The 57,671-nt window shown below is 33.9% G+C and carries 57 protein-coding genes (2 of these 57 only partly in view); 15 read left to right on the forward strand and 42 right to left on the reverse strand.

Annotated elements, in window-relative coordinates:
• Nucleotides 1-754, forward strand: partial view of an AI-2E family transporter gene (locus KCG49_RS03400; protein ID WP_218544777.1) — the 3' portion only. It extends 335 nt beyond the left edge of the window; 754 of the gene's 1,089 nt are visible here — the last part of the coding sequence; the start codon falls outside the window, past its left edge; its stop codon occupies nt 752-754.
• A gap of 7 nt (nt 755-761) precedes the next feature.
• Nucleotides 762-1,940 (forward strand): THUMP-like domain-containing protein, encoded by a 1,179-nt coding sequence (locus KCG49_RS03405; RefSeq protein WP_218544778.1) that lies wholly within the window; start codon nt 762-764, stop codon nt 1,938-1,940.
• Here KCG49_RS03405 and pdeM read toward each other — a convergent pair.
• From pdeM to KCG49_RS03440, 7 genes are all read right to left on the reverse strand, one after another.
• Nucleotides 1,930-2,577, reverse strand: coding sequence for a ligase-associated DNA damage response endonuclease PdeM (pdeM, locus tag KCG49_RS03410; RefSeq protein ID WP_218544779.1), 648 nt, complete (start codon nt 2,575-2,577; stop codon nt 1,930-1,932). The two genes, KCG49_RS03405 and pdeM, sit on opposite strands and share 11 nt — an antisense overlap.
• Entirely contained in the window at nt 2,578-5,031 is a 2,454-nt protein-coding gene (locus tag KCG49_RS03415; RefSeq protein WP_256259846.1) for a ligase-associated DNA damage response DEXH box helicase, read from the reverse strand. It lies immediately after the preceding gene.
• Nucleotides 5,028-6,617: an ATP-dependent DNA ligase gene (locus tag KCG49_RS03420; RefSeq protein WP_218544780.1), complete on the reverse strand. Its 1,590-nt coding sequence runs from the start codon at nt 6,615-6,617 to the stop codon at nt 5,028-5,030. Before KCG49_RS03420 ends, KCG49_RS03415 begins: the two co-directional genes overlap by 4 nt.
• Nucleotides 6,617-7,651, reverse strand: a complete 1,035-nt coding sequence (locus KCG49_RS03425) for a ligase-associated DNA damage response exonuclease (RefSeq protein WP_218544781.1) — start codon at nt 7,649-7,651, stop codon at nt 6,617-6,619. The genes KCG49_RS03420 and KCG49_RS03425 overlap by 1 nt, the downstream gene beginning before the upstream one ends.
• 60 nt (nt 7,652-7,711) lie before the next feature.
• A complete protein-coding gene (locus KCG49_RS03430) occupies nt 7,712-8,305 on the reverse strand; it encodes a hypothetical protein (RefSeq protein ID WP_218544782.1) in 594 nt (197 codons plus the stop codon).
• A gap of 84 nt (nt 8,306-8,389) precedes the next feature.
• On the reverse strand, nt 8,390-8,845 hold the full coding sequence (locus tag KCG49_RS03435; protein WP_218544783.1) for a cold-shock protein: 456 nt from the start codon (nt 8,843-8,845) through the stop codon (nt 8,390-8,392).
• A gap of 161 nt (nt 8,846-9,006) precedes the next feature.
• A complete protein-coding gene (locus tag KCG49_RS03440) occupies nt 9,007-9,465 on the reverse strand; it encodes a DUF4251 domain-containing protein (RefSeq protein ID WP_218544784.1) in 459 nt (152 codons plus the stop codon).
• 234 nt (nt 9,466-9,699) lie between these two features.
• Here KCG49_RS03440 and KCG49_RS03445 point away from each other — a divergent pair, with 234 nt between their 5' ends.
• Both KCG49_RS03445 and KCG49_RS03450 read left to right on the forward strand, forming a co-directional pair.
• Nucleotides 9,700-9,993 (forward strand): DUF3817 domain-containing protein, encoded by a 294-nt coding sequence (locus tag KCG49_RS03445; RefSeq protein WP_439901093.1) that lies wholly within the window; start codon nt 9,700-9,702, stop codon nt 9,991-9,993.
• Nucleotides 9,986-11,233: a mechanosensitive ion channel family protein gene (locus KCG49_RS03450; RefSeq protein WP_218544785.1), complete on the forward strand. Its 1,248-nt coding sequence runs from the start codon at nt 9,986-9,988 to the stop codon at nt 11,231-11,233. The genes KCG49_RS03445 and KCG49_RS03450 overlap by 8 nt, the downstream gene beginning before the upstream one ends.
• 52 nt (nt 11,234-11,285) lie before the next feature.
• On the opposite strand, the gene KCG49_RS03455 is transcribed toward KCG49_RS03450, so the two are convergent.
• Genes KCG49_RS03455 through KCG49_RS03465 form a run of 3 tightly spaced genes read right to left on the reverse strand, consistent with a single transcriptional unit; the run spans nt 11,286 to nt 13,654 of the window.
• On the reverse strand, nt 11,286-12,302 hold the full coding sequence (locus KCG49_RS03455; protein WP_218544786.1) for a T9SS type A sorting domain-containing protein: 1,017 nt from the start codon (nt 12,300-12,302) through the stop codon (nt 11,286-11,288).
• Between the two features lie 35 nt (nt 12,303-12,337).
• Nucleotides 12,338-12,730 (reverse strand): acyl-CoA thioesterase, encoded by a 393-nt coding sequence (locus tag KCG49_RS03460; RefSeq protein WP_218544787.1) that lies wholly within the window; start codon nt 12,728-12,730, stop codon nt 12,338-12,340.
• Between the two features lie 36 nt (nt 12,731-12,766).
• Nucleotides 12,767-13,654, reverse strand: a complete 888-nt coding sequence (locus tag KCG49_RS03465; RefSeq protein ID WP_218544788.1) for a DUF72 domain-containing protein — start codon at nt 13,652-13,654, stop codon at nt 12,767-12,769.
• Nucleotides 13,655-13,977: 323 nt separating this feature from the next.
• Here KCG49_RS03465 and KCG49_RS03470 point away from each other — a divergent pair, with 323 nt between their 5' ends.
• The 3 genes from KCG49_RS03470 (at nt 13,978) to KCG49_RS03480 (ending at nt 15,854) form a co-directional block, all read left to right on the forward strand.
• Nucleotides 13,978-14,394, forward strand: a complete 417-nt coding sequence (locus tag KCG49_RS03470; RefSeq protein WP_218544897.1) for a glyoxalase — start codon at nt 13,978-13,980, stop codon at nt 14,392-14,394.
• Between the two features lie 80 nt (nt 14,395-14,474).
• Nucleotides 14,475-15,056: a TetR/AcrR family transcriptional regulator gene (locus KCG49_RS03475; RefSeq protein ID WP_218544789.1), complete on the forward strand. Its 582-nt coding sequence runs from the start codon at nt 14,475-14,477 to the stop codon at nt 15,054-15,056.
• 48 nt (nt 15,057-15,104) lie between these two features.
• Entirely contained in the window at nt 15,105-15,854 is a 750-nt protein-coding gene (locus KCG49_RS03480; protein WP_218544790.1) for an SDR family NAD(P)-dependent oxidoreductase, read from the forward strand.
• A gap of 48 nt (nt 15,855-15,902) precedes the next feature.
• Here KCG49_RS03480 and KCG49_RS03485 read toward each other — a convergent pair whose 3' ends face one another.
• From KCG49_RS03485 to KCG49_RS03515, 7 genes are all read right to left on the reverse strand, one after another.
• Nucleotides 15,903-16,580, reverse strand: a complete 678-nt coding sequence (locus KCG49_RS03485) for a DUF2461 domain-containing protein (RefSeq protein ID WP_218544791.1) — start codon at nt 16,578-16,580, stop codon at nt 15,903-15,905.
• 74 nt (nt 16,581-16,654) lie between these two features.
• The gene (locus tag KCG49_RS03490; RefSeq protein WP_218544792.1) at nt 16,655-17,194 is read right to left on the reverse strand and encodes a hypothetical protein; all 540 of its coding nucleotides are present in this window, start codon (nt 17,192-17,194) and stop codon (nt 16,655-16,657) included.
• A 54-nt stretch (nt 17,195-17,248) separates the two neighbouring features.
• Entirely contained in the window at nt 17,249-17,464 is a 216-nt protein-coding gene (locus KCG49_RS03495; RefSeq protein ID WP_218544793.1) for a phasin family protein, read from the reverse strand.
• Between the two features lie 13 nt (nt 17,465-17,477).
• Nucleotides 17,478-17,645: a hypothetical protein gene (locus KCG49_RS03500; protein WP_218544794.1), complete on the reverse strand. Its 168-nt coding sequence runs from the start codon at nt 17,643-17,645 to the stop codon at nt 17,478-17,480.
• Nucleotides 17,646-17,694: 49 nt separating this feature from the next.
• Nucleotides 17,695-17,859 carry a DUF1328 family protein gene (locus KCG49_RS03505; protein ID WP_218544795.1) on the reverse strand — a complete coding sequence of 55 codons (165 nt, stop codon included), beginning with the start codon at nt 17,857-17,859 and terminating at the stop codon, nt 17,695-17,697.
• A 155-nt stretch (nt 17,860-18,014) separates the two neighbouring features.
• Entirely contained in the window at nt 18,015-18,917 is a 903-nt protein-coding gene (locus tag KCG49_RS03510; protein WP_218544796.1) for a mechanosensitive ion channel family protein, read from the reverse strand.
• Nucleotides 18,918-18,966: 49 nt separating this feature from the next.
• Complete coding sequence (locus KCG49_RS03515; protein ID WP_218544797.1) at nt 18,967-19,470, reverse strand: Dps family protein; 504 nt, start codon at nt 19,468-19,470, stop codon at nt 18,967-18,969.
• A gap of 256 nt (nt 19,471-19,726) precedes the next feature.
• On the opposite strand from KCG49_RS03515, the gene KCG49_RS03520 reads away from it, so the two are divergent.
• Both KCG49_RS03520 and KCG49_RS03525 read left to right on the forward strand, forming a co-directional pair.
• Entirely contained in the window at nt 19,727-19,948 is a 222-nt protein-coding gene (locus KCG49_RS03520) for a hypothetical protein (protein WP_218544798.1), read from the forward strand.
• Between the two features lie 162 nt (nt 19,949-20,110).
• On the forward strand, nt 20,111-20,545 hold the full coding sequence (locus KCG49_RS03525) for a hypothetical protein (RefSeq protein WP_218544799.1): 435 nt from the start codon (nt 20,111-20,113) through the stop codon (nt 20,543-20,545).
• A 38-nt stretch (nt 20,546-20,583) separates the two neighbouring features.
• On the opposite strand, the gene truA is transcribed toward KCG49_RS03525, so the two are convergent.
• From truA to KCG49_RS03630, 21 genes are all read right to left on the reverse strand, one after another.
• Complete coding sequence (gene truA, locus KCG49_RS03530; RefSeq protein WP_218544800.1) at nt 20,584-21,387, reverse strand: tRNA pseudouridine(38-40) synthase TruA; 804 nt, start codon at nt 21,385-21,387, stop codon at nt 20,584-20,586.
• Nucleotides 21,388-21,423: 36 nt separating this feature from the next.
• Nucleotides 21,424-22,023, reverse strand: coding sequence for a bifunctional phosphoribosyl-AMP cyclohydrolase/phosphoribosyl-ATP diphosphatase HisIE (hisIE, locus tag KCG49_RS03535; RefSeq protein WP_218544801.1), 600 nt, complete (start codon nt 22,021-22,023; stop codon nt 21,424-21,426).
• A 168-nt stretch (nt 22,024-22,191) separates the two neighbouring features.
• Nucleotides 22,192-22,947, reverse strand: coding sequence for an imidazole glycerol phosphate synthase subunit HisF (gene hisF, locus KCG49_RS03540; protein ID WP_218544802.1), 756 nt, complete (start codon nt 22,945-22,947; stop codon nt 22,192-22,194).
• Between the two features lie 42 nt (nt 22,948-22,989).
• Entirely contained in the window at nt 22,990-23,733 is a 744-nt protein-coding gene (gene hisA / locus KCG49_RS03545) for a 1-(5-phosphoribosyl)-5-[(5-phosphoribosylamino)methylideneamino]imidazole-4-carboxamide isomerase (protein ID WP_218544803.1), read from the reverse strand.
• A gap of 106 nt (nt 23,734-23,839) precedes the next feature.
• Entirely contained in the window at nt 23,840-24,421 is a 582-nt protein-coding gene (gene hisH, locus KCG49_RS03550) for an imidazole glycerol phosphate synthase subunit HisH (RefSeq protein WP_218544804.1), read from the reverse strand.
• 61 nt (nt 24,422-24,482) lie between these two features.
• Nucleotides 24,483-25,619, reverse strand: coding sequence for a bifunctional histidinol-phosphatase/imidazoleglycerol-phosphate dehydratase HisB (gene hisB / locus KCG49_RS03555; protein WP_218544805.1), 1,137 nt, complete (start codon nt 25,617-25,619; stop codon nt 24,483-24,485).
• An 83-nt stretch (nt 25,620-25,702) separates the two neighbouring features.
• Nucleotides 25,703-26,749 carry a histidinol-phosphate transaminase gene (gene hisC, locus KCG49_RS03560; protein WP_218544806.1) on the reverse strand — a complete coding sequence of 349 codons (1,047 nt, stop codon included), beginning with the start codon at nt 26,747-26,749 and terminating at the stop codon, nt 25,703-25,705.
• Between the two features lie 22 nt (nt 26,750-26,771).
• Entirely contained in the window at nt 26,772-28,058 is a 1,287-nt protein-coding gene (gene hisD / locus KCG49_RS03565; protein ID WP_218544807.1) for a histidinol dehydrogenase, read from the reverse strand.
• A gap of 55 nt (nt 28,059-28,113) precedes the next feature.
• On the reverse strand, nt 28,114-28,971 hold the full coding sequence (gene hisG, locus KCG49_RS03570) for an ATP phosphoribosyltransferase (protein ID WP_218544808.1): 858 nt from the start codon (nt 28,969-28,971) through the stop codon (nt 28,114-28,116).
• A 225-nt stretch (nt 28,972-29,196) separates the two neighbouring features.
• Complete coding sequence (locus KCG49_RS03575; RefSeq protein ID WP_218544809.1) at nt 29,197-30,009, reverse strand: prohibitin family protein; 813 nt, start codon at nt 30,007-30,009, stop codon at nt 29,197-29,199.
• Between the two features lie 11 nt (nt 30,010-30,020).
• Nucleotides 30,021-32,054 (reverse strand): VWA domain-containing protein, encoded by a 2,034-nt coding sequence (locus KCG49_RS03580; protein ID WP_218544810.1) that lies wholly within the window; start codon nt 32,052-32,054, stop codon nt 30,021-30,023.
• 48 nt (nt 32,055-32,102) lie between these two features.
• A complete protein-coding gene (fabG, locus tag KCG49_RS03585) occupies nt 32,103-32,849 on the reverse strand; it encodes a 3-oxoacyl-[acyl-carrier-protein] reductase (RefSeq protein ID WP_218544811.1) in 747 nt (248 codons plus the stop codon).
• Between the two features lie 210 nt (nt 32,850-33,059).
• Nucleotides 33,060-36,026 (reverse strand): M16 family metallopeptidase, encoded by a 2,967-nt coding sequence (locus KCG49_RS03590; protein ID WP_218544812.1) that lies wholly within the window; start codon nt 36,024-36,026, stop codon nt 33,060-33,062.
• 93 nt (nt 36,027-36,119) lie between these two features.
• Nucleotides 36,120-36,992, reverse strand: coding sequence for a succinate--CoA ligase subunit alpha (sucD, locus tag KCG49_RS03595; RefSeq protein WP_218544813.1), 873 nt, complete (start codon nt 36,990-36,992; stop codon nt 36,120-36,122).
• Between the two features lie 77 nt (nt 36,993-37,069).
• Nucleotides 37,070-37,480, reverse strand: coding sequence for a nuclear transport factor 2 family protein (locus KCG49_RS03600; RefSeq protein ID WP_218544814.1), 411 nt, complete (start codon nt 37,478-37,480; stop codon nt 37,070-37,072).
• Nucleotides 37,481-38,416, reverse strand: a complete 936-nt coding sequence (locus KCG49_RS03605) for a UDP-3-O-(3-hydroxymyristoyl)glucosamine N-acyltransferase (protein WP_218544815.1) — start codon at nt 38,414-38,416, stop codon at nt 37,481-37,483. It abuts the gene before it with no gap.
• A gap of 47 nt (nt 38,417-38,463) precedes the next feature.
• Nucleotides 38,464-39,030, reverse strand: coding sequence for an elongation factor P (efp, locus tag KCG49_RS03610; RefSeq protein WP_218544816.1), 567 nt, complete (start codon nt 39,028-39,030; stop codon nt 38,464-38,466).
• Nucleotides 39,031-39,148: 118 nt separating this feature from the next.
• Nucleotides 39,149-39,934 carry an acyl-ACP--UDP-N-acetylglucosamine O-acyltransferase gene (gene lpxA / locus KCG49_RS03615; protein ID WP_218544817.1) on the reverse strand — a complete coding sequence of 262 codons (786 nt, stop codon included), beginning with the start codon at nt 39,932-39,934 and terminating at the stop codon, nt 39,149-39,151.
• Between the two features lie 93 nt (nt 39,935-40,027).
• Nucleotides 40,028-41,434, reverse strand: coding sequence for a bifunctional UDP-3-O-[3-hydroxymyristoyl] N-acetylglucosamine deacetylase/3-hydroxyacyl-ACP dehydratase (locus tag KCG49_RS03620; protein WP_218544818.1), 1,407 nt, complete (start codon nt 41,432-41,434; stop codon nt 40,028-40,030).
• On the reverse strand, nt 41,421-42,449 hold the full coding sequence (gene lpxD, locus KCG49_RS03625) for a UDP-3-O-(3-hydroxymyristoyl)glucosamine N-acyltransferase (protein ID WP_218544819.1): 1,029 nt from the start codon (nt 42,447-42,449) through the stop codon (nt 41,421-41,423). The genes KCG49_RS03620 and lpxD overlap by 14 nt, the downstream gene beginning before the upstream one ends.
• Before the next feature lie 51 nt (nt 42,450-42,500).
• A complete protein-coding gene (locus tag KCG49_RS03630; protein ID WP_218544820.1) occupies nt 42,501-43,730 on the reverse strand; it encodes an HD domain-containing protein in 1,230 nt (409 codons plus the stop codon).
• 33 nt (nt 43,731-43,763) lie between these two features.
• Between KCG49_RS03630 and porX the strand changes: the two genes are divergently transcribed.
• The 5 genes from porX (at nt 43,764) to KCG49_RS03655 (ending at nt 52,647) form a co-directional block, all read left to right on the forward strand.
• A complete protein-coding gene (gene porX, locus KCG49_RS03635; protein ID WP_218544821.1) occupies nt 43,764-45,317 on the forward strand; it encodes a T9SS response regulator signal transducer PorX in 1,554 nt (517 codons plus the stop codon).
• 131 nt (nt 45,318-45,448) lie between these two features.
• Entirely contained in the window at nt 45,449-45,910 is a 462-nt protein-coding gene (tsaE, locus tag KCG49_RS03640; protein WP_218544822.1) for a tRNA (adenosine(37)-N6)-threonylcarbamoyltransferase complex ATPase subunit type 1 TsaE, read from the forward strand.
• A 240-nt stretch (nt 45,911-46,150) separates the two neighbouring features.
• Nucleotides 46,151-46,705 (forward strand): hypothetical protein, encoded by a 555-nt coding sequence (locus KCG49_RS03645; RefSeq protein ID WP_256259848.1) that lies wholly within the window; start codon nt 46,151-46,153, stop codon nt 46,703-46,705.
• Between the two features lie 346 nt (nt 46,706-47,051).
• Entirely contained in the window at nt 47,052-51,968 is a 4,917-nt protein-coding gene (locus tag KCG49_RS03650) for a DUF8693 domain-containing protein (RefSeq protein WP_218544823.1), read from the forward strand.
• 76 nt (nt 51,969-52,044) lie between these two features.
• On the forward strand, nt 52,045-52,647 hold the full coding sequence (locus KCG49_RS03655) for a pseudouridine synthase (protein WP_256259850.1): 603 nt from the start codon (nt 52,045-52,047) through the stop codon (nt 52,645-52,647).
• Nucleotides 52,648-52,815: 168 nt separating this feature from the next.
• Here the strand turns inward: KCG49_RS03655 and KCG49_RS03660 are convergent, their stop codons facing one another.
• The gene (locus KCG49_RS03660; protein WP_218544824.1) at nt 52,816-53,529 is read right to left on the reverse strand and encodes a hypothetical protein; all 714 of its coding nucleotides are present in this window, start codon (nt 53,527-53,529) and stop codon (nt 52,816-52,818) included.
• A gap of 134 nt (nt 53,530-53,663) precedes the next feature.
• The gene (locus KCG49_RS03665) at nt 53,664-55,172 is read right to left on the reverse strand and encodes a DEAD/DEAH box helicase (RefSeq protein ID WP_218544825.1); all 1,509 of its coding nucleotides are present in this window, start codon (nt 55,170-55,172) and stop codon (nt 53,664-53,666) included.
• 136 nt (nt 55,173-55,308) lie between these two features.
• Between KCG49_RS03665 and KCG49_RS03670 the strand changes: the two genes are divergently transcribed.
• On the forward strand, nt 55,309-55,875 hold the full coding sequence (locus tag KCG49_RS03670; protein WP_218544826.1) for an ExbD/TolR family protein: 567 nt from the start codon (nt 55,309-55,311) through the stop codon (nt 55,873-55,875).
• Here the strand turns inward: KCG49_RS03670 and KCG49_RS03675 are convergent.
• Both KCG49_RS03675 and KCG49_RS03680 read right to left on the reverse strand, forming a co-directional pair.
• Nucleotides 55,872-56,285, reverse strand: a complete 414-nt coding sequence (locus KCG49_RS03675) for a 3D domain-containing protein (RefSeq protein ID WP_439901094.1) — start codon at nt 56,283-56,285, stop codon at nt 55,872-55,874. The genes KCG49_RS03670 and KCG49_RS03675 overlap by 4 nt on opposite strands.
• Before the next feature lie 602 nt (nt 56,286-56,887).
• Nucleotides 56,888-57,671, reverse strand: partial view of a T9SS type A sorting domain-containing protein gene (locus tag KCG49_RS03680; protein ID WP_218544827.1) — the end only. 1,532 nt of this gene lie beyond the right edge of the window; the window shows 784 of its 2,316 coding nt (coding positions 1,533-2,316); the start codon falls outside the window, past its right edge; its stop codon occupies nt 56,888-56,890.

Genomic DNA, 57,671 nt, shown 5'->3' on the forward strand with positions numbered 1-57,671 from the left:
TGAGATTCTAACTTATTTCGAATTGAAAAACATTGATGTAGAACAATCCATAAAAGATTCAAACCTATTATCGGAATTGGATTTCTCATTAATTCCCAACTTCTTCAATGGTCTAATCACTGGTTTTGGTAGTTTTAGTATGGGGCTATTTTCGGTTTTGTTCATCTCTTTTTTCTTTCTTAAAGATAGCCGCTTATTTGAAGATGGTATTATGACCTTTATACCTAGTGGAAACGAAACACGCACCAAACGCTCTTTCGCTAAAATAAAAGATCTATTATCGCGCTACTTTGTAGGTTTAATTTTTCAAATATTAATTCTATTTGTCATTTACACTATCGTGCTTCTCATCTTTGGAATAGACAATGCCGTAGTCATTGCATTTTTATGTGCATTACTGAACCTTGTACCATATGTTGGGCCATTAATTAGTGGTTTTTTAATGCTATTATTAAGCATGTCCAGTAATTTAGGAGAAAGCTTTAGTGAAGTCATTTTGCCAAAAACTACCTATGTAATGATAGGTTTTATCATCGCTCAATTAGTGGATAATTTCTTTAGCCAGCCATTTATATTTTCAAAAAGTGTAAAATCCCATCCTTTAGAAATCTTTTTAGTAATTATTATTGCTGGTATTTTATTCGGTATTGTAGGTATGATTGTAGCTGTACCGGCTTATACCGCAATTAAAGTAATTCTAAAAGAATTTCTATCAGAGTATAAGGTCGTTGGCAAACTCACAAAAGATTTATAATCTGCATTTGAATACTTCAATTTTAAATATTGAAATTCAAGAATTTATAAACTCCAATCTCAACACTGATATCGCGAGTTTGTTATTAAAAGGAATTCCTTTTGATGATGTAAACCCTAAAGACATAGTTGAGCAAATTGAAGCTAAGAAATCTTGCGAAAAAAAACTACCAACATGGTTTAATGCCAAGAACATTTACTATCCTAACAGGTTAAATATTGAGCAAACCTCTTCTGAAGTTACTGCAGAATATAAAGCCAATTTGGTTATAGGGAAATCGTTAATCGATTTAACTGGTGGTTTTGGTGTAGACGCCTATTTTTTTTCAAAACGCACTGAGACAACAATTTATTGTGAGATAAATACTGAATTATCACAAATTGTAAAGCATAATTACAAAGCCTTAAATGTTTCCAATATCGAATGCTTTAACGAAAATGGAATTGATGCTTTAAAATGTATCGATAAAGAATTCGATTGGATTTATATCGATCCTTCTCGACGAGATGACACTAAGAAAAAAGTGTTTTTACTATCTGATTGTACACCAAATGTAAAAACATTTCAAGGGTTGTTTGTAAAGTATGCCAAGCATATAATGATAAAAACATCCCCATTGTTAGATATTAAAGCTACAAAGACTGATTTAAAGCATGTAAAAACATTACATGTTATAGCGGTAAATAATGAGGTAAAAGAATTACTTTGGATTTTAGAGCGCAATTCTAATTTGGACTTTAAAATTAGGACTACAAACATTTTAAAATTCAGTAAGCAAGTATTTGAATTTCTTTTCGATGAAGAGTCTAATGCTAAAGTAAACTATTCAGAGCCACTTACCTATTTATACGAACCCAATGCTGCCTTACTTAAAGCTGGTGCGTTTAATTCTATTGGCAATCAATTAAAGATTTCTAAACTACACAAACACTCTCATTTATATACTTCTGACCAGCTATTGGATTTTCCAGGAAGACGTTTTAAAATTGAAAAAACTATAGCTTTTAACAAGAAAGTGTTTGCAAAAGAAGGTATTAATAAGGCCAATGTAACGACACGAAACTTTCCTTTATCTGTAAGTGATATTAGAAAAAAACTAAAAATTAAGGATGGTGGAAATGTCTATTTGTTTTTTACCACAAACGAAACTAACGATAAGATTATTATTATGTGTTCTAAAATTTAAAAATTGACGTTTCGGTAAACGCATAGCTGATGGCGTCCTTAGGTTTTGAGCGTGTATTTAGCCCTGTAAACAAGCTAAATGCAGGCAGTACAATCTGGTTTTTAGTAACTTGATAACATGGTAATTTAAGACGTTGTTTACCTTTTCCCTTTAACATAACCCCAGGATGCGTATGTCCAGAAATGGTGAAGCTATTGCTATGAACTTTTAAATGTTCATGGACAAATGTCAATTCATTTATTTTAACTTCAGTTTCGAGCTTAATATTAAAATCAGTTATTAGGTGCTTAGAAACCCTATCGTGATTACCTTTAATAAGGTGAATTTGTAAATCTTCAAACTGTGCTAACCAAAACTTAAACGTATTAAAATCTATATTAGCTTCAGCATGAAATAAATCGCCAACAATTAATAATGTCTTAGCCTTAAAATGATTTATCAGTATTTTTAACCGCTCTAAATCCTTTTGAAATATATCATCTGGTACGGGAATACCATGCTTTCTAAAATGTGCAGTTTTACCAATGTGCAAATCAGATAAAATGAGGGTATTTTCTTTTTCCCAATATATAGCACGATGATTTGTTAACACTAAGTCTTCATTTTTAAAATTTATATGTTGTTTTGCTATTTGCACTTAATCAACTTTAAGAGCTTGTGCTTTAATTCTTTGAATTCGCTTATCTAAATTTTCGTTACTCATTGTACCACGAAGACTATCAACTTTTAGCGGAAAACTCAATGGTGTAAACGATTTTGCGTGTTTTATTATAATTTTGCTTTTAGCGATACGCTCAAAAGCAGATTGTAATCTGGCCTCTTCCAACTGTTGATTAAACACTTCTGTATAAGCTTGTCTTAGCAACAAGTTTTCTGGTTCATAATCTTCTAGAACTCTAAATATCAATCCAGATGAGGATTGTAAACTTTTATTATTTTTTCGAGTTCCAGGCTGCGATTGCACTACCAAACCTGCAATAACTGCAATATCCCTAAACTTTCGTGATGCCATTTCTGAGGCGTTTATACTTGCCACTACATCATTCATTAAGTTATCTCGACTCAATAATTGCTTTACATTTTCTTCTGAAATTGGAATGGGCTGATCACTCAACAGCTCAAAACCATAATCGTTCATAGCTATTGTAAACGTTAAAGGTTTTAATTTACTAATTCTATAAGCTATTAATGCAGAAAACACTTCGTGTACCAAACGGCCTTCAAACGGATACATAAAAAGATGATGACCATCTTTGGTTTCTATAAGTTCTATTAAGAATTCATCTGCTTTTGGGATATGGGAATGTTCATCTTGTTTAGAAATCAGAGGATTTAGAAACCGTAGCTCTTTCTCCAAACGCCCAGGTTCTAGAGCATCAGATAACTTCAATCGCATAAAATGACTTAAATGTGAGGTCAATGGCAATCGGCCACCCAACCAACTTGGTGTTACAGCTTTTTTAGCCTTACTGCGACGCACTAAGACTTTCATATCTTTTATATGTACCAATTCTAAAACACGACCAGCCAAAATAAAACTATCACCTGGTTTTAATTTAGAAATAAAGAATTCTTCAATCATGCCAATATAACCGCCAGAAAAGAACTTTACCATCAACATGGCTTCACTAACAATTGCTCCAATATTCATACGATGCAACATACTAATACGCCGGCTTTTTACTTTGTACAAGCCATTATCATCTTTTATCACTTTATGAAATTCCTCATAGGAGCTTAATGTTTTTCCTCCTTTAGTAATAAAATGTACACACCATCTCCAATCATCTTCAGTAAGATAACTAAACACATGCGTTTCTTTAACTTGTTTAAACAACTTATTAGAATCAAATCCTTCGCCAACAGCAAGTGTAACCATAAATTGCACCAATACATCATAGGTTAAAACCATAGGATCTCTAGTTTCGATCTGTTGTTGTTTTACTGCTTCTTTTAAAGCCGAAACCTCAACCAATTCCAAAGAATGTGTTGGTATAAAATAAATCTTAGAACGTTCATAAGGTGAATGGCCACTGCGACCTGCGCGTTGCATAAACCTTGCTATACCTTTGGCAGACCCAATCTGAATAACACAATCTACGGGTTTAAAATCGACGCCTAAATCTAATGACGACGTACAAACTACTGCCTTAAGATAGCCATTGGAAATATTATCTTCAATCCAATTGCGCAATTTTTTATCTATGGAACCGTGATGGATAGCCAATAAACCCGCTAATTCGGAATTTGCAGTGAGCAATAATTGATACCATAATTCAGCTTGACCTCTTGTATTTGTGAAAATTAACGTTGTGGTATTCGCTTTAATGATAGGTAGAATTTTATCAACCATTTTACCACCTAAATGACCAGCCCAGGGCAAAACTTCAATTTCATTCGGTAATACTGAAATAATATCAATTTTCTTTTTTTGTCTGGCTTTAATTTGTGTGACCTTAATATCTGAATAAGGTAGCAATACATTTTTTGCCTCTTCCAAATTGCCAATAGTTGCCGTAATTCCCCAGATTTGAAGTTTCTTAGAATATTGGCGCAGTTGAGAAATTGCTAATTCAGTTAAAACACCTCTTTTGTTACCTAACAACTCGTGCCATTCATCTATAGCAACACATTTTACACTTTTAAAAAATTTAGAACTTTTCTTTTGAGAAAACATTACATGCATCGTTTCTGGGGTGGTCAACAATACATCTGGCATTAACCTCTCTTGCTTACGTCTTATTGCTGTTGGGGTATCGCCATTTCTCACTTGTACTGACCAATCCAGCCCAATGTCTTCCACAGCTTCGGTCATAGCTTTTGCCAAATCTTTTGCTAAAGACCTCAAAGGACTAATCCATAACAATTTTAACCCTTTGGGATACTTTTCTGGATGATTAAGATAATCGATAACCACTGCCAAAAACACAGAAAATGTTTTACCGAAACCCGTTGGTGCCACAACCATACCACTATAACCATTGGCATAACGTTGCCAGGTCTGCATCTGAAATGGAAAAGGTGCTTGTGCTTTCTCTGCCATCCAACTATTAATAATTCGTAAACCTTCGCTGTTTTTAAATGAACTCAAGGTGCTGTGATTAATTGTTTTACAGTTTCAATGGTATCTATTTCTTCTACGGGTTTATCGCGCCTCCATCTGGAAATTCTGGGAAAACGTAATGCAACACCAGATTTATGTCTGTTGCTTAGTGCAATGCCTTCGAAAGCAATTTCGAAAACAAGTTCTGGCTTTACCGTACGCACCGGTCCAAATTTTTCTATTGCATTTTTATTTACCCAGCGCGAAATCTCAGTAATTTCTTTGTCTGTTAATCCAGAATATGCCTTTGCTACAGTGACCAATGCGTCCTCTTTTTTTACGGCAAATGTATAATCCGTGTATTTAGAACTTCGACGACCACTACCCTTTTGGGCATAAATCATAACAGCATCAATGGTTAAAGGGTCTACTTTCCATTTCCACCAATCTCCTTTTTTCCGACCTGTGTGATAAGGAGATACTTTCTGTTTAAGCATTAAGCCTTCACTATTTATAGCTCTTGAATTTTCCCTGATGGCATGGAGTTCTTCCCATTCTGTAAATTCAACTAAAAATGATAGCTTTAACTGTTCTGGCAATACTACTGAATTGAATATTTTTTCTAAAAGCGTTCGCCTCTCTTCAAAAGATTGTGATCTGATATCCTCTCCGTTAAATTCTAATATATCATACGCATAGAAGCCTATAGGTACATCCTCGAGCAATTTTTTAGTTACACTCTTACGATTGAGACGTTTTTGAAGATCGTTAAAAAGTAAAACAGCACTGTCTTTCATCGCTAAAATTTCACCATCAATTACAAAATCGTCTTTAAAATTGGACACAGCTTCTACCAACTCAGGAAATTGGGTCGTTACCAGTTCTTCTCCTCTCGACCAGATGTAAATTTCATTATTGCGCTTTACAATTTGCCCTCTGATGCCATCCCATTTTTGCTCAACCATCCAATCGTTTGCCTTACCAAGTTCAGGTAGATTTTTCTCTAATGCATAAGCCAGACAAAATGGATATGGCTTGGAATTATCGTAATTAATATGTGATCCATTAATTAATTCTTCAAAAGAAATGGTATCGATATCCCACTTACCAATAATACTGTGCATAAGTTGATTGGCATCTATATTGGTTAACTTAGCTAGGGAGTTCACTAAAGTTTTTTTGGAAACACCAATTCTAAAGCTCCCACCAATGAGCTTATTGAAAATAAGTCGCTCTTGTTGATGAAGTCCTGACCATGCTTCCAATACAAAAGCTTTCTTTTCTGAATCAGATTTTGGCTTTAAAGCTTTGAGCTCTGTCATCCATTCGTTTAATGATAAATCTAACTGATGTGTTGGTTTAGGCAATAAAAGTGCTATGGTCTCACCTAAATCTCCGACGGTGCTATAACTTTCAAGAAATAACCATTCTGGCAGTTCAGTAAGCTCCATACACCATTGCTTCATTAAGGTAGTTTTTACAGGTCGCGATGGTCTTTTTCCTGTGAATAATGCAATGAGCCAAAGTTTGTCTTTTTCTGGTGCAGTCTTAAAATAATCAACTAAAGCAGCAATTTTAGCATTAGTTTTATTAGTGATTTCTATGGCACTGATTAATTCTGAAAATTGCTTCATTATTGGATAAGAGTTTCAGATTCTTGTTCCGCTTCAGCCATTGCATCTTCTCCATATTCAGTTTTTAGCTCATCGGCTTTAATACCTATTTCGTTTAAATATTTTGAAAATACCGCTTGCGAACCATGTGTAACATAAACCTGCTCAGCTTCTGAAGCCTTAACTGCCATAATTAAACCATCCCAATCTGCATGGTCACTTACCGTAAAGCCAGCATCTACAGCTTGCCAACGCCTATTACCACGAATCTGCATCCAACCTGAGCAAATTGCTGTTGCAGCATTTGGCACACGTTTTAACATCCTTGATCCCAAAAGTGCAGGCGGCGCAATTATAATCTTATTCTGAAGTTCTTTTTTATCTAAATCTGCTGACCACAATTGGGTTTCTGGTAATTGTAGTCCCGAATTTGAAATAGCCTCGTTTAAATTATGGATAGCGCGATGCACAAAAATATCATCAGTTTCCTCTAAAAGCGACATTAAACGTTGCGCTTTGCCCAAAGAGTAACCTAAAAAAACTGAAGTTCTATGATTGGCTTGATTGGTTTTTACCCAGTGCTGTAATTGATTCTGAAGTTCTTTTTCTGATTTCCACTTATATATTGGTAATCCGAATGTACTTTCTGTAATGAAGGTATGACACTTTACAGATTCAAAAGGTGTACTTATAAAATCAGGCTGCGTTTTATAATCTCCTGAAAAAACAACAATATAGCCTTGATATTCTAATCTAATTTGTGCAGAACCAATAACATGACCTGCAGGGTGAAAGCTCACTTTAACATCATTAATAGTTATGGATTTGTTGTAGGCAACACTTTCAATTTTAATATCTCTACCTATACGATGTTGCAGTATGGGCTTAGAGTTGTGTTGACATAAATAGCGTTTCATTCCCCAGCGTGCATGATCTGCGTGTCCATGGGAAATTACAGCATAATCAACAGGGTACCACGGATCTAAATAAAATTTACCCTGTGGACAATAGATACCTTTCTTAGTAAATTTAATGAGTTGCTTTTCTTTTGACATAGCACGTGAAGCTATAAAAAATGCAGAAAATTTAATAGCAAAATAAAGTTAAATTTTGGCTTAATAGAAGCCTTTTTGAGCTACAATCATGTCTTTGCCCCAAAGTTGTATTAAATATGCTATATCAATTGGAAAAAAAGATGAAGAGCCATCGGTGTTGTACTTCACAGGGCATTCAATTCGATTTCCATCTACAATCTCACATGTGTTCTTTCTATTATCTGAAACAAAGATGGCTTTTGAATCCAGTTTTTCGTAAACCTTTTTTAGGTTGATTATTGCATATTTAATGAAGTCTGTAGAATTTTCAACTTTGTGTTTTGAACTATTAATGATTCCATAAGTAAAATAATGTGCTTTCATTTTATAATACTCAGATTCGTGACGTTCTTTAAGCGTATTGTTGTCTCTGCGATATCTAATCGTAAAATCTGAATAATCCTTATACTTGGATTCTCTGAACCGTTCTTGTACACTCATAATTGCATTACCATTTCTAAAAACGTAGTCTATGCCATCCATCATATCAATATATTTGGCGTAATCTTTTCGTAATTGGACTTCAGTCCATTGTAAAGGTTTGTAAATTATAGGTAGAGCGAGACTTTTATGTACATAATCCGTAAAAGCTTTATCATTATTATATTTAGACATATTACTTAAAAGTAATAAAATAAAAAATGCCACTATCATTATGATAATGGCATAGTATAATTATATAATATTAGAGATCCTCTTTTAGGCTTTTTTCACTTTAACAGCATTCATGCCACGTTGACCTTTTTCAAGCTCGAAAGTGACTTTGTCGTTTTCCATAATTTCATCAATGATACCACTAACATGGGTAAAATGCTTTTCGTTAGTTTCTGTATCGATGATAAAACCAAATCCTTTTGAGCTATCGTAGAACGAAACTTTACCTTTTCTAATTGGGTCAAATTCCTCATCGTTATCTTCCTTTTGAGGAATACCAAGAACAATATTCTTAGCTTTAACCTTAATCTTCATTGAAGGGTCTGGTGGTGTATCTGTAAGGTTTCCGTTATGGTCTACATAAGCCATAGGGATACCCGCTGAACCATTTTCTTCTTTTTCGAGCTTACGCGCTTCCATCTTCTTACGTTTATCCTCTTTTTTCTTTAATCTTTTTTTTTCTTTTTCGCTTTTGCTAAATGTCTGTTGTGATCTACCCACTTCGTTGTTTTAAAATTAATACTGATGCTTATGAAAATATTGATAATGCAGACAAGTTAACTTTAATTAACAATGAATAAATTTCAACCTAAAAATAATCTCAGGATAAGACTATAAGTGTAGTTATCTTCAATAAACTTATGGCAAAGATACAATTAATTTTATATGCTTTTCAACTTTCCTCGCTGTGTAATCTTATTAACAGTACCTTTAACAGTTAAAAAGGCATTTCCGTTTGGTTTTATATCGATATATATCTCCATATTATTTACACTAAACTGAACTGATATTTGCTGTGAATCATCATTAAAATCAATTATATAATTTGAAATTTCACCATCAACCTGGATTCCTTTAGTTATAGAATCTAATGTAGATAAACTTCCAGAGCTGTAGGCTTGATTTACCGTTAGTATATTCGTTGTACTATCTAACATTTGTCTTTTATCAGCTTTAAAAACAACCTCACCTACATATTTAAATTCTTTTGCTTTCACTAAAGCTTTCATAGCATTGTAGGTGGACTGAAATTGCTCTTTTTGTGTTTCTTTAGATTGGGCACTGACAAGGTTTGTCGCCGAAAAACTGAATAGCAGTATTAGTATAATTAAATATTTCATTTGCAAATTTTTATTGTTTTTTTTAAAGTCAAATGGAACATCTAAAGTGTCTTTTCAGTATCACTCAGAAACTAAAGAACGGATGTTTCATTTGTTACTAATATTTATTTTGGGTCTAAGATAACATTTATTCTTTCAATATACTCCAAAAATAATTTGTGCGTAACCTTTAAAAGCTGTTAAAATCGTATGGCTATTCCTTAATTCTAAAGTACTTTTGCAAAAAATAGTTTTATGTCTAAAATGCTTCCTACATTTAGAATTGTTGCTCTATTAGAAGGAGTGTCGTATATTCTTTTGTTATTTATTGCTACACCTATAAAGTATTTTGGTGATGATCCTCAGTATGTAAAAATGCTTGGTATGCCACACGGCATTTTATTTATGGCTTATGTAGTGATAGCGGTTTTGATAAGTAAGGATATGAAATGGGCAACAAGAACCTTATGGGTTGTGTTGATAGCTTCAGTGATACCTTTCGGTACATTTTATATCGATAAAAAATATTTAAAAAAGTCTCATGTTTAATATAAGGCATTATATATACGATTTACTTGTAGAGCAAGGTGTTTCTGAAACTACAGCAGAGTATCTTAATATGCTTGCGCTTTTATTGGCATTAATGGTAATTGCGTTCATTGTAGACTTTATCACTAAGCGTTTACTTTGGCGATTTTCTGCCGGAATCGCCAAACGTACCAAAAGCAGCTTTGACGATATTCTTATACAGAACAAGTTACCCAGAAATGTTGCGCATATTATTCCTTTGATATTGTTGATTGAATTTGTGCCCCAAGTTTTTTCTGATTTTGATTATGCAGAAGATATCATAGAAAAGACGTTAAAAGTTATTGCAATACTTCTCACACTCCGCATTTTAAGAAGTTTTTTCCATTCTATAAGAGATTATTTAAAAACTCTGCCGAGATATAAGGATAAGCCTATTCATAGCTATTTACAGGTATTTATGATCTTTGCTTGGCTTTTGGGTATTTTTTCAATATTCGCCATAATGACTGGTATTACATTTTGGAAATTCGCTACCTCGTTAGGTGCAGCTTCTGCAATTATAGTTTTAGTGTTTAAAGATAGTATTTTGGGCTTTGTAGCTAGTATACAAGTCGCTGTAAACGATATGGTGCGTATTGGTGACTGGATTTCGTTTGAAAAGTTTGGTGCAGATGGAGATGTAATCGAAATTACGTTAGCGACGGTTAAAGTACAGAATTGGGATAAGACCATAACGACCATACCGACTTACGCTCTAATTTCGGATTCCTTTAAGAACTGGCGAGGCATGTCCAATTCTGGCGGAAGACGCATTAAACGCTCTGTCATTATTAAAGCATCATCTATAAAATTTTTGGATGATTCTGATGTAAAACGCTTTAAAAACATTGAATTGGTTTCAAGTTATTTAGAAAGTCGCTCCAATGAAATCAAAAAATACAATATTGATAATGAAATTGATAAGTCCGTTTTAATCAACGGTAGAAATCTAACCAACTTTGGTGTCTTTAGGAAGTACCTTCAAAATTATATGGAAAATCACTCTGCCATTAATAAAGACATGACATTAATGGTACGACAGCTAGAGCCAACTCCTCAGGGTATTCCCATGGAAATATATGCGTTTAGTAGCGATATTCGTTGGCAGAATTACGAGTATATTATGGGAGATATTTTCGACCATGTTTTGGCTTCCGTAACGTTTTTTGATTTAGAAATATTTGAATACCCTACAAACTTCAACCTTAAGTCCAACTAAAAAAGGCTAATTGTTAATTCCAATTAGCCTGTGGTACGGAATAAAAATAGTGCTATTTTACAATAAACTTTAATGTTTCTGTTTGCCCAGATTGTAAAACTGTCTTCGCAAAGTACAAACCGGTCTTTAGACTGGACAAATCAATACTATTTGTATCAACCATATTTGTATTTAATATGCGTTTCCCATCAATAGAATATACATTAAGTTCACCGTTTATAGTTGAACCAAATGATAAATTCTTTGTTGATGTTAAATAATTCATAGTAATTGAAGGTTCCCTAAAATCATTAATTGATAAATTTAAACTCTCCCAATTTACAGCAACACTAGGCAATCCGATATGACCACCAAATCTATTTGAAGGTGTTGCGTTCCAAGGAAAAGCCATACGATCTACACTTGTTGAAGCCTCAAACATTGGTAAGGGTGCAGATAATGTAGCTGTACCTGGTTCTCCATTAATATAATCTGGATCAACAAACAAGTCCAATTGATCATCATCCGAGTTTGGATTAATCGTATACTTTAAGACCACAAGATGATCTGTATCATAGTCATATTCACTAGCGGTAGTCGCACCATTATTTGAGGGATCCCCAGTTTTAATTCCAAAATTAAAACCAGTACCTCCAGATTGCTCAACCCAAAGCCTTAATGTTGTAGAGAAGCTCGATCCACTCATTACACGTATAACATCGCGAACAGTTCCTGTCGATGAAGGTGCGCTAGATACGTTGATTACAAAACTAACATAGAATGTTCCAGAAGTTACTGCTGAATCAAATATGTGCCCCACACCATCGGTTTCTTGAGTATTATCTGCAAAAAGACTGTTTGGTGAACTTCCATAATCGGTATACGACAATGGAAAGCCTACAATTGGAGATAAAGGCCCACCACCAATTGATGACCCAGTTCCTCCCATTGAGGTATCATTAGACCAACCACTTTGTCCATTTAATGGTTGGTTGATTGTTAAATCACTAAAGTCATCTTGAAAGACAACTTGAGCATTTGTGATATAAACAAATAAAAAACAGGTAATTAATAGAGTAATTTTTTTCATATGATTAATTTTTTCAGTTAACCAAATGTACAAATTTATTTTTCCTCTAATCTATCCTTTACAAACTCCACTTCGGTTTTACCATGCGGTTTTGGTTTACCATCAGGACCAAGATTTACCATTATAATATTATCTACGGTAAGAATTGTTTCTCTGGTCATTTTGTTTCTGGCCTCACACTTCATGGTAATAGATGATTTGCCAAACTTGGTCACTTCAATACCAATCTCTACAATATCGCCTTTTTTGGCTGATGCCATAAAGTTAATTTCAGATATGTATTTTGTGACGATTTTAGAGTTTTCAAGTTGAATGATGGTATATAGCGCAGCTTCTTCATCAATCCAAGCTAATAATTGACCTCCGAAAAGTGTACCATTTGGATTTAAATCTTCGGGTTTTACCCATTTTCTAGTGTGGAATCTCATCTAATGTTTATGTCTTTAGTTATTTGCTGTTAGTTGTTATAATAGTTTTTGTTGTAAATCTTCATTAGGAATTTTCAAGTCTGTACCCAATTCAGTATTTAATTGCTTTATCAAATAAGCCGAAAGCAAAGGAGACTCCTTTTCAATATTTTGGTGTACAAAGAAGTTGATGTCTTTTATACCATTGTTCTGCCAGTGTTTTAAACGCTCTACCCAATCCTCTAAACGTGTATAATCACTTTGATGATTAGCACCAACATAACGCACAAAAGCTCTAGAATTGGTTAAACGCATGTGCATAATATCACGTCTTCCAGCACTATCTACTATTATGTTAGAGATATTATTTTCTTCTAAAAGTTGGTATAAATCTTCTGCAATCGTTTTGTCATTGTACCAGTCCGTATGCCTAAATTCAACAGCAAGCGGAATTTCTTTTGGCCAACTTTCAGCAAAATTTATCACACGATCAAAATCTTTTGGTGCAAAATTGCTGTGCATCTGTAAAAATATACAGCCCAGTTTTTCTTTTAGATTAATGGCACTGTTAAGATAATTATCCACAACAGGATTAATATCATCATTTAAACGTTTCCAATGGCTAATTTCTTGATTTAACTTTGGAAAAAACCGAAAGTTATCTGGTGTTTTATTATACCATTTTGCAAACTGTTCGGGTGGAAAAATCCTGTAAAACGTTGCATTTAATTCTATGGAATTAAATTGGCGCGAATAATACTCTAATTCGTCCTTAGTCCCTCTTGGGTAAAAGCCTTTTAAATCAGCTCTGTTCCATTTTGCACAGCCAACAAAAACATTGGTCGTATCGCTAGGGCTTTTATGTAATACCTTAATGGTATCTGGATGATCTGGTGGTAAGGTAAAATCTATAGCTTCAGGGTTGTCTACGCTTCCGAATTTCATGTATTTTTGTTTTAACCAAAGATAAGTATGTTGGTGGAAAAGACCAACAACATGAAGTAATCAATCGAAAGGAAACCGTCTAAAAAGTCCTTACATTTGCCATTTTGAGCACAATCGATAGTTAGAGCACTTGATTTTTAAATGCATTTCGACTGCAACCAGTATCTCCAATTCAACTTACAATATTGAGTTTATTGAAAGTCCTTATTAATATTTGGTTTCGCTAATGTTAATAAGACCGTTAACAACATATTTGAGCTTCAATGAAACGCTATGGTGTATTGTCTAAATTTAATTCCGAATTAATCCTTAATCGCTTAACCATGACGACACGCACTGAAGATCTACTATCCATTAGACCAGTTATTACTTCTGCAAAAATTTATGATACCATGAGTTCTGAGGAGTTATTTCAGAACAAAACACTACGCCCAATTATAAAAATGCAGCACAATTTATGTATTGCTGTTTTTAAAAATTACATTTCCAAAAGAAAGAATGTGTTCTATGAATTAACATTGCCAAAGCAGTTGGCTTATATTGATAATGCGATTCATAAAGACATGAAATTTAGAAACTCGGTTAAAGGTATGATTATCGGCCAGTTTACTATTGAAGAATATGAGCTTTATATTCAAAATTCTTCTGCTTTAAATAAACGTATGATGAATATTGTGAAGGAACGCCTTATCAATAGTATTCAGCTATTTACCAAACCACAGATATTAAAGGCCATTTAAGTTGATTTCAAATTTTATTAAAGTTTTAACATTGATGTACTTTATAATTGTATAATTTTGAAACGTTCATTTCAAATAAAATGCCAAAGACTGAAGTTTTTAATAGAGAAGACGTGCTAAAACAAGCTACGGAAGTATTCCATACTAAAGGTTACAATGCTACTTCAATGCAAGATTTAGTGGATGCGACAGGTCTTAACAGATCGAGTATCTACAATTCTTTTAAAAGTAAGCAAAACCTATATGTAACGTGTTTAAAGGTATATGAAAACAAATACCAACGTATTATTTCTAAACTTTTATTAGAATCCAACAGTCCAATTAACGCAATTAAATCGTTATTTAATATTTATCTAAAAGAATCACTGAGCGATAATACTAACAAAGGCTGTTTGATTATAAATTGCAAGTCTGAAATGGCCAATCAAGATATTGCAATTCACAAATTTTTGTTGAACAACCAAAAAGGAACATTACAGCTTTTAGAAGATTTAATTGAAAAAGGTCAGAAAGATAAAAGTATTAACAAAAATAAATCCAAGGAGGCATACGCTTTGTATTTATTTTCTTCAATGCAAGGATTTAGAATGACAAGTATTTTAGTGAATGACAAAAATCAATTGCAAGGTTTAATCCAAACAACTTTGCAAAATTTAAAATAATTTTTTTAATCTAATTTGAAACGATTGTTTCAAATAAAAACACACATCATGACTAAATTAAAAAACAAAGTAGCAGTAATAACAGGCGCTAACAGTGGTATAGGTTTAGCAACAGCAAAATTATACCTAAAAGAAGGTGCAAAAGTAGTATTGTCTGGAAGACGAAAAGAAGCTCTAGATGAAGTCGCCAAAGAATTAGACGGAGATTTTATTACAGTTGTAGCAGACGTTTCGAAAGATGAGGACAATAAAAACCTCATTGAACAAACTACAAATCATTATGGTAATATTGACATCTTATTTCTAAATGCCGGCATTGCTCCACCTACTCCAACAACGGATATTACGGCTGAACACTACAATGAAATATTTGATATTAATGTAAAAGGCCCAATTATAGCAATAAAAGAGGCGTTACCACATATTAATGATGGTGGCACTATATTATTTACCAATTCTATTGTCCATAAAAAAGGATTTGATGGTTTAGGTATATACTCAGCAAGTAAAGGAGCATTAAGAGCTTATGCCAGAGTATTGACCTCTGAAGTTAAATCTAGAGGAATTAGAGTTAATTCTATTGCTCCAGGACCAATTGATACTCCTATTTATGGTAAAATGGGATTGCCAGAAGATGTTGTTGAGGAAATGGGTAAAGGATTTGCAGAATCTGTACCGTTAGGTCGTTTTGGTAAGTCTGAAGAAATCGCCAATGCAGCATTATTTTTGGCTTCGGACGATGCATCATATATTAATGGTGTAGAATTAGAAGTTGATGGTGGCTTGAGTCAGGTCTAAGTATTTCTCAATATTTAAAAAGGCCGAACATAACGTTCGGCTTTTATACTATAATAAAGATTCACCATTGAGATTAGTTGTAAGCACGTCGCTCATGTAATTAAAGTAAGGTCTAATTGCTTTGAATGCGTCGTTTACATTTTTAAGAAAATCATCTGCAACGACTTCCTTATCTGTATATTTCTTAGTGAAGATAAATTGCTTCCTGCGTATTAAATCTATAGCAGGATGTTCTTTATCAAATCCTTTAGGTGCAGTTTTCAATTTATCACCGACAAATCCACCCCAAGTCGTTTTAAAAGTTTTATTATTTAAAATGTTTCGCATTTCACTATCGTTCATTTCAAACTCTTTACGTATTCTAAAAAGGTCTTCTTTATTGGGCTCCCAAAATCCTGTAGCTATAAAAGATTCATTATTAGGTTGAATATGTAAATAATAGCCGCCTCTTAGTTCTGGTTTTTTCCTAGCAAACGAACCACCAAAATGTGTTTTGTACGGTAACTTATTTTTAGAAAACCTAACATCTCTATAAATTCTAAAGATTTTAATTTTCTCTATTTGATCGTGAGCATTCATTAATTCACCTAAGTGATTATAAGCACTTTTTACTTTAGCTTCGATAGCTTTAAATTCTGGTTTGTGTTCATTAAACCAATCTCTGTCGTTATTCTCAGCCAGTTTTTTGAAAAATGTAAGAGTTTCTTTTGGGATCGTAGTGCTCATAAATTTTAAGATTTGCATAAAAATAAAAAAAGCCATCGTAATTGATGGCTTTTAAAATATTAAACTTATACAAATTACAGTTTGCTATCATTAAATTTTTCAATGATCAGCGTACCTTCATCGTCATAATACTCTACGACAAACATATTGTTGTCAAAATATCCAATACCCGAATAATCTTTGGAATCTAAAATGTAGACTTCGGAATTTGCTGAGAATCTTGCATTTCCAATTGTTTTATTGGTTTTGCTATCCACAATTTCGAATCCTGAATTTGTCGGATTGAAATTATAAGTCATTCCGTCTTTTTTATAGTAAGTTACTCTGGTTTCCTTATCATAAAACGGGTCGTCGTCGTTGTCTATGTAAATTACTTTTGAAACTTTCGTTGCTGGAAAAACCCTTGGTGCATCAATAGTTCCCTTATAATTAGGGTCAGTTTTAATCTCTTGCTCCTTGGTTGTTTTAACCATAACTTTTTTCTGTATCATTTCACCATCTTCCATGACGTTAATGATTCTTGTTTTGGTTTCTACAATCTTATCTTTGTTTTCTTCTTGTGCTTGTACACCTATAAATGCTACAAGTGCCAATGCGAATACTTTATATTTCATAATGTTTTGTTTTTTATTTTAATTAATTTGGATTAGAGCTAGTATGGATAACTTTTAACCGTTATTTCCACTTTCTTCTTTAACCTCTTCTATTTCATCTTTTAGATCTTCAGCAGCATCTTTTACATCATCACTAGCATCTTCTAATTCTTCACTAATTTCATCTAATGCTTCTTCGACTTTTTCGTCTGCTGTTTTTTCTTCTCTACAGCTTGATACTATAATACTCAAGCTAAACAGTGCAAGAAAAATGTATGTGAACTTTTTCATATTTTTTTATTTATTAATTATCAATTGCATCTTCTACATCGTCTGCAGCATCTTCTACTGCATCCCCTGCATCATCAACAGCTTCCTCAATTTTATCTCCTGTAGATTTTTCTTCTCTACAACTTGTTGTCATTAAACTTAGACTAAACAGGGCTATAAATAAATATGTGAGTTTTTTCATTGTTATAATTTTTAATGGTTAGTAATTGTATTGTTTTAATCTCTTGAATCTAGACCTTTCTTGTCGAGCCTCTAAAGAGAGAGATTACAAATAATATTAGAAATAAGAAAAAGCATACTTTAGCTATAGTAGCTGCTCCTCCGGCTATTCCACCAAATCCTAAGATCCCGGCAATTATTGCGATTATTACAAAAGTGATTGTCCAACGTAACATAATATTTTAGCTTTTTAATGATTAATAATTATAAGATTTTGACTATCAAAACCCTTCGATACAAATATCGGAATGATATTGCGCATTACTTTGCTCTTATCCTATAAGTCTTAACGCATTAGCAATAAAACTTATAAGAGTAGAACTGTATTATTTTAATTATCTGAAAACACTTCTTGGATATCTGGCGCTTTAACATTGAGCTTATTATCAAATTGTAAAGTTCTGATTGGAAAAGGAATATTAATACCTTCTTTATCATAAGCTTTCTTAATTTCAATAATGGCTTTAGTTTTGGCATTTAGCTTTTCTAGCATGCTTTCTGCATCAATCCAAAAACGACATAAGTAATTTATTGAACTGCCGCCAAATTCGGTATAGTAGAATTCTACTTCATCTTCAGATTTTACTTGGTCAAAAGTATTGGCAATAACGGATTTGGTCAATTGCTCCACTTTCTCCAAGTCGGACTCATAGCCTACTCCGCATTCTAAAAATACCCGCATTTTTGTGGTGAGCGAATAATTTTTAAGTGGATTGTTCAAAATAGTTTTATTGGGAATGATAACAATATTATTATCTGCTTCCTTGAGTGTAAAATCTTTTAAGTTAATATCCATAACTTCACCAGAAAATCCGGTAGTTTCTACCCAGTCACCTATTCTAATTTTCTTTCTAAATGACAATAGCAATCCAGCAAAAGTGTTTGCCAATGTGCCTTGTAAAGCTAAACCTATAGCTAAACCAACAACACCTGCGCCTGCCAATAGCGATGTTAAAGCTTTACCAAGATTCATAACTCCTAAAGCCATAAAAAGGCCTAGAGCAACAACTACAACTGCAGTTACTCTTGATATAGCGTTGGATATTGAATCTTGCTCAACTTTTTTAGATACTAACTTATTCACTAGCTTTCTTACGTATTTGGCAGCAAAATATGATGCTACCATAACTCCAATCGCCAATATAAAATTAGGTATATATTCTATGGTTGTATTAAACCAGCCTTGTAATTTGTTTACTAGATTACCAAAGGCTTCACTAAATTGTTCTTTCATAATTAATATTTTTACCAATTAAACTTTTATTTTAGAATTAGCTTAACGCTTATGCTTCTAAAATTGTCTCATTTAATTGCGATGCGGTTTCTTTTGAAAATGCATCTAACATCCAACTACTTTTTTCCAACTCTCTAATGTAAGCTCCAATCAAATCTATGGTACCTTCATCATTTGCCTTTTCTGCCTTATTTATAACTTTAGACATTTGCTTCAAAAGGTTAGAATGATTATCCAATACTATGTTTACCATTTCTTTATCTGTTAATTTTGAAGCGGCTTCATCGATTGATGCGGTTCTAAGATAATCCTTTAGATTACTCATCGGGTGATAGCGCAAGGTTAAAATACGTTCTGCGATTTCATCTATTTTTACTCTGGCATCAGTATATAATTCTTCAAATTTTTCATGTAATTCAAAGAAATTTTCTCCTAAAATATTCCAATGGAAATTTCTAAGGTTTTGATAATAAATGTGATAGTCTGCTAATAAAGTGTTCAGCTCTACAACAGTTGGTAATAATTTTTCGTCTTTAATATTTAAGTAACTCATAACTATTGTTCTAATTTTAATGGTTAATTTTCTATTTGTCTATTATCTAATATATATCTATAAGCAATTTTGTCAAGTGACTTAACAGGGTTTAACGACATCGTACGGACATTAACATAAAATTATGTTAACAGAAACCTCAGATGTTAAATAATTTTAACGTGTTAATATTTTAGTTTAGAATAGTTAAAAATAAACTTGCGTGTTGACAGAATTTTCAGTATAATGCACAACTTTTAAAACACACACTAATTTTATGGGTAGACCAGCAACAAGACCAACGAAACTAAAAGATGGATTCTATATAGAAATCCGAAACAAGGGTTCAAAATCAGGTGTAAAACTTTATAGTGGCACCAAACTACAGATGCACCGTGCAATAAAAATGTACGAACGTTCTAAAGAAGTCATCATATTAGGTGAATCTATAAACGGGAAATTTGTAGATAAAGAACCAAAATTACATGTAGTAGATTAACTATAAATAAATGAAATTTATAAAGGCGAAAACTTAGTTTTCGCCTTTTTTATTACATCACAATTTACCAATACGTAAGGATGTATTCATTTTTTTTATAAATTGTTAGTCTAAAGAGCAGTTAATTCTGCTAAAAACTAACTAAATTAAATCAACTTTATTATGACAAATTCTTCAAACAAACCACCTGTTTGGTTTTGGATTGTAAGTGTGGTTGCACTTATTTGGAACGGAATGGGAGTGCATGGTTATTTAAGTCAGGCTTATAAAACCAGTGCTTACACTGAGGCTTACACAACAGAACAACTCGAAGTAATGAACAATCTCCCTACGTGGTATACGGCATTGTTTGCCATTGCGGTATTTTCTGGTGCCATAGGTTGCTTGCTTCTGTTATTCAGAAAGAAGGTTGCTAAATTACTTTTGGTAATATCTTTTATTGCCGCCACGATACAGATGCTCTATTTTTTGTTTATTGCCGATTTAAATGGTGTAGACTTTAGTGCTAACACAATAATGGCCTACATAATTATTGTTTTTGCTGGATTTTTAGTTTGGTTTTCTAACCATTCTGCAAAAAAAGGCTGGATCAATTAAAAATTAACCAACCAATCTTAAAAAAGGTGTTAGAACAATTATCTAATGCCTTTTTTTTGTTCAAAATCCAAAGCATGTAAAATTAGACCCGAAGCTGGTGCAATATAGTCCATTACTTCTACGCTATCTTCTTTTAAAGTATTCCTGATATACTCTAATGTGATTTCACCTCTACCCAATTTAATTAAACAACCAAAGATTAAACGGATTTGATTTCGCATAAAACCTTTGCCCTTAACTTTGAACACATATGATGTTTCAGGAAAGAAATTTGCTGTGTAAATTGTATTGTCTACAATTTCGGAAGATTCTATAGTTCTCACATACTCTCCCTTATCTGTGGCTTTGTAACAATAGGTCTTAAAATTATGAGTGCCCTGAAATAACTTTGCGCCTTCTTTCATCAACTCAACATTTAAAGGCTCTAAAATTGTAGCTAAAATTGGAGCGCAAAATGGATGATTCTTTTGTCCTTGAGAAAACACATAATGGTATTCCTTTAATTTAGAATCTTGGATGATATTGAAATCCTTATCCACTTCTTCAATAGATAACGCCCTTATGTCTTGTGGCAAGTTGTGATTGAATAGCTCTAAAAAATCTTCAAAATTTATGATAGGTTCATTATAAATAAACAGCTCCAAAGCCGCTTCATTGGCAGAAACCATCGCATCCGTTCTGCCAGATCCTAAAGTTTTAAAACGAATATCTCCAAGAATGTACTTTAAAGTTCTATCAATCATTAGGTGGATCGTTTTTACATCTGGTTGCTTTTGCCAACCATGAAAACGATACCCCAAATATTGAATTTTTATGAGATAATAGAAGCGTTTATCGAACATCAATAAAAGTGTGTTTTAAATGTGCTGGCAATATAATTACTTTTCCCTAATCTTTAGGACATTGACTACATCGTTAAGCTCAAAACCTTTGGTCTGCAATAAAATTAAATAATGAAATAACAAATCTGCACTTTCTTCTAAGAACAAGTCGTCATTATTATCTTTGGCCTCAATGACAACTTCAACAGCTTCCTCACCTACTTTTTGAGCCACTTTATTAATACCTTTTTCAAAAAGCGAAGCTACGTAAGAGTTTTGGACATCTGCGTTTTTAATCCTTGATGTAATTACATCTTCTAAGCTTGAAAGAAATCCGAAGGATTGAATATTAGGTTCATTCCAGCATGTGTCTGCCCCTTTATGACATGTTGGGCCAACTGGGTTTACAGAAATTAAAAGTGTGTCATTATCACAATCTAGTTTCATGTCTACAAGCTTTAACACATTACCGCTTTCTTCACCTTTAGTCCATAGTCTATTCTTTGTTCTACTAAAGAATGTCACCAATCCAGATAACTTTGTTTTTTCTAATGCTTTTTCATTCATGTAACCAAGCATTAAAACATTTTTAGTAGCAGCATCTTGAATTATTGCTGGCACTAATCCGTCTGCATTTTTATTGAAATTTATGTTCATTATAAACCTATTTGTCATTCCACACTTAATGCAGAATCGTATTAACCTATCTTTATTTTGTTGAGATTCCTACTTCATCGGTAGTGACAATGAAATGTATCGAGAGCTTTTTTATGACTTCTCTATATAATTCTTCGTATCCCAGAATCACTCGAAGCGACATATTATTTATAGTCTCACAGAAATTCCCTGCCTCTTTAATTCTTTCTTCAAATCTATGATCGCAATTTCACCAAAATGAAAAACACTTGCAGCCAAGGCCGCATCAGCTTTTCCTTTCTTAAATGTATCTGCAAAGTGCTGAATCGTTCCTGCTCCGCCTGAAGCAATTATCGGAATATTAACCAACTCAGAGAGTTTTGCCAAAGCTTCATTTGCAAATCCTGCTTTTGTTCCATCATGATTCATGGAAGTAAATAAAATTTCACCTGCTCCACGTTCTTCGATTTCTTTTGCCCATTCAAATAATTTAATCTCTGTTGGAATAGTACCACCAGCCAAATGTACAAACCATTCACCTCCAATTTTTTTAGCATCAACAGCAACGACAACACATTGGCTGCCAAACTTTTCTGATAGTTCATTAATTAACACAGGACGCTTAACAGCTGACGAGTTTATAGAGACTTTGTCTGCACCACAATGCAATAAATCATCAACATCCTCCACGGAAGAGATCCCACCACCTACAGTAAACGGAATATTAACTTGCTCAGCGACCTTTAAAACCATGTCGTGCATGGTTTTTCGTTTCTCTTGTGTTGCAGAAATATCTAAAAAGACCAATTCATCTGCACCTAAATCTGCGTATTGCTTGGCAAGAACAACAGGATCACCAGCATCGCGCAAATCTACAAAGTTGACACCTTTTACGGTTCGACCGTCTTTTATATCCAAACAAGGAACAATTCGTTTTGTTAACATATTTTTTTTGTCATTTCTGCCTTTGCAGGAATACTCTTTGAATTAATTATTAATTATAAAGTTTTCTAATTGTTTTAAGCTAATTCTATTTTCATATATAGCTTTACCTATTATTACGCCTTCGCAACCTAGTTCTGCCAATTGAGGTAACTCTTCATATTTTGAGATACCACCTGAAGCAATTAAATGAAGAGATTCCTCTACTTGCTCTGAATAACATTCATTTAAAATACGTTTATACAAATCTAAAGAAGGACCTTCTAGCATACCATCTTTGGAAATATCTGTACAAATAACATAATCAATACCTTTTGACTGATACTCTTTTATAAAAGAAATCACTTCTAAATCACTTTCCTCCTGCCAACCCGAAATCGCTATTTTTTCGTTGTTACAATCTGCACCAAGGATTATCTTGTTGGGACCAAACTTAGAAATCCAGTTTTCAAAAACCTGAGGGTTTTTTACTGCAATACTTCCTCCTGTGATTTGGTTGGCTCCTGAATTGAATGCAATTTTTAAATCTTCATCAGACTTTAATCCACCTCCAAAATCTATTTTCAAATTGGTATTTGTAGCTATAGCTTCCAAAACCTTATAGTTAACGATATGGCTCGCTTTAGCACCATCTAGGTCAACAACATGCAAATATTCAATCCCTGATCCTTCAAAAGTCTTAGCAACTTCTACAGGGTTTTCATTGTATACTTTTTTTGTGTCATAATCGCCTTTTGTTAGACGCACACATTGGCCATTTATAATATCTATTGCTGGTATTATTCTCATAATCTTTACCTCGAAAGTGGGAATCTTTTAATTACTATTCTATTTTTATTGAAACGCTTCGACCACACTCAGTACAGGAAAGCTCAGTGTTGCATTTTATTTCAAATTAAAGCTCAAGAAAATTTTTCAACAACTGCTCGCCTGTCGTTCCACTTTTCTCAGGATGAAATTGTACTCCGTAAAAATTGCCGTTTTCCAATGCCGAAGCATATTCTATTTCATAATCTGAAGTAGCGATAGCTTCTTCGCAATTTTCTGCATAATAACTATGTATCAAATACATATAATCTTTTTCGTTAATGTTTTTGAACAAATCTGATTTTAAATTCTCAACAGTGTTCCAGCCCATTTGTGGTACTTTTACACCATTAGAAAAGCGTTTCACGTTCGTCTTGAAAATACCAAGTCCTTTGGTATCACCTTCTTCTGTATAGTTGCACATTAATTGCATGCCTAAGCAAATACCCAAAACAGGTTGGCTCAATTTTGGTATAAGCAAATCGAGACCAGTCTCTTTAAGCATTTTCATTGCTGAACTTGCTTCTCCTACACCTGGAAAAATCACCTTTTCGGCATTAATTATCTCATCAGCATTATTAGATAATTGAGCATTATAGCCCAAGCGTTGAAAAGCAAATTGAATGCTCTTTATATTACCCGCACCGTAGTTTACAATTTTTAAATTCACTTTTATTTTTTAATTCTTTGTCATTTAGATTCCTCATCGTTTCATTCTTTCGGAATGACATTTACAACATTCCTTTTGTTGATGGTAAAATCATTTTATCGACATTTTGCTTTATAGCCATTTTAATTGCCTTAGCAAAAGCTTTGAAAATAGCTTCAATTTTATGGTGTTCATTAACACCTTCAACTTTAACATTTAAGTTACATTTTGCCCCGTCTGTAAAGGATTTGAAGAAGTGATAGAACATCTCAGTTGGCATTTTACCAATCATTTCGCGATTAAATTCAGCATCCCAAACCAACCAGTTTCGACCACCAAAGTCAATCGCTACTTGAGCTAAACAGTCGTCCATTGGCAGGCAGAATCCATAACGCTCAATACCAAGTTTATTTCCTAAGGTTTTTGCAAAGACTTCCCCTAAAGCAATTGCTGTGTCTTCAATAGTATGATGCTCATCGACTTCTAAATCGCCCTCTACTTTAATGTTTAAATCAATCTGGCCATGACGTGCTATCTGATCTAACATGTGGTCAAAAAAAGCAATGCCAGTATCTATATTGCTCTTTCCTGTTCCATCTAGGTTAAGGTCAATCTTAATCTTGGTTTCATTTGTGTCACGCTCAATAAACCCAATACGTTCAGTAGTTTTTAGAAATCTATAAATGGTTTCCCAATCATTAGTTTCTAATGCAATGTGCGCTTCTAATTCATTTTTGCTAACTGTAATTTCGTCTGTACCGAGATTGGTGTTGTCGTTAATAAAAATCCCTTTTGCACCCAAGTTTTTTGCCAATTCCACATCAGTTAAACGATCACCAATGACAAATGAATTAACCAAATCATAATCTTCAGAAAAATACTTTGTTAATAGTCCTGTATTAGGCTTGCGTGTTGGTGCATTATTTTTAGCAAATGTTCTGTCGATAAATTGCTCTTTAAAAACAACGCCTTCGTGTTTAAAGGTTTTGACTACAAAATTATGAACTGGCCAAAAGGTGTTTTCTGGATAAACATCTGTACCCAATCCGTCTTGATTGGTGACCATCACAATTTCAAAATTCAATTCTTTGGCAATTTTGCTTAGGTATTGGAATACTTTTGGATAAAACTCTAACTTTTTAAACGAATCGATTTGCTCGTCTGCTGGTTCTCTTATTAGTGTTCCGTCTCTGTCTATGAATAGTACTGGTTTTTTCATCTTTCTTGTTGTTCCTACTCTGGCAGGAATCTATATTATTTTTGGTTTAAAGTGGATTCCGCATCAAATGCGGAATGACAACCTCAGTTTAATTCTTTTAATGCCATAATTAATTTTTCATTTTCGCCTTTAGTCCCTACTGTAAATCTTAGACAATTTCCACATAAAGGTTGTGTTGTTCTATTTCTAACCACAATACCTTTTTTAATTAACTGATTGTAACGCAAATTAGCATTATCCACTTTTGCCAAAATGAAATTGGCATCAGATGGATACGTGGTTTCTATAAAAGAAATATTACATATCTTAGAACCTAGCACTTCTCTTTCCTTCAAAATTGAACTTATTTGTTGGCTGACTTCGTTGAGTGAATTTAAGCGAATAAGTGCTTTATCTTGAGTTAGTTGATTGATGTTGTAAGGCGGCTTAATTTTATTTAATATTGAAATTATGAATTCTGAAGCATAACAAATGCCTAGTCGAATCCCTGCCAAACCGTAAGCCTTTGACAAAGTTTGAGTCACGATTAAATTCGGAAACTCATTCAGTCCAATGAGCCAACTTTCTTGATTTGAAAAATCAATATAAGCTTCGTCAATAACTACTATTCCGTTAAATCCATTAATTAATTCTACAACTTTATTCCTATTAAAACTATTGGCTGTAGGATTATTTGGGGAGCACAAAAACAAGATTTTTGAATTACTATTCTGTGCCGATAGAATTTCTGAAACTTTAGGTTCAAAATTTGTATCCAATTCTACCGAAATAATATCAATAGCGTTTAAATCTGCCAAGACCGAATACATACCATAAGTTGGCGGCAGAATAATAACATTATCGTCCTTAGGTTCGCAAAATGCTCTAAACAATAAATCTAAGACCTCATCACTACCATTCCCTAAAAGGATTTGAGATGTTGAAACTCCCTTAACTTCTGCTAATCGCTCCTTAACCTTGGTCTGTTGCGGATCGGGATATCGATTCACATCGGTCTGAAATGGATTCTCATTAGCGTCCATAAAGACCATATCCAAAGACATATCTTTATACTCATCCCTTGCTGAAGAATAAGGCTTGATATTTTTAATATTATCTCTAATGAGATTATTTAAATTAAACTCTTTCATTTTTCTGTTTCTGTATAACAAACTATTTCTTTAAATCACTCAACCTCAATGACACTGCATTTTTGTGAGCTTGCAATCCTTCAGCTTCAGCCATTAATTCAATTGCTGGGCCAATGTTTTTAATTCCCTTTTGAGATATTTTTTGGAAGGTTATACTCTTCTGAAAGCTATCTAAATTCACACCAGAATAAGCTTTTGAAAACCCGTTTGTTGGTAAGGTATGATTTGTTCCAGAAGCATAATCCCCAGCACTTTCTGGCGTATAATTACCTATAAATACTGAACCTGCATTACCGATATTATCTACAAAGTAATCGTTATTTTTAGTAGCCACAATAAAGTGTTCTGGACCATATTCATCAATTAATGTTAGAGCGGTTTCAAAATTATCTACAACAATTGATTTAGAGTTATTGATAGCATCAACAGCCATATCTTTTCTCGGCAATACTTCCAGTTGGGCAGAAATTTCAGCATCTACCTTTTTAGCAAATGATCTTGAAGTCGTTATTAAAATCACTTGACTATCCGAGCCATGCTCTGCCTGACTCAATAAATCTGACGCCACATATACTGGATTTGCAGAATCATCAGCCATAATCAATAATTCACTTGGGCCAGCAGGCATATCTATAGCAACACCATACTTAGTAGCCAATTGCTTTGCAACCGTAACAAATTGGTTTCCCGGCCCGAATATTTTATAGACTTGCGGAATTGATTCTGTACCAAAAGTTAAGCCCGCTATAGCTTGAATACCACCTACTTTTATAATTTTGGTAACGCCACAAAGCTGTGCTGTATACAAAATTTCATTGGCGATTTTGCCTTTGCGATTTGGTGGTGAGCACAAAACAACTTCTTTACAACCTGCTATATTAGCAGGAACAGTTAGCATTAAAACAGTAGAAAATAAAGGTGCTGTTCCACTAGGTATATACAAACCTACTTTTTGAATAGGTCTTTTTTCTTGCCAGCATTCTACCCCATCCATAGTAGTTACTTGAACTCGACTTGTTCTTTGGGCTCTATGAAATGCATCAATATTTGATTTTGCCAATTGAATAGCTTGCTTTAAGTCTTCCGATACAACTTTTGACGCTTCTTTTATTTCTTCATCTGTAACTACAAAAGAATCCAGTTTTACTTTGTCAAATTTTGATGTGTATGACTTTATAGCTCTATCACCATCAGTTTTAACACTCGCAAAAATATCATTAACGATTGATTCAATATCATCAACGGTCTGAGTAGGTCGTTGCAATAAAGTCTTCCAATCGGATCTATCTGGGTTTATGTATGTTTTCATTTATAAAGACTAAGTTCAGTTCAATTAATTATGAGATTCCTACTTTTGCAGGAATTTATAGGACCATATTCTCTATTGGACAAACAAGAATTCCTTCTGCTCCACTTGCTTTAAGCTCATCTATGACATTCCAAAAATCATTTTTATTTATTACTGAGTGTAGTGAACTCCAGCCTTTTTGAACCAATGGTAAAATAGTCGGCGAGTTCATTCCTGGTAATATTTCAACAATCCTATCTAGTTTTTCATTTGGCGCATTCAACAACACGTACTTGTTTTCCCTTCCTTTTAAAACAGACTTTAAACGAAATTGAATTTTATTGATAATTGTTTGATTTTCAGCAGAAATTCTCGGTGAGGTTGCCAATACAGCTTCAGACTTTAAGAGAACTTCAATTTCTTTTAACCCGTTTTTAAACAATGTACTTCCGCTAGAGACTATATCGCATATTCCATCAGCCAAACCAATGTTAGGGGCAATTTCAACAGAGCCATTAATGATATGGAGGTTTGCCTTAATGCCTGCTAGATCTAAAAAATAGTTTACAGTGTTTGGATATGATGTTGCTATACGCTTTTGCTCTAAATCCTTTAATGATTTGACTTTGGAAGCTTTGGGCACAGCAATAGAGACTCTACATTTTGAAAATCCAAGTTTTTCAACTATGTTGATATCATCACCTTTTTCAATAAGCACATTTTCTCCGATAATAGCGGCATCAACAACACCATCTCTTAAGTATTGAGGTATATCTCCATTACGTAAATAGAACACTTCTAACGGAAAATTTCTAGCGGATGCTTTTAATTGGTCTTTACCATTATCTACTGATATTCCGATTTCTTTTAAGATTTTCATGGAATCATCGTGAAGACGACCAGATTTCTGAACAGCAATTTTTAATTTACTCATTTCTAATTTTAGTTGGTCTGAAAATATCATGAGCTCAATAAAAAAACCCATTTGATATTCTCAAACGGGTTTTAATATATTATGTTGAAAATTAATCAATACATCATCACCTCGCTTGAGCGATTATGTGAAAATGATGATGTAATTGAATAAAATTCATTTCTATTTTGTTCTGAACAAAGTTTCAGAAAATAAAATTACAATTCCAAGTGTTTAACAAAAAAATTATTGATTACCTAAAATAATTGGCATTCCGCTTTCACCAGAACCAATTATAACTATCTTACTATTAGGTGATTCCGCTAATTTATTTGTCGCTTCAATACCTTTATCTTGAAGAATTTTATCCGTTAATGAAGCACTCAAAATCCTATTTGCGTCTGCTTTACCTTGAGCTTCAATACGTTGTTTTTGAGCTTCTTTATCTGCAGTAACTAATCTAAACTCGTATTCTAAAGATTCTTGCTCTTGCTTTAATTTACGTTCAATTGCTCCTTTAATTGTTGGTGGTAATTGAACATCTTCTACTAAAACACGTTTTACTGTTAAAAACTGACCATCTAAAAGCTTTGTAACTTCATCTAAGATTTCTTGTTCAATAACATCTCTTTTACTAGAATATAATTGCTCAGGAGTATAGCGACCGACCACACTTCTTGCAGCAGCATTTATAGCAGGATCTAGTAATTCGTGCTCATAGTCTTCGCCTTTAGTTTTAATGAGGTTTCCAAGGTTACTGTATTCTGGTTCGTACCAAATAGTTCCGTTAACTTTAACTTCTAAACCATTTACAGATAACACATTCATTTTATCAGAAATCGACTGTTGTCTTACTTTTCTAACTATCATTTCGTTCCAAGGAGCGACTATATGAAATCCTTCACCATAAGTTTTATCGGTGTTTATACCATCACCAAAACGTTCAAATATTACGCCTCCCTCACCAGGACCAATGGTCACAGCAGATTTGGCTATTAATATAATTAATAATACAATCCCAATTAATATTGGCAACCCAATTTTTGGCAATTTTTCCATTTCTTTATGTTTTAAATTAATCCGTTATATTTTCTGATAAACCACTCTATAAATAGACTTATTGCTATTAATCCGAGTAGGTATTTCCAATCTATCAAAGGTACGATATTTTTAGTGCTTTTTTGAATGGTTGCATATCTATTATCAGAGAGAAGGTTCGCTATCAAATCATTATGCTCAGTGCTAAAAAAAGCTTTTCCCGAACTTGCATTCGCAATAGATTCTAATTTATCAACATCAGCATTTAAGAATTGTTGTTCTACGTTATACTCCAACACTTCAAAGCTACCAGAGGCAGCAATGGATTCCGTATTATGCTTTATGGTGAAATCATACGAGCCTGATGAAACACCACTTAAATCAACACTATAACTACCTTTATTTAGCAAAAGTGGCACTTCCTTAACACTATCATCATCCTTATTTTTTAAAATGATGGTTAATGCTGCTGAACTATCAAATTCAAAATTTTTATTGAAATATTGTGCTGTGATTATAACATCATCGTTACCATTATAAAACGATTTGTAATCAATATTAATGCGATTACGTTTTTTGTTTGTACTTAAATATTGCACCAATTTTCCAATAAAATTATCAAAATTATTAAAACGCTCTGCATCTAAATAGGCCTGTGCTCTCCATCTCCAAATACCCTCACCACTAAGTAGTGCATGCTTTGTATTATCAACCTCAAAAGTTGAAAGCATGGGCTGATTAGTATCGATTTCATTTACAGCTTTAGTGAGAATAACATCATTTGGCACTAAAAATTCTATAGATCCGAATTCGGATTGCAAAGGTGGATAATCTTCAAAATTGAGATTATCAATAATGAATATGCTATAATTTCTGTTTAGATTAGGCTGAAAATCTTCTGTTTGGTTGGTTATGGTTTGCCTAAAATACGATTGGGAATTATTCAATAAACTCCAGTTTGTTGTATTACCGGTTATTAGTATTGAATTTAATTTTTGCTTATAGACTTCATTTAAAACAGTGTTGAAGCTATTATTAGGTTGATATAAAATAACTAACTGAAAATCATTTATTTTACTCAAATAATCTTTAGGTTTTAAGATTGAAACACTACGTTGCTCATTACTCTCTATCGCCTTTTTTAAAGCACCTAAATCTGGATGTAAGCGTTCTGAAACTAAGGCAATATTTGTTTTTTGGTCAATAACCTCTACTCCAAAGTTTTTAGAATTATTGACTGTGTTCTTTTCGTTCGCAAGAGGTGTTAATTCTACACGATAGGTTTTTACACCAACACTATTAGCCGATAAAGCCGTAGAAACAATTTCTGAAGTTTTAGAACTATTAAATTGAATCGATTTTCTGTACACAACCGAATTACCAGACCAAATTTTCAGTTCAGTTTTTACGGTTTCTGATCCATTGTAATTAGCAATAACCTCTACAGGAAACTTATTCTTTAAGTATACATAGCGATTAACGTTGAGCTGTTTAATACTTAAATCTGAATACACTGTTGAGTCCCCTAAAATAATTGGATAAATTGGTTGTTTCACAGATTTTGTGATATAACTATAATCTGATCCGTAGGTTTGATTGCCATCACTTATTATAATAATCGGAGCCGTTTGATTCGCATAGACTTCACCAAATTGCTTTAAGGCTTTGGAAATATTAGATTGATGTTCACCAAAGCTTAGACTATCTAAACTATTGACGGACTTGCCAAAGCTATACTTTTCAATATTGAAGCGTTCATTTAATTCTGAATTAGATGCTATAGTGTTTAAAACCGAACTTACATTCTCGTCTTGTTTTAAATAAGAAACAGATTCTGAATTATCTACCGCAACTACCAAAGTTGGTTTTTCTTCATAATATGTTTTAGATTCAAACTTTGGATTGATGAGCAATAATAATATTCCAAAAATTGAAACAGTTCTTAACGCTGTAAGTAAGTATCTAAGATTAGACTTTACTTTCGATTTGTACAAGTACTGAAACAGCGCTAATAAAAGCGCTGCTACTCCAGCAATGATAATATATAATAGAGTTTCAGAACCCATTAAATCTTATTCTAATTTTAAAGAAATTCCTGCCTACACAGAAATTTATTAAGTCAACATACCTCCATCAACATTAAGTGTCTGTCCCGTAACATAGGCACTTAAATCACTTGCCAAGAAGACACATGCATTAGCAATGTCTTCTGGTGAGCCACCGCGTTTTAATGGAATAGCAGCTCTCCAACCTTTAACCGTTTCTTCATCGAGTTTCGCTGTCATTTCAGTTTCTATAAACCCTGGTGCAATGACGTTGCTTCTAATATTTCTAGAACCTAACTCTAATGCCACAGATTTTGAAAATCCAATAATTCCTGCCTTCGAAGCTGCATAATTGGTCTGTCCAGCATTTCCTTTAACTCCAACCACAGAACTCATATTAATGATTGAGCCCTTGCGTTGCTTTAACATGGTTCGCTGTACAGCTTTTGTCATATTAAAAACAGATTTTAGGTTCACTTCAATAACTTTATCAAAATCGGCTTCTCCCATTCGCATTAAGAGGTTATCCTTAGTAATACCAGCATTATTTATCAAAATATCTATTGAACCAAAATCGGCCAGTACGTCTTCAGCCAATTTTTGAGCTTCATCAAAACTTGCTGCATTGCTCTGGTAACCCACAGCTTTTATACCTTTAGAATTTAAATCTGCCTCCAAAGCTTTGGCTGCATCGACAGAAGAACTGTACGTAAACGCCACATTGGCACCATGCTCTGCAAAAACCTCAGCAATGCCTTTTCCTATACCTCGGCTTGCACCTGTTATAATCGCTGTTTTTCCTTCTAATAATTTCATAATATTTATGGTTGGTTCATTTAAGTTATTGAAATATCATATTGATAAATCTCGAAAACAATCAATCTGATACGTATTTCTCTTGAATTTCAAATATACCAATTACAAATTGTACGAAATAAAAAAACCTCATAATTCATGTTAAACAAACTATGAGGTTTACATTTTATCATAACCTCTAATCAAGGAATGTAAAAAAATATAAATTGATTAAAGCTTAACGTCTTCCTCTTGGTTATAGTTAAACAAGTAATCGATGTCGAGTTCTTTGATCTCTCCCAAGGTGCTTAAAGCTTCAAAGTCCATATCTTTTTTGTTTCCGATTACCATGACATTATATGATTTACCACTAATGTTTTCGTTAAAAAACGTTTTTAAATCCTCTAAGGTCATGTTCTTAATGGTATTATACATCTCCTCACGATTGTCATTGGTAATACCTCTTTTCTTTAAACCTTCATAAGTCCAGAAAATATTAGACTTAGTTATACGTTGTGCAGCAATTTTCTTTAAAGTCGCTTCTTTTGCCTGATTAAACTGATCTTCAGCTTCTGGCATATTTGTCATCAACTCCATCATAGCATCAACCGCTTGCTCCAATTTATTGGCTTGTGTACCAACATACGCCATTGTATAATCGGGTTTCCCCACTTCGCTTGCGTTTCGGTAGCTAGAAAAGGCTGAATACGCCAACGATTTAGACTCTCTAATCTCTTGAAAGACTATGGATGACAGCCCACTTCCGAAATAGGTGTTGAATAAACGCGAAGCTGCCATTTTCTTGGGATCGAAAGTATCGCCTTTTGATAATAACATAATTTCACTTTGCACCATATCATAATCCACAAAATAAACATTGCCTCCTGTTTCTAAATTAACGTATTCCGTTTTCTCTGGATAATCCAAAAAGTTTTCTGGCACAGTATGGTTTTTTTCTAAGGAAGCTACAGCTGCATCAATATCATTACCATAATAAAATACACGCTGCTTATAGTTACGTAGTTCCTTAATTGTACTCACCAATTCTTCAGGGTTAATTTTCTTTAACTCAGCCTCTGAATATATGTTGCGTAATCTTGAGTTTTCACCATATTGGGCATAGCTCATTAAACCATTCCAAAAGATATTTCCCTTTTGGGTCTTGCCATCTTCTCTTCCTTTTAAAATACTTTCAACATATTTATTATAGGTATCTTGATTTGGCTGCGCGTTATCCCAAAGGTTTTCCAACAAAGCCAAGCCAGCGTCCAAATTTTCTTTTAAGCCCGAAATCCCAACATAGGTTTTGTCACTCGATGAAAAGAAATTAGTACTAATACCCAATTTATAAAACTCTTGTTTTAATTCTTCTGGTGAATACTTGTCCGTGCCTAAATAATCCAAATAACCAGCGGCCAATGACACCATCCGATCGTTGTCCTGACCCATATCGAAAATAATATTCAAGTTAAAAATATCATTATTGGGATTATCCACATAAGAGACTTTCACTCCATTATCCATTTCCACCTCTTTTATTGCTGTTTTGTAGTCTATAAACTGAGGCTTTAGATCTGGTGATGTCTTAGAGTTAAATGTCTTTAAGAAATCCGATTCTTTATCTCTATTGAGTTCAATCGGGGTAATTCCTGGGTTTTCTACCTTTACTATGGACTTGTCCTCACCTTTTATTTTATGAACCTCTACATAGTTATTACCGTAAAATTCGTTGGCGAATTTCACCACTTGATCCTTGGTGATTTTTTTCATTTCATCCAACATTACAACTCTGTCCTTCCAATCCTGAAACCCTATGAAGGCCTCTAAATAGGCATAAGCTGTAGATGAAGCATTCTCGTACTGGCGTATTTGAGATAAACGTAAATCGTTGACCACAGCATCTAACAGCCAATCTTCAAATTCACCTTTTTTCACTTTTTCTATCTGCTCCAAAAGCAAGTCTCTAACGTCATCTAAAGTTTGATCCGCTTTTGGTCTTCCATAAAGCAAGTGGAAACCATAATCGTTATTAAAATTGGTAAACGAAGACGCTTGCTGAACCATCTGTTTTTGGTTGAGGTTTAAATCTATTAAACCGGCTTGGGAATTTGCAAGCATGTAATCTACTAAAGTTAACATCACTTCCTGATCCGAGCCTTTTCCTTTTGATCTAAATGCAACATAAACTGATTCTGCCGTTGGTCCGTAAACTTCCTTTTTTACAGGTTCTGTAATAGGCTCTAACTCTGGAAAAGTAGGGTGCATAAGCTCTTTCTCTTTATAATCGCCAAAGGCATCATTTACCTTTTTAATGGTCTCATCGAAGTCTAAGTCACCAACTAAGATTACTGCCATATTATTTGGCACGTAGTATTTATCAAAATAAGCATTTATAGCTTCCATTGAAGGGTTCTTTAGATGCTCAGAAACACCAATTGTAGATTGCGTACCGTAAGGATGTGTTGGATAAAGTCCTTGTAAAGTTGCATAGTATTGCTTGCGTCCGTCGTTATCCTGCCCTCTGTTGAATTCTTCGTAAACAGCTTCAATTTCTGTATGGAACAAACGAAGCACCAATTGACTGAAACGCTCACTTTCTACCATTAGCCATTTATCCAATTCGTTGGACGGAATCTTACCTACGTAAACTGTTTGTTCATTGGAAGTAAATGCATTTGTACCTTCAGTTCCAAGAGAATTTACCATTTTATCATACTCGTTTGCTATAGCAATTTTAGATGCCTCTAGAGATACTGAATCTATTTGTTTATAGATTGCTTTTTTTGCCTCAGGATCTTGCTCTTTTTTGTGCGCTTCGTACAAATCAGAGATTTGCTTTAAAAACTTAGATTCTGTTTCATAATCTGTAGTTCCGATTTCGTCAGTTCCTTTAAAAACCATGTGCTCTAAATAATGGGCTAAACCAGTATTATCTGCTGGATCGTATGTAGAACCTGCTCTAACGGCAATTAAGGTTTGAATTTTTGGTTCCTCTTCGTTTTTGCCCAAATAAACTTTTAGACCGTTGTCTAAAGTATATAGGCGCAAACCTGTTGGGTCATTGTTAACGGTTTCATAAGTAAAGCCATTAGCATCTGTTTCTGAATTGATTGCATATTCTTGCTTTGAACTATTGTCTTTACAAGCCGAAAAGCATACTAATGCAATGATTAATGTGTAAAATTTAGTAAGTCTCATATGAGTTGATTATAGTGAATAAAAAAATCCATTGACCAAAATAAAGTCAATGGATTTATAACGTGTATAAATTAGATATATTTTAACAGAATTTTAGCTAATTACTTCCGCCACTTTCTTGCCTATTTCTGCTGGTGAATCCACAACGTGAATTCCGCATGCTCTCATTATTTTCTTTTTAGCTTGCGCAGTATCATCACTACCGCCAACAATAGCGCCAGCATGCCCCATAGTACGACCTGCGGGAGCAGTTTCACCAGCAATAAAACCTACTACCGGCTTTTTACTTCCACTCTCTTTATACCAATTTGCAGCATCAGCTTCTAATTGACCACCAATTTCACCAATCATTACAACGGCTTCTGTTTCTGGGTCATTAATCAATAACTCAACAGCTTCTTTAGTTGTGGTTCCTATTATTGGATCTCCACCAATACCAATTGCTGTTGTTATACCCAAACCTTGTTTTACAACTTGATCTGCCGCCTCGTAAGTTAATGTTCCAGATTTAGAAACTATACCTACTTTACCTCGTTTAAAGACAAAACCTGGCATAATACCAACTTTAGCTTCACCTGGTGTTATTACACCCGGACAGTTAGGACCTACCAAACGACAATCTCTATCTTTAATATAATCTGCAGCTTTAATCATGTCTGCTACGGGAATTCCTTCTGTAATGGTTATGATGACTTTTATACCTGCATCAGCAGCTTCCATAATCGCATCAGCAGCAAATGCTGGCGGCACAAAAATAATGGTTGTGTCAGCACCTACTTTTTCAACAGCTTCAGAAACCGTGTTAAAAACAGGTCTGTCTAAATGTGTCTGACCACCTTTTCCCGGAGTTACACCTCCTACAACATTGGTTCCGTATTCAATCATTTGACCAGCATGAAATGTACCTTCACTACCAGTAAATCCTTGTACGATGATGTTTGAATTTTTATTAACTAAAACGCTCATTTGATATTGTTGTTTTTAAGTTTTGTAAATTTAGTTGTGCAAAAATAAGTGTTTTGAAGTGCAATTACGACCTCTTTTTATATTTTTCTTTCAGCATAAGACGCCATACTTTCCGCATCACTCTCATCTGCTTGTTGACTAATCTCGTAACCTCTGTATAATTTGTTATCCTTTACTTCCCAAATCGTTGAAAAATGTGCTAAAACCGTTTCATTATCTGGATTTTCAATAGTATTGGCAAACAATGTATGTCTGGTAAATACTTTAGAGTCTGCTTCTATAAAATGTGTGAATTCAAATCTGAGATTGGTATAAGATTTTCTCGTGCCCTCAAAAAAATCCACAATAGCATCGTAATCTAAATGCATAAATCCTTGACTACTGCTCCAATGCAATTCACATTCCTTATGGTAAAATCTCGGAACCACAGTTGGGTCGTTCGCCAAATCAGAATTATAAAATGCTTTAACAATTTCTTTAGCTGACATTTATAAATCTTTTAGTTTTTTAAGTATTTCAGGTATTTTCTTAACATAGGCTCTATCTTTAAAAAAGGCTCTTGCTTCTTGAGCCGGAGAACCAAAATAGGTTTTACCTTCTTCTGTTGTATGCCCCAAACCAGATTGTGCATATAGAACTGTGCCTTTAGAAATGGTAATGCCACTTTTTACACCAACTTGTCCCCAAATGGTAACATTATCTTCAACAACGACACAACCCGCAATTCCTGTTTGCGAGGCTATCAAACATTTTTTGCCCAAAACCGTATCGTGTCCAATCTGTATTTGGTTATCTAATTTAGACCCTTCCCCAATAGTCGTATCACCAGTAACACCTCTATCTATTGTGCAAGCTGCTCCTATATCTACATTATCCTCAATAATTACACGACCACCAGATAGTAATTGATCGTAACCCTCTGGTCGGTTTTTGTAATAGAAAGCACTTGCTCCTAAAACTGTTCCTGCGTGAACAGTAACGTTGTCTCCAATTACGGTATCATCATAAATGCTAACATTAGGATGAATAACACAATTTTTACCAATGGTTACATTATTACCAATAAAACAGTTAGGTTGAATTATGGTGCCTTCACCAATTTCTGCATCAGTCGCAATAGCAACATTTGAAGATTTAAAAGGTTTGAAGTGAAGCGTTAACTTATTGAAATCTCTAAATGGGTCATCTGAAATTAAGAGTGCTTTACCTTCTGGACAATCCACTTCTTTATTAATAAGAACAATGGTTGCAGCAGATTCTAAAGCTTTATCATAATATTTCGGATGGTCGACAAATACAATATCGCCAGCTTCAACAACATGAATTTCGTTGATGCCCAAAACTGGAAAATCATCATCGCCGATATATTCGGTATCAATTAAACCGGCAATCTCTTTTAAAGTGTGTGGTCTTGGAAATTTCAAATGATCTAATTTATTATATAAAATTTCTGCATAGTCAGGAATGACAATTATTCCTTAATACGCTCTTTGTAAGTCCCTTTTTCGGTTTCAACCTTAATTTTATCACCTTCATTGATAAATAACGGAACATTTACAGATGCTCCAGTTTCTACCGTTGCAGGTTTTGTAGCATTTGTTGCCGTATTGCCTTTTACACCTGGTTCTGTTGCTGTAACTTCTAATATAACGGTTGCCGGCATATCTACAGATAAAGGCATATTATCTTCAGAGTTAATCTGTATGGTTACTATTTCTCCTTCTTTCATTAAGTCGGGTCTATCTAACGCAGATTCCAGTAATCTAATTTGTGTATAGTCGGCTTCATTCATAAAATGATAAAACTCGCCATCGTTATATAGATATTGAAATTTATGGGTCTCTACTCTAACATCTTCAATTTTATGACCTGCGGAAAAGGTGTTATCAATTACTTTTCCAGTAGTTACGCTTTTTAATTTTGTTCTTACAAAAGCTGGGCCTTTCCCTGGTTTTACATGAAGGAATTCAATGATTTTATAAATATCGTGGTTATATCTAATGCATAATCCGTTTCTAATATCTGATGTACTTGCCATAATGCTGTTAAGTCGTTTGTTTAGTTATTTATTTCCCATCTTCCGTTTTCCCAAAAGGAAGAAGCGTAAACACTTTGGTTTTTAGCCTTGGGTTTTTTTTATGCTCTTTTTTCTAAAATCAATTCGATTTGAAGTAGCCTTTCATAATACCACGATGTGAGTTCTTAATAAACTGAAGAATCTCATCGCGCTCAGGAGTAGCTTCCATTTCAGCTTCAATAATTTCCGAAGCTTGTGTATTGTTATAATTCTTTTGATATAATATTCTGAATATATGCTGAATTTCCCTGATTTTTTCTGTTGTGAATCCTCTACGTCTTAAACCGACAGAGTTAATTCCCACATAAGACAATGGTTCACGAGCTGCTTTTACATAAGGAGGTACATCCTTTCGTACCAAAGAACCACCAGTTACAAATGCATGATTTCCTATTGAACAGAATTGATGCACAGCGGTCATACCTGCCAAAACCACATAATCCCCAACGGTTATATGACCTGCTAATGTGCTATTGTTAGAGAAAATACAATTGTTGCCAACGAAACAATCATGAGCAATATGGCAGTATGCCATTATCAAACAATTATCTCCAATAACAGTTTTCATTTTATCGGTTGTACCTCTGTTGATGGTAACACATTCTCTAATGGTAACGTTATTGCCAATTTCTACAGTGGTATCTTCATCGTTATATTTTAAATCTTGTGGAACGGCTGAAATGACGGCTCCGGGGAAAATATTACAATTCTTTCCGATGCGGGCACCTTCCATAATAGTAACATTGCTTCCAATCCATGTACCTTCACCAATTTTTACATTGTTGTGAATAGTAGTGAAAGGTTCTATAACTACATTCTTGGCAATTTTAGCCCCAGGATGTACGTATGCTAAGGGTTGGTTCATTTTCGTGATTTTATTTTTGACAAATAGGTAAAAGTGTGTTCGCCTATCAGCTTATCTGAAACTAATAAAAACTCTAGATTCGCTCTGTTCATTCTATTTTACTTTTGAAATTTGCGCCATAAGCTCGGCTTCTGCACATAATTTACCGTTGGCATAAGCATAGCCTTGCATGTGGCATATACCTCTTCTAATTGGTGTTATTAATGAGCATTTAAAAATAAGTGTATCTCCAGGCATTACTTTTTGCTTAAATTTTACATTATCCATTTTCATGAAGAATGTTAAATAATTTTCAGGATCTGGAACGGTACTCAACACCAATATGCCACCAGTTTGCGCCATAGCTTCGACGATTAAAACACCAGGCATAACAGGTTGACCAGGAAAATGTCCTTTGAAGAATTCTTCGTTCATGGTGACATTTTTCATTCCTATTACATAATTGTCTGTGAGCTCAAAAACTTTATCCAACAGCAAAAACGGTTGTCTATGCGGTAACATATTCATGATTTGGTTTACATCCATCAAAGGTTTTGAATTCAAATCAATTTGAGGCACATTATTACGTCTTTCATTTTTTATAATCTTAGACATCTTTTTTGCAAACTGGGTGTTAACAAAATGTCCTGGTTTGTTGGCAATCACCTTACCTCTTATTCTTGTACCAATTAGTGCTAAATCGCCAACCACATCCAGTAGTTTGTGACGTGCAGCTTCATTGGGATGATGTAAGGTTAAATTATCTAAAATACCGTTAGGCTTAACCGCTATGTTGTCTTTTTTAAAGGCCACTCTTAATTTTTCCATGGTATTTGGTGATAATTCTTTATCCACATATACAATAGCATTGTTTAAATCGCCTCCTTTTATTAGACCGTTTTCGAGAAGCATTTCAATTTCGTGTAGAAAACTGAAAGTTCTGGCATCTGCAATTTCAGTTTTAAATTCTGAAACAGCAGTCATGGTTGCATTTTGTGTGCCAAGTACTTTGGTGCCAAAATCTACCATTGTAGTAACTTGGTAAGCGTTGGATGGCATTAAAATAATTTCACTGCCAGAAGCTTCATCAGAATAAGAAACTACTTCCTTTACGATATACTCTTCTCTTACCGCATCTTGCTCTACGATTCCTGCTTTTTCTAAAGCTTCAACAAAAAACTTTGAAGAACCATCCATAATAGGTGGCTCGGAAGCATTTAATTCTATTACTGCATTATCAATATCCAGACCGACCAAAGCAGCCAAAACGTGCTCGCAAGTTTGAATAGTCACTCCATTTTTTTCTAAGCATGTACCACGTTGTGTGTTGGTGACATAGTTTGCATCAGCTTCAATTTTTGGGTGGCCTTCTAAGTCTACACGTTCAAATAGAAACCCTGAATTTTCAGCACCCGGCTTAAACACCAACGTTACATCTGCACCTGTATGGAGCCCAACACCTTTTAGGGTAACTTCTTTTTCAATGGTCTTTTGTTTTGCTTCTGTTTTAACTATCGCCATTTAATTTTTTTTCAATTTCATTAATATTTTTTACAATCTTAGGTAAGTTTTTAAAATACACGTAAGATTTATTGTAGTCACCATATGTTAGAGCTGGTGAGCCTTGCAATACTTCGTTATCTTTTACATGACGACCTATACCAGATTGCGCTTGTATTCTTACATTATTTCCAATAGTTATATGGCCTACGATACCAACTTGCCCACCTATTTGACAATTTTCGCCAATTTTAGTAGAACCTGCAACACCAGTTTGTGCTGCTATCACTGTATTTTTACCTATCTCTACATTGTGTGCAATCTGTATTTGATTATCTAGCTTTACACCTTTTCTAATAATCGTAGAACCTAATGTGGCTCTATCTATGGTTGTACCTGCCCCTATATCAACATTATCTTCTAAAATAACGTTACCTATTTGGGGTACTTTAGAATATTCCCCTTTTTCGTTTGGTGCAAACCCAAAACCATCAGCTCCGATAATAGCACCAGAATTAATAACACAATTATTTCCAATTACACAATCTGAATAAACCTTACCACCAGAAAACACTATACTATTATCTCCTATCGTTACATTATCACCTATATAAGAATTAGGAAAAATTTTTACATTGTTACCAATCTTTACATTGTCACCAACATAGGTGAAAGCACCTATATATATATCATTACCAATTTTAGCAGAGTCTGAAACAAAACTTGGCTGTTCCACACCAGATTTGTTTAACTTAATTTGATTGTAATATTCCAATAGTTTTGTAAATGCTCCATAGGCATCTTCAACCTTAATCAATGTAGTTGTTAATGCTTCTTCGGGTTCGAAATCAGAGCCCACAATAGTAATGGAGGCTTGAGTCGTATAGATGTAAGGTTTATACTTTGGGTTAGCTAAAAACGTTAGCGAACCTTTTGTGCCCTCCTCTATTTTTGCAAGTTTAAAAACTTCAATATTAGGGTCGCCGTCAACTGTACCTTCTAAAATACCTGCGATTTGTTCTGCTGTAAATTTCAATTAATTGATTTTAATATGTCGGTTGGTTTCCGCAAAAGTAAAAAAAAAGCATCACATTTGCTTTTTAGGATAGCACATATAATATTTAGTAATGGGTTTACCCAATGTTTTTAGGTTGAGTTGGTCCGATGCTTTTACGATAGTTTTTATTTTCCCAGACTTCAGCAAAATATTTATGGGTGCTTTTTTATTATGATAAGCTACATTAGTTATTTCATCATAAAACACAAAATAACCAGCTTCGGCCTTAGATATATTGTATTTGCCCATCAAGGCATTAGAATGTGTAACCAGTTCTGAAGTTTTAATGGGTTTATTCTTTATCTTTATTTTCAACAAATCTCTATTGAGAATCATTTGACAAAGATTTTGTAGCACAAAGTCCTCATGGTTTTGCCAATCTTTCATTGCAGCTACAATATCATAATCATCTAATTGTGCAAAAATGGCTAAGGTTTCAGCATTAAAACCTTGTCTATTAACATCAGACTTTAAGAAAAATAGTAGTGCTTTGCTACAATTTAACGTATTCCCTAACTCAACAAGCTCTTTGGCACGTTTTAAAATTCGCATCAACAGCTGTTCTGCAACCACACCCGTTTTATGTAAGTAAACCTGCCAATACATAAAACGTCTTGCTACCAAGAATTTTTCTACACTGTAAATCCCTTTTTCTTCGACTACCAACTGATCGTCTATAACATTGAGCATGGTTATTAAACGTTCACTGTTAATATTACCTTCAGCTACACCTGTATAAAAACTGTCGCGTTTTAGGTAATCTGCCCTATCCATGTCTATTTGACTGGAAATGAGTTGACACATAAACTTACGAGAGTATTCACCTTTAAAAATTGAAATTGCTAACGTTAAACTTCCGTTAAACTCTGCATTGAGAATTTCCATAAATTTCAATGAAATTTCCTCATGAGAAATACCATTTACAATACTATGCTCCATAGCATGAGAAAAAGGACCATGACCAATATCGTGCAATAAAATAGCAACCAACAAGCCATCTTCTTCTTCCTTAGAAATTGTAACTCCCTTAAAACGAAGTATATTAATCGCTTTTTGCATCAAATGCATACTTCCCAAAGCATGATGAAATCGTGTGTGGTGTGCACCAGGATATACTAAATAGGATAAACCCATTTGGCTAATTCTACGCAATCTCTGAAAGTATTTATGCTGAATAAGTTCGAAAATCAACGAATTGGGAATCGTAATAAATCCGTAAATTGGATCGTTAAATATTTTAAGTTTATTATTGGACTTCAAACTAAAAATTCATTAATTAGAAAACAAATATACATGAACAACATAAATATTCTCTGGGTTGACGATGAAATTGATTTATTAAAACCACATATTCTTTTTTTAGAGCAAAAACAATATAAGGTCACAACTTGCCAAAGTGGTACTGAAGCACTTGAGATTATTAATGACACAAATTTTGATATTGTTTTTTTAGATGAAAACATGCCTGGACTCACCGGTCTTGAAACCCTTAATGAAATTAAGGAAAGAAGGGCAAATCTTCCTATTGTGATGATTACTAAAAGTGAAGAGGAATATATTATGGAGGAAGCTATCGGTAACAAAATTGCAGATTATTTGATTAAACCTGTAAATCCCAATCAGATATTATTGAGTCTGAAGAAAAACCTAGATCACTCGCGTTTGGTATCTGAGAAAACCACGTCAAATTATCAGCAGGAATTTAGAAAAATCGCTATGGATTTGTCTATGGTTAATTCCTTTGAAGAATGGAAAGATCTATATCAAAAACTAATTTACTGGGAATTACAGCTCGAAGATATTGAAGATGTTGGAATGACTGATATTTTAGAATCTCAAAAAACAGAGGCCAATATGCAGTTTGGTAAATTTATTGAGAAAAATTACGAAGACTGGTTTCAGCCAAACGCCGATGCACCGGTTATGTCGCACACACTTTTTAAGGATAAAGTGGTACCAGAATTAAGTGATAAGCAACCTACACTATTAGTGGTTATAGACAATCTGCGTTATGACCAGTGGAAAGCTTTTGAACCTATTGTCAATAACTACTATAAGAAGGTATCGGAGCTTTCATTTTACAGCATTTTGCCAACTGCTACTCAATATGCGCGTAATGCAATTTTTTCTGGCTTAATGCCTTCGGATATGGAAAAACTGTATCCCCAATACTGGAAAAACGATACCGATGAAGGTGGTAAAAACATGCACGAAGATGATTTTCTAAGAGAGCAATTAAAACGATTGGGCTTAAACCACATTAAATATGAATATTATAAGATTACCAATTTAAAATCTGGCAGAAAGTTGGTCGATAATTTTAGATCGCTAAAAGATAACGACTTAAATGTTGTGGTATATAATTTTGTGGATATGCTCTCTCATTCCAAAACAGAAATGGAGGTCGTAAAGGAATTGGCCTCCAACGATAAAGCATACCGCTCATTAACCCTTAGTTGGTTTAAGAATTCGCCTTTATTAGAAATGATTCAGCTATCACAACAATTGGGTTTTAAGCTTATATTAACCACAGATCACGGTACCATAAACGTAAAAGCTCCATCTAAAGTCATTGGTGACAGAGATACAAGCTTAAATTTACGCTATAAAACGGGTAGAAGCTTAACGTACCAAGACAAAGACGTACTAGCGGTTAAAAATCCAAAGTCCATACATTTGCCAGCATTAAGTATGAGCAGCTCTTTTATATTTGCTAAAGGGGATTTGTTTTTGGCTTATCCCAATAACTTTAACCATTATGTAAGTTACTACAGGAATACTTACCAACATGGAGGAGTGTCTTTAGAGGAGATGATTATCCCTTTTGTGGTTTTAGATCCTAAATAGGTTTTTCTATTACTATAATTCCCTATAAACAAATATCTTCTAAAAGCAAAAAAATCCGATGAAATACACTTTTTTCTAGGATTTCTCAATATTTATTGTTAACATTGTCGTCTATTTTACAATAGGTTACAGTGAAAACTATTGCCCTAACATACCACTTAAAAGACATTGATGCCATTGCAACTAAGGTTTTGGAGCATTTAGAATCTAAAACCCTACTTTTTGATGGTGCCATGGGAACAGGAAAAACCACTTTTATTAGTGCACTGTTAAAAGCTATGGGAAGTAGTGATATTGCTACTAGCCCAACCTTTTCTATAGTTAATGAATACACTTTACCTGAAGACAAAATCTATCATTTCGATTTTTATAGAATAGAATCTATAGATGAAGCCTATAATTTTGGTATAGAAGACTATTTATCAAGTAATCATTGGCTTTTTATAGAATGGCCAGAGCGCATTTCTGATTTATTAAATGACGCTCAAACACTTACGATAACTAAGATTGACAAGAATACAAGATCCCTCAAATTAACTATAAACAATAAACTTTTAACCGAAGATAACGCTATGACAGAACCGAAATTTTAGATAAATTTCACTAACATTTTACCGAAAGAGTATGAAATTACGGAAAAACCGTAATTGAAACTTCAAAATTTCTAGGGTTTTAACACTAATTGATTTTCGCAAACTACGTGTGCGCTATACTTTTGTAGTAATTAATTAATTAAATCCCTTAAATTATGAAAACTAAAAAATTAGTATTAGCAATTGCTATCTTTGGTGGGATGTTATTTACTGTACAGGCAACTAACATTATTGACTTAGATGGACAGACTACTACACAAGTTGACAAAAGAAAACTTAAGCCGCCGCCAAACGGATAAGAAAAACTATAATCGGAAGATTTTATTAGGGAGTATTGTTGCATCACTTGTAGCAGGTACTCCCTTTTTGTTTTATCTATATGAATATGTCCCAGATACCCAAGAATGGGACACTATATTTGGCACATATAAAAGTATAGAGTATCAAAGTGCTAATGCCGCAATGTGGATTTTGGCAATGAAAATGGTACCCCTATTATTATCCTTTATTTGGTTTTTTACATGTCGTCATTGGTGGTATCATGCACTCCTAGTCCCAATAACAATGTTCTCTTTTCAATGCATAACAGCTTTAAATTTTGATGCAAGATATTTAGATGTCGCTGATATAATTTGGTTTCTTCCAATTATGGCAATTGTCTTTCCTTCAATATATCTTATACGAGCAAAAATGTTTAATAAAATTAATTATGCTGACAAAACTATGGAAGAACTTGAAGAAGAATTTATGATTAAACCTAAAACAATTTGGGGCAAGGTAAAGCAGTATTTCTAAAATTAAATGATTACTTTACTAAGCTATTTGACAAATTTCAATATAGATTACACAATCCTTATCCCTATAAATCAGGTAGATTGATTAACAGTAATTTTACACTTCCTTTTATATATTATTTCTCGGTGAAATTAAATTGTATTTTTATGCTATTCAATAGACTAATTGCATAACTTCAACGTGTTTTAACATTTGTGTAAAGTAAACATATTCAAGTATTTACTTCTTGCTAAAGTTATGAAAATCAACTTCAACCGATTTAATGCATTCTCGTCGAAAATTTTGTTTGCTTCATAGTTGAATAAGCTACATTTACTTAGCTATTAATTTATTCAATTTAAATCTTATGAAATTTAATATTTCCAAACAACCTATTGGAAGTTTTATGACATACATAAATACCAAATCTAAGACACTTAAAATTGTCTCTATTCTACTGACTTCACTATTTTTATTAGCCGCCTTCCCCTACTTTTCAGGATCAGGTTTATCGTCTGCAAAAACTATAGCTCCTTATTCTAACGGTGTTTTTCCACAAGCCATTGACGATGATTTAGATGCTACTTATAGAGTTGCGTTTCCAAACCTTGAGTTTTTCTACCCAATAACGTTTAATCCTATCCCCAATCAAAATAAAATAATAGTAGGACAGTTAGATGGCAAGATGTTTTGGTTTAATAATGATGAGGCTACAACGAACAAGAACCTCCTACTCGACTTATCCAATGAGGTTGGATTAGTATCAGATGGTGGTTTTTTGGGCTTGACCATACATCCCGATTTTGGTGCCCCGATAGACGAAAAGAATTACATCTACATATATTACGCAACAAAAAATAGTAATGGGCAAGATCTTCCTGGCTTTGGGCAGTACACGGGGCAAGGTTGTTCTTACAGTGACAATGAGTATCAAGGCAACTATTTGATCTTAGAACGATTTGAGATTGGTGACACTACCACTATGAGCGTAGTTGCAAATTCAAGAACTATTTTATTGAAAAATAGAATGTACGGCACTACGCATTACGGTGGTGGTTTGGATTTTGGTGATGATGGTTTTCTGTACCTAACCACAGGAGATATGGCTTCGTGGAAACGAGCACAGGATATTGAGAATAACTTGGCTGGGGGAGTCTTAAGGCTTGATGTAGATAAAGACCCAACAAAGAGCCATCCGCCCGCAAGAATCAAACCCGATGATGCTGGTTTTCCTGGTGAGATTACAGGTTTAGAATATTGGATACCAAATGACAATCCGTTTTCGGATACAACACCAGGTTCAACAACAAACATATACGGGCAGCCTAATTTAACTACTACTGATCCGAATGATGTATATGCACCCGGCGACTTCTTTGAAGAATATTATGGTATAGGACTTAGAAACCCATTTAGAATGACAAAGGATAGCCAAACAGGCACATTCTACATTGGAGATGTTGGCCTTAATAATCGTGAAGAAGTTAATGTTTTAGATGTTAATTCTAATTTTGGCTGGCCATTGTTTGAAGGCAACATTACAGGTCCTGGCTGTTATTCTGGTCTGTTAAACGGGATGGATCACACAGAGCCACTAGTTGACTTTGGTCACGATATTGTTAATTCTATAACAGGAGGATTTGTTTATAGAGGTACTGGCATACCAGAACTCTACGGAAAATACATTTGTGCTGACTATGGAGGTGGTGACGAAATCTTTTCTGTGGATATAAGTTCGGGTGATTACGAGCAAATTGGTACTTTCTTACCTGAAGACATTATTTCTTTTGGTCAAGATTATGATAAAGAGCTTTTTATCCTAAGATTAGGGTTTAGTACAAACATATATAAACTCATTGATGACGATGTAGATTACGGACCTGCTCCGCAACTTCTTTCACAAACTGGAATTTTCTCAGACTTATCAACATTAGATATAATCGATGGCTATGTACCTTACGAACTCTATGAATCGTTTTGGTCTGATGGTGCCTTAAAAAAACGATGGATAGCTGTGCCAAATAACGATGGCGTGCATAGTGGTGCAGCTGAACAGATAAATTATTCTGAATATGGAGATTGGGAATTTCCTGCTGGTACTGTGATCGTTAAGCATTTTGATTTACGGGTAGATGATAACAATCCGTCCATTACAAAGAAAATTGAAACCCGAGTCTCTGTTGTAGATGAAAACGGGGAAATGTATTTCTTAACCTACAACTGGAATGAGAATGAAACTGATGCTGTACTGCAAGCTTCAAGTTTGGATGAGCCTGTAGACATTGCTACTACAGGCGGAGGTACAAGAACACAAACTTGGCACTTCCCTTCTAATTCAGACTGTATAAATTGTCATAACCATGCAAATAAAGGTGGGCTTGGTTTAAAATCCAGATATCTAAATACAGATTATACCTATAATGAAACTGGCATAACGGCTAATCAATTAGTAACTCTGAGCCATTTGGGTGTAATCAACGAATCTATAACTGATTCTGATACACCAGATATTTACACCAATAAATCGCTACAGGATTCTAATGCTTCTTTAGATGAAAAGGCAAGATCCTATTTAGACCTAAATTGTGCCTATTGCCATAGACGTGACAATAGCATAAGAACCAATTATGATTTAAGAGTTTATAATACATTAGAAGCTACCGAGTTATTAACAAGTGGAATCCTGACTCCTTTAGGTATTGACCCAAATGAAGAAATCGTTTTTCCTGGTGATGCATCAAAATCTATATTATTTCACAGGATGAATAGTGTCGATGTATCGGTAATGATGCCTCCCATCTCAAAAACAATTATAGATCAACCAGCTGTAGATCTTGTAGAACAGTGGATCAATCAGCTCGAACCTATTAGTACAGATACAATTAACAATCCTAATCCATTAATTAATTTAGCACTCCTTCCATCTGCTCAACTTAGTGGTTCTGTAGCCCAAGGTGATGGTAGAGGAACACCTCTAGATATTTTGTACGATCCTTTGGCAGGTAATTATAAAGTTATAACACAGTTTGGTGAATATGGTGAATTTTACGGAGTAAACTTAGGAACTGTAGATATTGACAATGGATTCTATTGGAGAACGGATTGGACAGAACCAAAATTTGTTAACTATATTACGTTTGGCGGTACTTATCCAAACCAACCACAGCCAAATACATTATGGCGTGTTAGCTATTTAAGAGAAGGGGCTTGGATAATTATTGAAGAAGGTACAGGTGGTTGGATAGATTCTGGTATTTATGAATGGGACGGCACCAACCAACCTCCAATATATGCAGAAGCTGTGAGATTACAATTATACAGCGATGGGGTCAACGATTTAGTACACATTCATTTAAGAGGTCGTGGTGGTGAAACTACAAATAGTGGTACCGGAGATTTAAGTACAGAACCTAAAGCTTCACTCTTGCAGTTTAAGCCATTTAATAATCCTACAACTATTGATAACATCGTGGTCGGTCAACAGACAAGCTGTGACACTATGAATAATTATTACAGCCAAGAATTGACTGTGAGCTATACCAATCCTCCTGCTACTGGGGCTTTGGTTGTAAATGGCCAAACGTTTCCAATCACAGCAAGTCCACAAACCATAACGCTGACAGGGTTAGATTCTGATAGTAACGATGTAGAAGTCATTGCAGAATTTACTGATGGATATGACACACTTTACAGAAGCAACGGGGCATTATTTTCTGCACCAGAAAACTGTAGTGATTTACTTGTTGGTATAGATGAGCATGTTGTAATTGATAATGATTATGAAGTACATTCTAATGCAAGTATAGAAATTTTGGAAGGTGGAAGCCTAACCATAAATGGTAATTTGACTGTTAATGGCGAGGTTATACTCAATTCAATCTCTAATAAGTATTCTAGCCTTATAATTAACGGAACCACTACAGGAAGTATTAAATATAAGCGCCATGTCAATGCCTATAATGGTATTACTGGAAATGATTTAATTGCCTCACCTGTTATGGGTGAGACATTCGGGGATTTTGCGACAAATAATCCAAACCTATTTGAAAACCCTGGCAATACATCTCAAAAATTATTCGGTCCTTTTAATGAGCCCGCAAGTAGCTACGAGATTTATGATACTACTGCTAATAATGGCTCTGTAATAAGTTCTGGGGTAGGTTATCGTGTCGCAAGAGACAGTTCTGAGGACAGTACTTATGGCACTACCCTAACTTTTACTGGGGAAATTGAAACTGGTAATGTCAACGTAGCTTTGACAACACTTGGCACCTCTTTTAACGGTTGGAATTTAATAGGAAACCCATACACCTCATATATAGATTTTGATCTGTTTTTTAATCTCAATAAGGATGAATTAGACATTGCTACATATCAATCCATTTATGGTTATGATGGTGATGCTTCAAATGGTTGGACTATTTGGAACCAAGCTAAAATAGATGATGAAAATGAAATTGAACTCATTGCACCTGGTCAGGCATTTTTTGTAAAAAGTAAAACAGGAGGTGGTTCAATAACCTTTACACCTAACATGAGAGTTTCTGGAAATAGTGATGATTTTATTCAAGGTAGATCATCATCGTCTCCTCATCATGGGTACTTAAAATTATTGGCTAATTCTGGCACCTCTGATTACAGTACGGATTTTTATTTTAATGATAATGCATCCCTTGGTTTAGACACTGGTTATGATGCGTCTCTATTTAATGGAAATGTCCCAGAATTTTCAATATATTCAAACTTAGTAGATAATAGCTCCAATACTGCTTTTGCCATCCAAAGCTTAAATAGCAATGCCATCAATGATGTTACTATTCCTCTTGGGTTAAATGCATTGCAGGGCCAAAACGTAACTATTAGTATTTCTGAAACAGATATACCTTCTTCTATAAACGTCTATCTAGAAGATAATTTAAACAATACTTATACCTTATTGAACACAAATACATATAGCTTTACCGCAATGAGTGATTTAACAGGTACAGGTCGTTTTTATCTAAGGTTTCAGAATCAATCGCTCAGTACACCAGCTTCTGCTCTAGAAGACTTGAGTATTTTCAGTCTTGAAAAAGAAAAAGCTATAGTTATTCTTGGACAATTGCAAGGCAAAACCAATTTTAAACTCTATGACATTAATGGTCGTGCTTTGATAGTAAATAAATTAGACTTACATAGTACAAGACAAGTGATAAATGTAGACCATTTAAGTGCTGGCATATATATTGCTGAACTGGTAACCAATGGGAATAAAAAACGTGTTCAAAAACTTATTATAAAATAGTAATACATACTTTATTGAAGCGTATACTCTATAAAGATTATGCGCTTTTTTATTTTTACATACTATTGAACACAAAATGGCTGACAATTTAGATAACGTAATGCATAGTTATTATAAAATATACAAACCTTATGGTTATCTAAGCCAATTTGTGAATAACCAAAACAAACGGAGAAATAAAAAACTCTTAAATGAATTTTATAATTTTCCTGAAGGAATTATGGCAGTCGGTAGACTTGATGAAAAGTCTGAGGGATTATTGTTATTAACTACTAACGGTAAATTTAGTCACCATATAACGAGTTCTAAAATTGAAAAGGAATATCATGTTATGGTTGATGGTATAATCACCAAATCTGATATAGAGGTATTAAAAAATGGCATAGAAATCTCTGTTAATGGAAAGCCATATACCACAAAAAAATGTAGCGCTCATATCCTAAATGATACTTCACATATTATCAATCGCTTTGTACGAGATAAAAAACATGGCCCAACTTCTTGGCTTAGCATCACATTGACTGAGGGGAAATTTAGACAGGTTAGAAAAATGACAGCAAAACTTGGTTTTCCTACTTTACGATTGGTGAGAATACGTATAGGTAATTATAAATTAAGGTCTATGAAACCAGGTGAAGTACTACCTATTAACTTTAACCCTATTGATATTTCTCTGTAGTTGATTGATTGTCAATGTGTAATATTAAATAAGAAAATCCTACGGTTTTTTTAACTTGTAATATGGGTATTTCGAATATAATTGACACCTACAAGGTATCAAAAAACCTTTCTGGTATATAGTATAAGTTATTTAAAATTAGCTCATTAATATTAGAAACTCAGGTTATTAATTATTTGAGGCTTCATCAGTTGAATTTTCATCTTTAGATGATTTTTCTTTTATAACTACCTTTTCATTATTAAAGACTATGATAGCCTTTACACCTGTGAGTAAATTCCATTCCTTTGAAGAAATGAGCTTTCCCTTATCGTCGTAAACTAAAAATTCTGCTGTATTTGGGCCTGAATCTCCTTGATTCAAAGCTTCGATTTCAACAGTGTTTTTGCCTTGTACTAAATTTACCTCTACACGTCTATAGCTATTGGTAAGGTATAAGTTTTGTTTTACAACAACATCATTTACATAAATCCGCACACGATCGCCATCGACATATTCATGATCGCGACAAATAATATTTACAAACTTAGTGTCAACGTTGTGTTCACCAAGAAACTGATCAGACATGGTTCTAATTATACCACCTTTTTCAAGCTCTTTATTCCAACGTTTTTCGAAAATCTCACCGGGGCTTTTTAGTCCATCCTTATCCGTCATAGAAAACGGCTTTTCAGAATCTTTAATTACAAATTTTTTCTTTTCTTCCTTTTTGGAGTCTCCACTGTTCTTATTTTCGTTATTATCAAGTTTTGGAGCTACTTTAATCTTTACTGGTATGGAATCTTTTTTAATCTTAGATGGCTCAGCAGGAATTCGGATAGATTTATTCTCTTTGTCTTTTACCTTTTTTTCTTGAGAAAAAACAACGGTACAACATAACATACAGAATAAGAGTAATATGTGCTTAAAAGCTTTCACTTGTATTTGAGATGCGTTTTTGTTTCTAATCTTGTGGTACAAAAACCATACCTACTTCAAAATAAACGTATAAAATTGTAATACCTTACAAAAAAACGTTAAAACTTACCATTAAAACTAATGCGCAATTTACGGTTGTATTCTTCAAATAACCAATCTTTGTAATTTTGGGTGCTGTTCATAATACAATAACAATACTGCTTTATACGATAGGCAATTTCATCTTGAAGTAGTTTTGTTAAATCTCTTGCATCGTAAACATCCTCACTGTTTTCAATACACATTTTAGAATGTTGCGCAATGGAACGCTCTATAACAGTAAATGATTTTTTACCAGAACCTACTACATCTTTATATTGTGCTTTAACATCAAAATCCAGAGTCTCCGAATTCTTGAATTTTTCCCTTAAAGTATCTGGCATTACGTAAACAAAATCACGCTCAAGGGATTCATCATCAACTATGTTCTCTAAATAAAGATCTGGGTACTTAAAAATATGTTGCCAATCTACTGGTTGGTTCCATGGCCCGAAACGTGCTACATTATTTCCTAAGTCAATAACCTGAAATATTGACCTATTCTTATAAATACGACTGCCACGACCAATCATTTGAAAATATAAAGTCAGGGATCGAGTCGCTCTATTCAAAATAATAGATTCCACAGAAGGCTCATCAAAACCTGTTGTTAGAATACTCACAGAAGTTAGTACTGCATCTGGTGTGGTCTTAAACCATTCTAAAATATCTCTTCGTTCTTGCTTACCCGCTGTATTATCTAAATGTCGTACGTTATAACCCGCTTTCTTAAACGTATAATACACCTCTTTGGACGTATATATACCGTTATTAAATATCAAGGTTTTCTTCCCTTTTGCCAATTCCTCATATGCAGATAGTAATTTGGTCTGCATTAGACTATTAGTATATAAAGCCTCGGAAGACTTCACAGTGTAGTCGCCATTGATACCAATCTTTAAAGTGGTTAGTCCTACATCGTAATGATACACATCTGCATTGGCTAAAAATCCATTTTTAATTAAGGTAGAAATATCATCACCAACAATCAACTTATCATAGTTATCTTTCATTGGTAACTTAATATTACTACTTAGTGGTGTGGCAGTAACACCGAGAATAAAACAATGTTCAAAAAATTTAAAAAGTTTTCTAAAAGAATTGTAGTGCGCTTCGTCAATGATGACCAAGCCAACGTTTTTAAGCTCAAAATCCTTATCAGACAATCGGTTGTTCAACGTTTCCACCATAGCAACAAAACACTCGTATGTGTCTTGGTCCGGTAAAGTTTTTACCTTGCTATTAATAACTTTATTTTTAACCTTAAATCCAGAAAGCACATTAGAGGTTTGCTTACATAATTCAATTCTGTGCGTAAGAATCACTACTTTTTTTTTGTGCTTCTCTATGTAACGTCTAACAATTTCTGAAAAAATAACCGTCTTACCACCTCCAGTAGGCAGTTGATACAATAGATTAAAATCATCAGACTCATCTTGTATCACATCAAAAATACGATTGAGATCCTTAATTTGATAATCGTAGAGCCTTTTCTCAGTTACATTTTCCTTAATTGTGCCTGTTGACATATAATTGTTTCCTCCAAGGTTAATTTTGCAAAAATAGCATATTGTAAGTGTTTTTGTAATGAATTGTTAATAACCTTTAACAAGATTGGTACTGTTATTGTGCTTAAGAAAGCATTAACATTTTAAAATTTATATTATGAAATCTATTCGAAGATATTCTGCGACGGTCAACGCAGGATCTATGGCAGACATTGCCTTTCTGTTACTCATCTTCTTTTTGGTAACTACGACTATTTCTGCCGACAAAGGCATATTAAGGCAATTACCCAGTGATTGTCCTGATATCAATGAATGTATTAAAGACATTAAAGAAAGAAATTTGCTAAGGATTAGTTTAAACAGTAATCAGGAAATTTTTATTGAAGATGAAGTTGTTGAGCTTGAAGATATTCAGCAAATCGTAAAGGCATTTGTAGATAATAACGGCCTATCGGATTGTGATTATTGTAATGGTAATAAATCATCTGAATCTTCAGATCATCCAAGTGAAGCTGTTATTTCTTTGCATCATGATGCGTTAACAAAGTATCATTTGTTTATTTCTGTACAAGATGAGATTACCAAAGCTTTTTACGATTTAAGGACACGTTACATAAAAGAAAAATTCAATAAAGCACCAGCACAAATCACTGATGCGGAATTTAAAATTGTAAAAGAAGCATATCCTTTTATAGTTTCTGAAGTTATGGTAAAACGTGATTAAGGGCTAGTATCTTTTATTGGAATACAGTATTCAATCTGCACCCTTCTTTTGCCCCATTTCTTTGCCTTTTTAACATTGATGCCCATATAAATATCTATTCGCTTTCGCCAGCGTCTATTCATTTTATCTTTAACTGTAAATAAACTGTCAAAGCCTTGTATTTTCACTTTAGCATTATGCACCAGACCAGAATCTAGCAAATCTCTAGATACTGCAATATATCTAAGTCCCGGTTTTAGACTATCACCAAAAGCAGTTATATTAGGGTTAGAACTGGTCTGGTATGCCAATGAATTATAGGCCGTTGCTGTCACTTCAAAGGCTTTTGAAACACAATGTGTCTCTACTTTTGATTTACAATTAAAAGTAAATACTGCAATAATCAATAAAATATAAATTCTTACTCTCACAACCCATTGTGTTTTTTAATAAAATTCGTCAATTCGAGTAAATTTTACGATTAAAATGAGTGAAATTTGTATCGAGAAAAAGAATTTTGACTTAAAAATTAGTTTTCGATACGATTTTTCGTTCCTCAAAATCACTCAAACTGACACTTTACTTTAAAATGAACTGAAAATGCACAATGGCTTCTCACAGATTAAAGATACACTAAATAGTTAAAAACTGTTAAATAACTACTATGCTATACAAAGTACTGTAACATTTTAATCCATTCATCGTCTATTAGATATAAATCAATTAAAAAACGAAAAATCATGAGAACTTTAAACAACAATCAATTATCAAGTACATCAACAGAAACAAAAAGTTTTACTTGGAACAGTAAAAGACGTTACAGATAATAACGTAATTCATCAATCTATGCTGAACTAAATTCGGCATATCAATCAAAAATCGAACACCTATGAGAACCTTATCTAAAATCGTCAATACATCTAATAGTTTAGATGATGACTTAGAAACTATTAAACTCAGCTAAGTGTTGTGTTAAATCAAGAAGCCCATTTTCTAATGAAAATGGGCTTCTTGATTTAAATAATTTGTAAATCTATTTCTTTACCACTTTTTTAGTGAGCGATCGAGATGCAGTAGATAACTTAACAAAATAAATTCCTCCCTGTAATTGAGACATATTAACTGTATGTGTACTATTTGCTGCCAAATTTCCTCTTCTAACAAGTTGACCTAATGTATTAAAGACTTGAAAATCTACATTTTCATTAATATCATTGAGCACAATGTTTAATTTATCGGCAACAGGATTTGGGAATAATTCTACCAAATCGTCTAACCCATATTCTTCAATACTCAATGGGTCTTGTACGTTGAACGTTACAGATTCACTATCAGTAAACTGTCCACCGCTAATGATGATATTACCATCTTCATCTTGTAAGTTATAATTTCCATCACCAAAAATTCCGCAACAAATACCATCACCCTCAGTATCCAAAATTGTAAATGTGTAACATTCGTCAAAACTAGGAATAGTAATTGTTTCTTGGTAGGATTGATCATCGTTATAAGGGAATAATGGACCCGAGTCTACAATAGTGCCAGATTCATTAGTTAATGTCCATGATGTCTCATCTCCATAATCATCGGTTAAAAGATTAAAAATAACCGATGCTGTTGAATAAGAAGGTGGTACATTAAAGTCAAAAACAGACGTATCATTTTGTGTGTTTTCATCTGTTGTACCATTGGGGTTAGATACACTAATTGTAAATGTGTGTCCACCTAGGCTGATATTGCTGTAAGTTGGCATATCTACAACAACGCTAGCCCCACTAGCCAGATTACCTGTCCAATTGATCGTTGTACTTGTACCA

The sequence above is a fragment of the Winogradskyella luteola genome, from assembly GCF_019203985.1.
In the GTDB taxonomy this organism is placed as follows: domain Bacteria; phylum Bacteroidota; class Bacteroidia; order Flavobacteriales; family Flavobacteriaceae; genus Winogradskyella; species Winogradskyella luteola.

Coding starts and splice junctions, on each gene's coding strand:
- KCG49_RS03420 (WP_218544780.1), bottom strand. CDS start 6,617: ATGAAGCAATTTTCAGAATTAATCAGTGCCATAGAAATCACTAATAAA.
- KCG49_RS03425 (WP_218544781.1), bottom strand. CDS start 7,651: ATGTCAAAAGAAAAGCAACTCATTAAATTTACTAAGAAAGGTATCTAT.
- KCG49_RS03430 (WP_218544782.1), bottom strand. CDS start 8,305: ATGTCTAAATATAATAATGATAAAGCTTTTACGGATTATGTACATAAA.
- KCG49_RS03440 (WP_218544784.1), bottom strand. CDS start 9,465: ATGAAATATTTAATTATACTAATACTGCTATTCAGTTTTTCGGCGACA.
- KCG49_RS03445 (WP_439901093.1), top strand. CDS start 9,700: ATGTCTAAAATGCTTCCTACATTTAGAATTGTTGCTCTATTAGAAGGA.
- KCG49_RS03450 (WP_218544785.1), top strand. CDS start 9,986: ATGTTTAATATAAGGCATTATATATACGATTTACTTGTAGAGCAAGGT.
- KCG49_RS03455 (WP_218544786.1), bottom strand. CDS start 12,302: ATGAAAAAAATTACTCTATTAATTACCTGTTTTTTATTTGTTTATATC.
- KCG49_RS03460 (WP_218544787.1), bottom strand. CDS start 12,730: ATGAGATTCCACACTAGAAAATGGGTAAAACCCGAAGATTTAAATCCA.
- KCG49_RS03465 (WP_218544788.1), bottom strand. CDS start 13,654: ATGAAATTCGGAAGCGTAGACAACCCTGAAGCTATAGATTTTACCTTA.
- KCG49_RS03470 (WP_218544897.1), top strand. CDS start 13,978: ATGACGACACGCACTGAAGATCTACTATCCATTAGACCAGTTATTACT.
- KCG49_RS03475 (WP_218544789.1), top strand. CDS start 14,475: ATGCCAAAGACTGAAGTTTTTAATAGAGAAGACGTGCTAAAACAAGCT.
- KCG49_RS03480 (WP_218544790.1), top strand. CDS start 15,105: ATGACTAAATTAAAAAACAAAGTAGCAGTAATAACAGGCGCTAACAGT.
- KCG49_RS03485 (WP_218544791.1), bottom strand. CDS start 16,580: ATGAGCACTACGATCCCAAAAGAAACTCTTACATTTTTCAAAAAACTG.
- KCG49_RS03490 (WP_218544792.1), bottom strand. CDS start 17,194: ATGAAATATAAAGTATTCGCATTGGCACTTGTAGCATTTATAGGTGTA.
- KCG49_RS03495 (WP_218544793.1), bottom strand. CDS start 17,464: ATGAAAAAGTTCACATACATTTTTCTTGCACTGTTTAGCTTGAGTATT.
- KCG49_RS03500 (WP_218544794.1), bottom strand. CDS start 17,645: ATGAAAAAACTCACATATTTATTTATAGCCCTGTTTAGTCTAAGTTTA.
- KCG49_RS03505 (WP_218544795.1), bottom strand. CDS start 17,859: ATGTTACGTTGGACAATCACTTTTGTAATAATCGCAATAATTGCCGGG.
- KCG49_RS03510 (WP_218544796.1), bottom strand. CDS start 18,917: ATGAAAGAACAATTTAGTGAAGCCTTTGGTAATCTAGTAAACAAATTA.
- KCG49_RS03515 (WP_218544797.1), bottom strand. CDS start 19,470: ATGAGTTACTTAAATATTAAAGACGAAAAATTATTACCAACTGTTGTA.
- KCG49_RS03520 (WP_218544798.1), top strand. CDS start 19,727: ATGGGTAGACCAGCAACAAGACCAACGAAACTAAAAGATGGATTCTAT.
- KCG49_RS03525 (WP_218544799.1), top strand. CDS start 20,111: ATGACAAATTCTTCAAACAAACCACCTGTTTGGTTTTGGATTGTAAGT.
- truA (WP_218544800.1), bottom strand. CDS start 21,387: ATGTTCGATAAACGCTTCTATTATCTCATAAAAATTCAATATTTGGGG.
- hisIE (WP_218544801.1), bottom strand. CDS start 22,023: ATGAACATAAATTTCAATAAAAATGCAGACGGATTAGTGCCAGCAATA.
- hisF (WP_218544802.1), bottom strand. CDS start 22,947: ATGTTAACAAAACGAATTGTTCCTTGTTTGGATATAAAAGACGGTCGA.
- hisA (WP_218544803.1), bottom strand. CDS start 23,733: ATGAGAATAATACCAGCAATAGATATTATAAATGGCCAATGTGTGCGT.
- hisB (WP_218544805.1), bottom strand. CDS start 25,619: ATGAAAAAACCAGTACTATTCATAGACAGAGACGGAACACTAATAAGA.
- hisC (WP_218544806.1), bottom strand. CDS start 26,749: ATGAAAGAGTTTAATTTAAATAATCTCATTAGAGATAATATTAAAAAT.
- hisD (WP_218544807.1), bottom strand. CDS start 28,058: ATGAAAACATACATAAACCCAGATAGATCCGATTGGAAGACTTTATTG.
- hisG (WP_218544808.1), bottom strand. CDS start 28,971: ATGAGTAAATTAAAAATTGCTGTTCAGAAATCTGGTCGTCTTCACGAT.
- KCG49_RS03575 (WP_218544809.1), bottom strand. CDS start 30,009: ATGGAAAAATTGCCAAAAATTGGGTTGCCAATATTAATTGGGATTGTA.
- KCG49_RS03580 (WP_218544810.1), bottom strand. CDS start 32,054: ATGGGTTCTGAAACTCTATTATATATTATCATTGCTGGAGTAGCAGCG.
- fabG (WP_218544811.1), bottom strand. CDS start 32,849: ATGAAATTATTAGAAGGAAAAACAGCGATTATAACAGGTGCAAGCCGA.
- KCG49_RS03590 (WP_218544812.1), bottom strand. CDS start 36,026: ATGAGACTTACTAAATTTTACACATTAATCATTGCATTAGTATGCTTT.
- sucD (WP_218544813.1), bottom strand. CDS start 36,992: ATGAGCGTTTTAGTTAATAAAAATTCAAACATCATCGTACAAGGATTT.
- KCG49_RS03600 (WP_218544814.1), bottom strand. CDS start 37,480: ATGTCAGCTAAAGAAATTGTTAAAGCATTTTATAATTCTGATTTGGCG.
- efp (WP_218544816.1), bottom strand. CDS start 39,030: ATGGCAAGTACATCAGATATTAGAAACGGATTATGCATTAGATATAAC.
- lpxA (WP_218544817.1), bottom strand. CDS start 39,934: ATGAACCAACCCTTAGCATACGTACATCCTGGGGCTAAAATTGCCAAG.
- KCG49_RS03620 (WP_218544818.1), bottom strand. CDS start 41,434: ATGGCGATAGTTAAAACAGAAGCAAAACAAAAGACCATTGAAAAAGAA.
- porX (WP_218544821.1), top strand. CDS start 43,764: ATGAACAACATAAATATTCTCTGGGTTGACGATGAAATTGATTTATTA.
- KCG49_RS03645 (WP_256259848.1), top strand. CDS start 46,151: ATGGACAGACTACTACACAAGTTGACAAAAGAAAACTTAAGCCGCCGC.
- KCG49_RS03650 (WP_218544823.1), top strand. CDS start 47,052: ATGAAATTTAATATTTCCAAACAACCTATTGGAAGTTTTATGACATAC.
- KCG49_RS03655 (WP_256259850.1), top strand. CDS start 52,045: ATGGCTGACAATTTAGATAACGTAATGCATAGTTATTATAAAATATAC.
- KCG49_RS03660 (WP_218544824.1), bottom strand. CDS start 53,529: ATGTTATGTTGTACCGTTGTTTTTTCTCAAGAAAAAAAGGTAAAAGAC.
- KCG49_RS03665 (WP_218544825.1), bottom strand. CDS start 55,172: ATGTCAACAGGCACAATTAAGGAAAATGTAACTGAGAAAAGGCTCTAC.
- KCG49_RS03670 (WP_218544826.1), top strand. CDS start 55,309: ATGAAATCTATTCGAAGATATTCTGCGACGGTCAACGCAGGATCTATG.